Genomic DNA, 57,671 nt, shown 5'->3' with positions numbered 1-57,671 from the left:
TCGCAATGGCAACGGCACCCAGGCAGGCACCTCTACGCCCACATGGGCCCTGTACGCCAGCCCGACGTCGCGTACGAGGGGCGTGAGGGACTGGCCGTCTGACGCGATGTGATGCATCAGGAGCACCAATACATGCTGATCGGCCGATAGTCTGAAGAGCTGCGCTCGGAACGGAATCTCAAAGCTGAGGTCGAATTTGTATCCCACTGCCTGTGCGACTGCATCGTTCAACGCGTCTGTCGACCACCCTGACGCTTCGACTACGTCCCAGCCGAAGTCTGCGTCGGCCGAGCCAAGAACACGCTGCTCCGGCACACCCTCATGGGAGGGGAAAACAGTCCGCAAACTTTCGTGTCGACTCACGACATCGCCGATTGCCCTGCCCAGCGAATGAACACTGAGCTCACCAGTCAGGCGTAAGACCAGAGGAATATTGTAAGTTGACGACAATCCCTCCAACTGGTGGATAAACCACAGCCTACGCTGCGCAAAAGACAACGGGATCAATGCTCAACCCTTTCAGCGCCCAGCAAAACACTTCCTTGCGAACCACTCGGGTGACCACCCTCAGCGTTAGATTCAGACCCGAAATATTTCATCAGCAAGCTACAACAAGTCGACGAGCTCGGCCGACATAAATTCGCGCATCCCGATGGCCCCCGAAACCAAACCGAAGTACCGAGATGTAAGTTCGGGCGAATTGGCAATGGCATGCAGCATGCGCAACCGGGACTTCGTCGGTTGAAGCTTCGCCAGGGCGAGAGTACTCATGTACGGCTCCTCTAGAACAGCTCCTGTCGACAGTGCAAAGTGCACCATCGCCTCATCTACTGCGACCGAGTTCCCGACATCCACCCCGGAAATAGAATCGGTGAGCAGGTCGGCTTGAATCAGCGCATTGGTGATGCCGCGGGCGCTGATCGAGTCAAGGTGGTGAGCCGCATCCCCCGTCAATGCCCAGCCCGGACCGTGCGATTTACGGAAATAGTTGCGTTGGTCCCCCGTACCCCACCACCGATCCACTCGGTCGAGTGCCATAATTTGTTCGTATAAATCCGGCGCTGTCGATTCGATCGCGGACAAGTACGCCCTCTGCGGGTCCCGCCGAACGACCGAGAATTCGCTCTGCGGCAGGTAAGCTGCCACAATTGTCAGGTCGTCATGTGTTGGAATACGGGCTATCCAGCGGCCGACTCGCTCATGGAATCCGAATCCTGTTCGCAAGCCTTGCCAGAAGGTGTAGTACACGCAGCTTGCTATGGGTGCCGATCGGAGGATCGGTGCCTGAACAAGTTCCGCGACCTTTGATCGCATACCGTCGGCCCCAATAACCAATCGAGCAGACACCGATGTGGTCGAATTTCCACTCCGGAGGCGAACTCCGGCGACGCGTTCGTCGTGCCAAATCAATTCTAGGACCGACGTCCGATCCGAGAACTCCGCGCCCGCTGACACGGCAGCTCGAATGAGTAGATCGTCGAGTATGTACCGCCGTGGTGCGTAAGCGGCATTAACACCGTCCTTCGCCGGGGTAGCAGCGATCAGACTCAGTCCATCCACATCGTGACTAATAGTGCCCAAAGGCGGACAACCGGAGGCCACAACATCATCGAGCATCCCCCACTGTGCGAGTCTCACGACCCCAGGGTGCTGGATATACAACGTGGACATGGTGTCCGCCGGAAAGGAGGCCCTATCGACCAGCAGAACACTTCGCCCCTGTCTGGCTAACAGCAGTGCCACCGAAGCGCCGGCACATCGCGCCCCAACAACAACAACGTCGTAATCCATTACCAACCTTCTGGCTTTCTCTGGCGATGACACCGACTTGGTCACGTTCGCCGGTCGGCTCTTTTGCCGGATTTTGGTCCGGAAGCAATCCCCCGGAATCCCAACTTCATTCCGAAGGTAGAACGATTGACCTGCTCGACGAGTCGGAATGGCGGCGGACAAGGTGCGTGAGAGCAGTAGCACAATTTATAAACTCCGCTTGCATCCGTAAACCGATGAACAGACCAGGCCGAAATGGCTGAGCCGGTGCGAAATTGAAGGTTTACAAATGGCGGGCACGGAATGCTCTTTTGGCGCAAAAGGCTCCCGGGCCGTGGGTTCCGTCGGTGCGTCCGACATGTCCCCATCAGAAGTTGTTGTAGTCACCATGGCTGTACTCCCGCATGAACGAAGCTAGTTCTTTGCCTCGCCCGGCGTGGTTCGCGCTGAAGTGGTCCGCCACCCGTCGCCTGGTCTCGAGGTTCTGCTCCTGGCTGAGCTTGAACATGCCATCCGCCGATTCCACCTCAAAACTGAATGCACCCACAGCCGGACCGATCCTTCGGTAGTGGTCCAGCGAACTGTCCATCTCCCACCCGCTGCCGAATTTCTGCTCGTACGTACTGACTGTCAATTGAACGACCTTGAGCGTCTCCTCGAAATCGGCAACAGGTTGCAGCTTTCCTCGGAGATGTACCGAGACGTAGTTCCAGGTCGGTGCTACAGAATCGCGTTGGTAGACACTTGGGGTGACATACCCATGAGGCCCGGTGAAAATAAGTTGGGCATCCGCACCGTCGACGAGCGAGTCCCAGTGGGGATTGGCCCGGTTCATGTGCCCAAACAGTGTCGATCCTTCTAAGTCCTCGCTCTCTGAAGGGGCGCAGGGAGCACAGATGACTGGCAAATGGGTGGCGTACGGGGCCTTGGGGCCGTTTGAGATCAGAGCCGCAAAAGGGTACTGCGCAACCACGCGGCGCAGCCATGTCCGATCACTTGCCTTGTAGATCCGGGGGACGTACATGGTCATCTCCTGAGAATGGATTGGGCGATTTCACCGGATCTGACTGCAGTGTTGGACAGGAGACCAGCAGAAAGTCCATGGCTGTGTTCGGTACTGGCACCGTGCACATAGATACCGGCGCGCACCGCATCCGACGTCGTCACTCGGTAGTCGCGTCCCACGCTGAGCCGTCCCTGCTCGTCGTGCTTACATTCGCGCATCAGGCCCTGGAGTAGCGGTGCCGGGTCACTTGGCCGGTAGCCGGTGGCGTAGACGATCACGTCTGCTTCGATGGTATGGGTCAGACCGGTGGCCGAGGATGTGACCTCGACCCGTACGCCGTCTGTGTCCTCGTCGACGGATGTGACGCGCGAGGTGTTGATCATCCGTAACCGCTGTTTGCCCAGGACCTTCTCCTGGTAGCTCTTGAGATACAGCGACTGTGAAATATCGAGATCGACCACTGAGTAATTGGTGTTGGCGTGGTATTCGAGGAGCCTCTGCTTCTCGTCGGTCGGAGCGGAGAAGAACCGGTCAACTCCCTCCGGATCGAAAATTCCATTCGCATACGGGCTGTCATCGGCGACGCTGTAGCCGTAGCGGGACAGGACGGTGTGCACATTGGCGCGAGGGAAAGTCCGATGAAGGTAGTCAGCAACTTCGGCGGCACTTTGGCCAGAGCCCACGACGACAAAATTTTGAGGGACGTATGTAACTGCGGCTGCTCTGCCCAGCAGTTGGGAGCTGTGCCAGATCCGCTCAGATCTGTTGACACCATCGGGAAGTCGAGGCGTCAAACCCATTCCGATCACGATGTTCCGCGCCCGCTGAACAACGTCATCTGGGCCGACTACATCGACGTACTCCACCACGCCATTCTCGACTACTGGTCGGATGTCTTTGATCTCGGACCCGTACGAGACGTTTGACTGAAATTGGCTAGCTGCCCACTCCAGGTAGTCATGAAACTCCACCCGCAGTGGGTAGAGAGTTTTGCTGTTGATGAACTCAGCAATTCTCTCTTTCTCTCGGAGGTAGGACACAAACGTATACCGACTCATCGGATTGCGCATGGTGGCAAGGTCTTTGAGAAAAGAGACCTGCATGGTCGCATCCTCCATGAGCATCCCACGGTGCCAGCCGAAACGAGGCTGGAGCTCGTAGAACTTCATGCTGAACTTTGCCGGCACCGGTCCGGGCTGGATGGACTCTTGAAGAGCTATCGCGAGAGCGAGGTTGGAGGGTCCAAAACCGACCCCAACAACGTCCGCGACGGACGAGCCTGACTGTGCTCCCATCGAGCTACGACCTAATTTCGTTGTGGTAGGCATCGGCTGGGATGCCCTCAACCGAATTGGTCGTTCCCGGCCGCATAGTTGGTCCGACATTAGTTGTCTGGCTGCGGTTTTCGGCCTGAGCAATGGCGAGTGACTTGGGGCGCAAATCGGTCCAGTGGGTGTCGACGTACTCCAGACAAGCAGTCCGCTTGGCCTCGCCGAACACTCTTGACCAACCGGCCGGGACGTCGATAAAGACCGGCCAGAGAGAGTGCTGCCCCTCCTCGTTGGTGAGAACGAAATAGCTGCCGTCTTCATCGTCGAACGGATTGCTCATGGTCCTCGCTTACTCGGAGAGTTGCAGTACGCCTGCTGTGCATTTCGGTACCAGTCGAGTCTGCCTAGCAGCGAATACGTTGGTCCCCTTTGTGGCACGAAGGGAGTAGGTAATACCTCAGAAAACTACAACTTTGGATGTAGTTTTAGCGAAGACAAGTCCGGGCAGAAACCTTCGTGCACTGCGACAGCTAGGCTCCGGCTGTGTCAGATGGGTGGTCGTATCGGTGTGAGTCGGTCAAGCACGGCACACAGGTAGGTCGTCCTGGGGGCGCGTCGAGTCCCGCAAGAAATGCATGGTTGTGCTTCGTGGAGGCCAGACCGCAGGTCCAAGGTGTCTATCTGCTTCGATTCGCGGTTGGAATTGCCGGCGTATCAGCGACTGCAGGGCCTGTCGGTGTCGGACAATTAGCGGCCGGCGCGTTGACCTGGTGGGCCGTCGTGATATCGACGTACTTGTTCAATGGTGTGACTGACGTCCTTGAGGATGTGGCAAACGCGTCGCAGCGACCGATTGCGCGGGGGGAACTGGCAGTCCGTACAGCCCGGTGGGTCAGCGTGGCTACGGCGATCACAGCCCTGCTGATGGCTGCAGTTGCGGGGCGCGAGATGTGGTGCTGGACCTTCGCCTTCCTGACGCTTGGGTGGGTGTACTCGGCACCGCCACTGGCTGCCAAGCGTTGGAGTTTGTCTTCTTCTGTAGTGATATTCGGCCTCGGCTGGGCAAGTTATGCTGCCGGAGCGGCCGCCGGCGGCGGAGGATTTGGGCGTACGGAACAAGTCTTCTGCGCATCGATGGCAACATGGATGGCGTTGGTGGGAGCGGTCGTGAAGGACCTATCCGATGCCCACGGGGACGCCATTGGTGGGAGGCGCACTCTGGCAGCGCAACGTGGACTCAGCTCTGCACGGCGGCTGGCCATATTCGGAACGACTGTCGTTGGAGTATGCGCACCGATCGCCTCACTGCTATGGGCACCGCTCGCACTGTTCGGAACATTGCCGTTGACTGCTGGAGCTCTCTGGGTGATGGCGCTATGCGCGCGGGCGAACGACTATGACCTGAAGGCACGGCGCTGCGGGTACCGCGCTTTCATGGCCACCCAGTACGCAGCAAACCTCGCGATGCTCGGCACCCTCCTGGTGCGCGCGGTATGAAATTGCGGGCCGCTAGATGCGGCTGCCGAATAGCCTGTGCAACGCGTCCATACGGGACGACGCCCCAAGTTTCAGATAGGCGTTGGACAGATGCCGCTTGACTGTGAGCTCTGAAATATTCAGAGTGCGAGCGATCTGCCGGTTGGTCATCGCGAACGCCACAGCCTCCAAGACTTCAAGCTCCCGGTTGGTCAAAGATGCGTCTGACGCGGCCTCAAGCACTCGAAGTTGCCTGTCCCTCAAATGGCCTCGGGTCTCCTCGTAGCTGAGCATGCCCGTGTGAAGGCGGCCACCGGCAGCAAGGCGAAAAGCGGCGTTGATGCGTCTCCAGACCCCAGGTCGGTGTGTCAAGGGTGCCTCTTTGGCGGCCAGCTCTATTGCAGGCTCAAGGGATGACCACAGAATCTCCACAGCTCGCACGGACTCCGAAGCCGGTATTGCCTGTAGGGCTCGATGCGAGCCGAGCAACCGGGTGTACTCGTCTGGAATCGCCGACCGAGTAGTCGAAGACGTGGGAAGGCCTAATGCATCTACGCACTCGTTGAGGATTGCCAGTGCTTGGCGGCGGCACTGTGACCACACCCCCGGATTGATCCCGAGGGGACTATTCTCGCGTAGCAAAGTGGTTCTGTACGCCGTCACTACCTCTGGAATCGCGGCCCGTAGCGACGCCGCAGCCATTGCGTAAGGCATATGTTCCCCGAACTCCTGTTCCCTAGCCCAGGATACAAGACCATATGGTCCGTTGCCGTGCAATAGCGAGCCATGGATGCGTTGAGGGTTCGACCTACTGTTTCGTGTAGATGAATGTCAGGCTTCGTGAAGGTCTTGACGTCACCGGGTGGGTAGGCGGAGCAGAGCGGTCACTGCTTCCGGAGCAGAATCTATCGTGTTGGCCAATCGTTGCTGTACTGCTCAGAGACCGTCTCGTGGTCACGATAGAGCTGTTTACGTTTGCGCTTCGAGAGGCGGTCGCCGAAAACGATACCGTTGATGTGATCGGTTTCGTGTTGGAAACAACGCCCGAGCGTGCCGCCTGCGTTGAGTTCGATCTGGTTACCGTACTGGTCCTGTCCTCGACAGATAGAGAACTCTGGCCGTGCGAGGTCGGTGTATGCGCCGGGGAGGGACAAGCATCCTTCACCGAAATCGATGAGGTGTCGATCGTTTCCTTCGGCGAGTTCGACTACCGGATTGCAGACGACACCAGTTCGCCGTGTCCCGGTCTCGTCACTGCAATCGTAGATGAACACCGCAAGGTCGATGCCTACCTGCTGAGCGGCGAGGCCGGCACCGTCCGCAGCAGTATTGGTCGCGAACATATCGGCAAGCAGACTTTGCAGATCAGGACCGAAGTCGGTCACCGGTCGAGCCGATGTGTGCAGGACAGGGTCGCCCCATCGGACGATTGGTCGAGCATTGCCGAGGCGCAGAAGTTCAGAGACAGGCATGACTCGTATGCTCCACCCTGGCTACGTTAGAAGCAACCGATGAGGTTTGTTTTGGGCGCGTATCACGTTTTGTGGCCGTCATCATGGTGCGGAGTGGCTCGACGAGAGCATCCGATCGCGCAGGGCCCATGACAAGTGACCGTCTCTATTCCGATTCTTCGCCGGTGTCGATGGCTCCGTCGATGGGTCCGGTCTGGGGGTCTTCGGCTTGGACGGCGCGAAAGTCGGCGCGCGGCATGATGTCTGGATGAAATTGCCATGGTGCGCGGCGTTCTCGTCGGTGTGGTGGCGGTGAGGCCTTTTCGGTGGGCATGTCTGTTTGTTCCTTTCGCTGATGGTCAGTCCGTGTCGATGTCTTCGAGTTGCACGACGAGCCTTTCCCTGACCCTCTGACCTGGTCGCTCGTAGGGGACGAAGTGCGAGTTGACGACTCGGTAGCGGGTGCCCCGTGGGAGGAGGTGGCTCGTGTCGTCGCCCTTGTCCGATGCTCCGAGGTACAGCCCTCGTGTTGTTTGGATCTCGAATACGGCGTCCGTCGGATGGCTGTGTGCGTCGAGTTCGTGGATCGAGTGGCGGGCGCCGGTGAAGCGGTCGAAAGCTATGACCGAGCCGGGTGAGAGGGTCTCGGGTAGCTCGGATGGATGGATGACGGCGTGGGGCAAGCTCACAACGGTGTAGACCAGGTGTCCACGTCCGGACTCACGCTCGTATCGCTGGATTGCGCGGTCGACTCTCTGGATGTGGCGGCGCTGGTCGTCGTCGAGCCGAACTGCATCACCGTTGACATCGGACAATGCGTCGTTGGTGCGTTTCCAATTTTCTGGATCTCCGATCAGTGTGCTCATCGCACGGTGCTGGGCTCGGGGAACGCTCTGCTCGACAGTCCTTTTGGTGGCTGATCGCGCATTGCGCTGGCGGGCGCTGAGGCTTCGACGGAGTTCGATCGCGGCCGGCAGCGAACGTCTTTTTCGTTCGTTCGTGATCGGCGCGGCGGTGTTGCGGGGGAAGGCGCGTTCGAGGTCGCGGCGCGCGCGTGTCAGACCGGGCAGTCCTTCGATGTCGGTATCGAGGCCGCGGGCATGCTCGCGATTCGCGGCTCGGTCGGCGAAGGATGCGTGCGGGAGCACCACCCCTTGCTTCTTCTCCAGCTCTCCGCTGGATCCTCGATCGGGGTCGAACGCGCCCCCGTCTGGGGTGACGCGGTTACGACTACGGCGCGCGGAGGACATCGGACCTCACCCGGAGGGGGTCTTGCGGTCCCGGATACAGAGTCGGTACTGCGGCCCCGCGGGGGGCGGCGGTACCGACTCGACCTGCAGCGCCGCCGAAGTATTCGACAGCGCTGCAGCAAGTGCACGCTCGGCGGACGCCTCCACCGAGCAGTGCGACAGCTTGGGTCATCGTCCCGGCCGGCCGGGCAGGTCGGTTCCGGTTCCTATCGTCCATGCGACATCGACGACGTCGGACAGGGTCCGGCTCAGGTGGCCACAACTCGTGCATACGCCGGGCAGCTTCTGTGAAATCAGATCGAAGAAGTGCTCGTCGCACGCGAGGTGGGCCATGAGCTGTCCGCCGGCGCAGCAATCTTTCATGGCCACCGCCCACCATGCGCCCCGCGGTCCCGCTCCCCCGTCCCTGGGTTCCAGCGCGCAGACGTCGCAGGCCAGCTCGATATGGGTGATCGCGTCGGTTCGGTCGGTGCTCATCGCACAGCCCCCTCTGGTTGTCGACGGGATGTCATGTCAGCTCGCCATGGCGTCGTGCTCGCCGTGCTCGTTGTGGTGATCACTCCGGTGTTCCTCCGACGCCGGTGCGGCATGGTTCTGCTGCCCACTGTCGTGCCCGTGGGGTTCGCCGCCGGTGGCGGCGGTTTCTGCCGGCGGGGTCTGCGTGGGTTCTTTCTTGCTGGTGGCCGGTTTTGCGACTCCCTTCAGTGATGGCCGGACGTAGCCGCCCTTCTTCAGTTGGGCGGTGGTGAAGCCTGCAGCTTTGGCGGCGTCGTAGGCCACGATGAATTCGGCGGTCGAGTCGACATGTTCGGCCTGCGCTTTGGCGACTGCTTCGGCCTTCTGCCGGCTGTTCTCGGCTGCTTCGACAAGGTTGCGCATTGCGGTGAACTGCGGGCCGAGGATCTCGCGGGTGGTTGCATCGGCCTGGTCGGCGGTCTTGGGCATGAGATTCCTTCTTTCATGTTGTGTGCGAGGGACTTTCATTTCCTCTTGGGGAGGAGATTTGTGTGGCCGATCGTGTGGTCAGTTCGCCGGTTCGGTCTCGCCCGCAGTTGTCACCGCGGTGTTGCCGAGACCGCAGAGTTGCGTGGCCGCGACAGCATCACCGCGGGTGATGGGCAAGGCGTATGTCTGCGCCACACGAAGATATTTCGCCGCAAATGCACATGCGAGGTCGTCGTTGCTCGGATGCCACTGAGAAAGCCCACGTTGGGCTCGATGTTCAACTGCCTGCGCGCTGGCGACGATGATGTTGGTCTGTACGTCGCTGACAAAGCGTTGCTGCTGTTCGGGTGCCCATGCAGCAGCACCCAACGCCCACGCCGCGTCCAGCGGGTAGACGTAATCGCTTGCTGCAGCATCTTTCTCAGATGCTGCATCGAATTCGACGGTGACACCGGTGTATGGATCATTCAACACGCCCTGTGCCACAACGCAATTGTCCGTTCCGGCAGCGAATGTGACGGCCTCGAGCTCCGCTGCCAATGCGATGTTCCTGGTGTCGCATCCGTGATCGCTGCCTGGCGGCCGCACGAGAAGTTCCGCCAAGCGCTGACCGTCGGGCCACCTGGCCGTGCTGTCGATATCGTCGACGACGGGCAGGGCGTCGAGAAGGCTCGCAACGGTGATGACGTCGTGGAAGACCTGGGGTGGTGGTGGCGCAGTGTCGGCCTCGTGGTGATCCGTCGTGATCACCACGGCAGCCGCGGCCGCCACAGCGACCATCACGGCTGCGGCAATGGCTGTCCATGCGGTCTGATGTGTCTTCGCCATGATGGCAATCACCTCTTCGGGAGCTGTCGAGTTCGGGGAGGGAAGAAAAAGCAGGACGCAACTGCGCGCAGGCGGATCAGGATGCGACGAGAGTGAGCGCGGTGCCGAGTGCGAGGTACGGGCCCAGCGCGATATGCGACCGTGCAGGCTCGGATCTGATCGCTCGAAGGACCCGCACGACTATCACTCCGACGAAAGCCGTCAGGATCGAGAACACCAGCGCCGCACCGAGGGATGTCCAGCCGACGTAGCCTAGGACCATCGCGAGTGAGACCACCAGTCGCGCATCGCCGATACCGATTCCGCCGCGCAGAAGCACTGCAAGCGCGAAGAACAATATGCCGGCGGCCAGGCCGGCCAGAAGGGCGCGACCGACCGCGCCCCAGGTGCCGTGAACGACACCGGTGAGCAAGATCATTGCTGCAGTTCCGCTGGCGGCCAGATACGCAAGAGCAGTCGGAATCCGTTGCACGCGTTGGTCGATCCACGCAATCCAGGGCACTACCAGAGCCAAGAACAGCATTGCCGCCGGCGGCGCACTCGTCGGAGTACTGACGAAAGCGGAGATGACGCCCCACACGACACCGGAGACGATGACGGGAATTTTCGTCCCCAGCGCCGCCTCGTCGACGGAGATCTCGACCCGTGCACACACCGCGATGACGGTGGTCCGCAGCGCGGCCGACAGAGCTACCCCGACGATCACTGCTATCGCGACAATCGAGACGCGGCCGACAGTCGCAGCAGTTGATGCCTGAGTGCTGGCCCAGGATGCCGACGACGCCTCGATCAAGGCCCATAGGACGCCTGCCGCCAGAGCGACCACGACACTTCTGACGTAGTCGCTACGCAACATCGGCTTCTCGTTCACCATCGGAGCGAGCGGCGTGCACGGCCATCCGGGCACGGTAGCGGACCTTCTTTTTCACCGCTGAGTCGAGATCGATTCCGAGTACGTCGGCCAGGTGCTCGGTTGACCACCGCCGACGGAGCGAAATTCCTACGATCTCGGCTTGCTCTGCAAGAGTGAGCGGCAGTCTCCATTCGCCGCACAGGCGACGGTAGACGGCCGCCTCGTCCACGCCGCGGATGCCTCGGGGCGAATGTGGACGTGCTCGGGGGTCGTCGATTTCGTCATCGTCCCAAGCAAGAGGCGTCGCCCATCCCTGCTCACGGGCTGCATTCCGGACCTGCTCGTCGGGGCCGGGTGTCATGGAGATCTGGTCGTAGACGTCGTTGATGACGGACCAGAGTTCACTGGGGACAACTTGATCCGATGGCAACGTCGAAAGCTTGGGCACCGACAGCCCGGTCAGTTCGGACAGCGCTTGCACCGAGTAGCCCATCGCGACGAGGGCCCGGATCCGTCGCTGAGCTCCGACACCTAAGGTCATCGCCCGTCCCCGGGTGGGGTGGAAGGTGACGTCGAGAATAGCTTTCGAGATGCTTGCGGTGGTCTCGAAGCATTTGTGGTTGGCGACTGTCTCCACATCACTGAGGCTGAGCTTCGTGAGATCGAGGATCATTTGGTCGGGCATACCGCCGAGCCGCAACGACAGCAGGTGGCGGCGGGCGGGTCCGGAGGGTACCGACGAGGCACTCCCGCGGCGGGATGTTCTGTTAGATCCCGCCGCGGGAGTGGAGCGACGTCGCGCACGCGCAGCGTCACTGCCGTCGCTCGTCGGGCCGAAGGAACCACCCCTCGACGTCGTCGAGCGACTCCATGAACCGGTATTCCGGTCAGGATTCATTGTATTGCTATCGGGCACTGCATCACACAGTGCGGGGGAAAGATTGTTTTGCGTACGCGAAACCACGTCGACGTCAGTCATGGTGCATCCCTTTTCAGTTGATGCGGTTGGTCAGACCGCACATCAGATGTTGGGGACACTACCTCGCGGGAGTGCATCGCGTCCAGACCGTCGGGTCGTTTTTCTTCGGTGATGAGAGTTCCTCGGTCGTACAGTCCGCCTGCCGCGACGCCGGTATAGCTATCTGCCTCGGCTCTTGTGCGGCATGCGACGAAGGCCGCGAGCGGGCAGGTCTCGCACGATTCGAGGAGATGCGCTGCAGCGACGGTTGCTTTCCGGCGCCGTTCGAGACGTGGGATCCGTGACTGCAGCAGCTCTGCGACCGCCGTTTCGCGGGCGGCCCAGTTGCTGTCTCGGACACACTGACCGAGCGGCATCGTGAACGATTCTCTGCTCGCGATCGCGCGTAGTTCTGCGCGGCGACCACTGGTGGCTTTCGTTCTCATCCCCGGTCTCCTCGGTGCAGTCGAGCCTGTCGGGCTGAGTAGGCCGAGCGGCCGGCGCTGATCGCGACGGCACCGAGGGCGACGACGACGGCGAGAGCGATGATCAGTCGTCGACCGTCGAGCCCGGCACCGTCCGATGCTGGGATCTGCACCATCGGGGATGCCTCGCTGGCGATCAGAATGGAGTGCTCGACCAGCCAGGCGATTGCCGTCGACCACCACAGGCCTGCGGATCCGAGAGCCATGGTGGCTGCGAGTGGGGCGATCCAGATCAGCGCCATCTGATCGTCGTCGGAGAGGGCTTTGCTGTTGTTGCCGTGTTGGGACATGTGGTTGTTCCTCTTCTGATCGTGTGTGTCGCAGAGTGATTCAGGTGGCGAGGGCAAGGGGGCGACGAACTTGAACAGTCGCGTCGAGAGGAATGTCGAGCACCCCCTCGTCGTCGCCGTCGCCACGCCAGGTCAGCCCGACCATGTCGTCACCCGACTCGTCTCCGTAGATGTCGGGTTCGTTGTCGACGACGACCCAGATCCCGGCGTCCTCGTCGAGGAGAACTAGGTCGCCGGCAACGAGGTCGACCGGAGCAGTGTCTTCGGATTCGCCGTAGCCCTCCCAGTCGTCGACGTCGGTACCGGCGTCGGGGACCACCTGCAGGTGCGGGCGGTCCTTGTGCATCGGAGAGCCCGGGACGCCGGACACGGCTTTTTCTTTCGGCGTCTGCGCGTCGGGCTTGGGCTGGCGAACGGTGGGGGTGTCGAGATTGAGCATTGCCATCGGCGACGATGCGCGACGAGCTGAATCACTGTCCGCGCGCGTCTTTCGCCTGGCGACGGGATCGAGATTGGGATGGTCCGACGCGCGCGCCCAGGGCGCGCCGGAGACGTGATGGAAACGGATCTCTTCGTCGCCGTCCACGGTGCCGCCGGGATCCGGGTCGAGGATCACCAACCGCTCGTGCCGCACTTCGAGAGGACGCAGGCGGTCCAGCACCGCTGCGTCGTCGGCCCCGGGCTCAGTCTTGCGGGGGTCGGGAGTGAAGTAGGTCTGAATTTCGACCGCTTGGTTGTGGTCGTTGACACTGGTCGCCCGCCCACGACATCCGCGCGGGATACCGACTCCAGTGGTTGCCGATTCCCACATCATCAACGCGCCCTGCGGACTCAGACGGCCCATCGATACGCGCTGGCGAAAGTTGTCTCGCATGTCGCCGCCGAAGTACTCGGCATCGGGTCGCTGCGTTCCCAGCACCATGTGGCACTTCGCTGTGCGGCCTTTTCGTCCGATCGACGCCACTTCCTGGAGGGTCTTCGGCTTGGTGGGATCACCCTTACCTTTGATGCTCGAGTACCAGTTGAGCAGGTTGCCTCGGAAGTCGGCGTACTCGTCGATGAACAGAACGACGGGCTCAAAGTCGGCCTCGGTAGCTTCTCCGTTGACGATCAGCGAGTACCGGGTTTCCATGAGATTCCAGAACCGATAGATGACCGCGACCTGGTGCTCCATGTGGCTGGCGACGATCTGTACATTCGGCCAGTCCTGGAAGCCCAAGAACTCGACCCCTTTTCCGTCGACGACCCATACCGGCCAACCGTGCGCGGTGAGCTGTGTCAGCAGGGTGTGTGCGGTGACGGTCTTTCCGGTTCCGGATGCACCGACGAGCATGAAGTGTGGGTCGATCGCCGGCCGCCACACCATGGGGTTGCCGTCCTCGTCCTCGCCGTACGAAATCGCGACCGAGTCGTAGTCGGAGTGCGCGAGGTCGCCGAGATCGGTCGTGGATTCCGCGTCGCCGAGGCCGGCCGGGTTGTAGAGCTTCTTCGGAAAGGTCGGGCGCACCTCGAAACGCACCCAGTCCGTTTCGAGGTTCCAGCGAGCACGCCACCGACCGGGCAGATTGACGCTCACTACTCGTTGTACTCGGGCCCGATAGCCCTCGGACTCGAGTCGATGTCCGACCTCATGGGTGGCTTCGACAGCTACAAGATCCCCGGTGCTCGGGTCCGTCTCGTGTCTGGTGATCTTTCCGGTCGGCCCTAGCAGCGCGAGAATCGTGCGCGTGGCTTTGACGAGTTCGGGCGAGACATGCGTCTCGGAGACGGACCGTGTGTCCGGGACGAGAACGAGACGGCGTTTGCGTGTGTTGTGCTTCTGGATCCGGTACCGGCCCCAGCTCTGCTGGGAGAGCAATTCGACGACGCGGGGCTCCCACTGTTCGTCGAGAAGGAGCGCGGCCGACTGGTAGCGGACGGTGATTCTGCCCGGACGGCCGGGCCACTGGCCGCTCCACCGAGTCGCCGTCAGGACATCACGGGTCGGCGGTGACGCGGTCAGCCGGCAGAGCTGCTCGATCGCACGATCGGTCTCTTCGGCTCGGATCGTGGCGCGATAGCCGTTGTAGCTGACGGCCGCGCCCGCGCCGACGCCGAGTGCTGCTCCACCCCATGCGATCGCTGTGTCGAGGTTCAGGATCGGGCCCAGTGCTGCCGACACGACTCCACCGGCAACGTAGAGCACACAGTTGCGGATCCACGGATTGTTCTGGGGGTCGAGCGAGGGTGCATCACGTAGCGACCGGTATCCGTCGAGGGGTGCCTGAGTCGGGTTGGGTAGCGCGCACATCATGCATCCCGGGTGATCGTGATCAGGATCCCGTCACCGGAAGTTGGGCGCATCGTTGCGGTCAAGGCCACGCTGCGTCGGCCGACTTCGTTGTTGAGATGGGTCGGGTTGTAGTCGAGGGTGAAACGGCACGCGGCGTGAGGCTGGCAGTGCGCAGCGCGGAGAGCCGCATCGACAAGTCTGATCAATCGTTCGTCTTCGGTGTCGACGAGCAGGTTGCTCGAATTCCACTCGACGACGAGCGACCAGACCTCGTCGGTGGTTGCGAGGGTCACGATCCGGTTGGTGGGATCGTCGAGCCTGAGGGTCTCGATCCGAGCGAAGTTCGGCAGCGCTCCTCGATCGATGACAGGACTCAGGGGGCCGGCCGTAGATCGACTGCTCCTCGAACGTGCCCTCGCTACGTGTAGTCGTGTCGGTGCGCTCATGGGGACTCCCTGTCTCGTCGTGCCTTCTCGAGAACAGGTAGATCCAGGTGCGTCGACTTCTGTGACAGCCGCGGTGAATCTTTTTCCGACAACCTTTCATCTCGCGCTGCAGCGCATGCGTTCATGGCCCCATCAGTGGCGCACCGATCGGTCACCAGTGCTCTATCGGTGAGGGTGCGATTGGGGACGGGCAAGTCGCGTTCCGTGTTGCGACTGACCGTCGCGGGAACAGCTATGTGCGCTCGACACCCCTTGACATGGGGGGTACGCTGCAAACGGCGATGCGAAGCGAGTAAGGCTTGCAGCGACCTTCCCACATCCGGGGCATATAACCACCAATTCGCGGCAGCATCGGCGCCTCATCAACTGCTCATCGGATGCGGTTCGATTCCTCTCTTACGCACCCTCGGGCAACGTCCATCCGCCAACCCCAGCGTCGGCGTGACTGCCACGAGATTCGGTATACGCAAGCCACCCCGACCGGCCTGGGGTGGGGCTCCTCCTCGCGGATCCGCGAGCTAAGGGCCGACGGAAGCCGGTTGTCACGTAGCGCGACAGGGCTATGAACGGCGGCACCGATCACGGGAAATAGTGCGTTCCATGTTGCCTGTACAGGGCGATCGGTTCAGTGGCCGGCGACCCTCTCCGGGTCATGTGCGGCGAGGGTCAGAAATCGAGAGTGTCCACACTCCACCCGGCTGCGGTCGGCACTGCCGATACCCACACGGTCGTGGTGGAGTCGACGGGGACCGTGGCATCCGAGGTGACGGCCGATTGCGTTATCTCCGCGACTCGATAGATGCGCTCGGCGGTATCTGCCGGGCATCCGGAGCAGCCGATCGAGACGGTTGCGGTGATTTCGGCGTCTTCTTTCTTCCACTGTTCCCACTGGGCACCGGGGCCTCGCTCGGTCGTTGCAGGGGTGGAGAGTTTTGCAGCGAGGTTGTCGGTGAACCATCGGCGGGCGCGTAGAAACGCGTCGGTCGAGCTCGTGTCGGTGCTGGGGTACCAGGTGAAGGCGGTCGTCAGTGCTTGACGGATTGCGGTCTCCGCGTCTGTGGCGGCGCTGCTGATCGGAGCGGGTACAGCGGTTGTCTCGGTTGGCTGTGTGTTGATTTCGGGTAGCGACGGCGCGGTTGGCGCGCTCGTTGTCTCCGGTGCCGATTCCGGCTCATCGGTGGCGGGTGAGCTGCAGGACCAGGCGATGGTCACCACGGCTACAACGACGAGGAGGACGGCTATAAGACGTCGGCCGGCAAGGGACATCAGATCCTCCGGGCTTTCATTCCAGCCATGAGTGGAGCTTGTTTGACGACGTCTCCGGTGGTGGGGGCGTGGATCATCTGACCGCCGCCGATGTAGATACCGACGTGCCCAGGGCCGTTCGCCTCGAACGATCCGAAGACGAGATCACCGGGCATCGCTTGATCGATCGGGATCTCCGAACCCACTCCCCATTGGGCCTCGGATGTGCGGGGCAGGGTGATGTGCTTGCCCGCGAAGTAGGCGAAACTGGTCAGTCCTGAGCAGTCGAATCCTCCTCGGGAGGGGCCGTTGATATCTCCGCCGCCCCAGACGTAGGGGGTTCCGAGGTACTGGCGTGCAGCCTCGACGACATTGTCTCCGTCAGCTCCGGTCGGCACGAACCGGCCTGTGGAACCTTCGGATGTGTACTGCGCTTGGCCGGCCAGAATCTTCGCCACATAGGGCTGTGTTTGTGTGGTGTAGTCACCGCCGGATGGCATTCCACCGGCTGCGAGCACCGCGGCGGGGCCCGCGTTGTAGGCGGCAATCGTCAGTGCAGTTGGGTCGCCCTTCACTTTTCTCGCGGCGATGGCTGCGGTGATATCTCCGTTGATGGCGCACATGAAGTGGGCTTGTGAGATCACTGCATCTCCGATGGAGTTCGGGTCGGCTCGCCCGTCTCCGTCGTAATCCTTGCCCCACGTTGCCCAGGTTCCCGGCATGAATTGTGCGGGCCCCAACGCTCCGGTGCTCGATACCGGAGCGGACGGGCCGTAGCGGAAACCGTTCTCGGCGGAGAGTTGGGATGCGATCAGGGGAGCACCCACGCCTGGGCACACGGCTCCTGCTTTGCGGATCCACGGCTCGAACTCCGGCGGCACGGATCCGGTTCGGAGATCTCCGCCGGCCGTGCCGAAGCCACAATCGACAGCGGTACCGGCGCCGGTCGGTGAATCAGCGCCGGACGATTGGGGGCTTCCCGCCTGACCGAGTTTGCTCATCGGGTCGATAGCGGTTCCGCCCTGTAAACGGCCGCCTTCCCAGTACTCGAAGTGCAGATGTGGTCCGGTGGAGCCGCCGGCGTTGCCGATGTCGGCGATGTGGTCGCCGACCTTGACCTGTTGTCCCTCCTTGACGAGGACGCCGTTGGGATACATGTGCCCGTACACGGTGGAGACCGGTTTTCCGTCGACGATCGAGTCGAGGACGATCCACATTCCGAAGCCTTGAGCGGGTCCGGCTTTGACCACAGTGCCGTCGAGGGCTGCGTAGATCGGGGTGCCGATCGGGCCCGCGAAGTCGACGCCTTGGTGCATCGTGCCCCACCGCTGCCCGAAGGGGGACGTCATCGTGGTCGTGCCATCGCGGGTCGGCTTGCCGATGGGACCGGACGGGGTCAACGGCGATGCATCATCACCACCGGTACCGGACGAGACCGTGGGGGCACAACCGCTGGAACCTGACGATGTGACGAGTACGACGACCATCAATGGAATGACGACGAGTACACCGAGAGCGGCGATACCGACCGCCAGGGCGAGTTTCCACCATCGACGTGGCGCTTTCGAGTTCGGCGACACCGCTGTCTCAGGCGGGGCCACCAAGGTCATCGCCGTGCGCCTGACGCAGCTCGATGGAGGATTTCCGTCGGATTCGTGGTGGCACCTGGTTGGACGGTCGGTCGGGCACGACGCGGAGCACTCGACGGCCGCGTGGACCGGTCGGGAAGCAGAAGCGGCGAGCCCTCATCGGTGGAGTACTCACGGAATCGTCCGCCTCCAGGGCCGGTCACCGTGGCGCGGCTGGCCCGAACTTCTCGGTTTCCTGGAGTCGACAGTGCGGGAGCGGTGGCCACCGGCCGCTTGATACCGGGTGCGTTCGTTGTCTTGTCGCCGTGAGAGCGGACCGCCGATCGGTCTCCGACGGGGCTGGAGACCGGAGTGTGGGAGTGACCGGAGCCGACGACCGACTGCGTCGGGGGAAGGTCGATGTTGATCGGTTTGCGAAGGCTGGGGTGGGTTTCGGAAGCATTGGTGGTGTCGGTGGCCGCCTGGGTAGCTTTGGCGTCGCTCCGTCGACCGACGACCTTCTTGACGCCCGCGGTTGCAATCTTCCCGGCCGAGTAGACCACGGCAGCAGTTCCAAGTGTGGCTGCGCTGCTGGCGGCTGCCGTCCCGTCGACGAGAGCTTTACTCGCCTTGGCGGTTCGGGCCGTTGCATGGCTGGCTGTCTTGGCCAGTCCCTTTCCACCTTGATAGGCCTGGCGGGCCACTTGTCCGGCGTAGGCAGCTTGGGCGAGGGGGCTGGTCGGTGTCTTGGTCGATATCGCGGTGGGCGCGGCTCCTGGTCTGCTTCCGAGCTTGCGTGCGAGGGCGTCGGAAGCTTTGCGTAGTCCTTTCACTGCGCGGCGGTAGAGAATGATGCCCGCGATCAGAACGATGTCGGTCAGGATGAATTTCATCATCAGCGGAGAGTCGCCGTCTCCTCTGAACAACTGTCCGATCACGATCATGTATCCGACGAGGAACACCACCGCGAAGATAACGATGACCATCGACATCAGCACCGCGGCGAGGGTTTTCCACAATGCTCCGCGGCCGGATCCGGGCAGAATTCCAACGACGGTCACCACAATTCCCTTGACGGCCGATGCGAGGGCGGTGAGTACCGCGAGGATGAGGGTGAACGCCAGAATTGTGGCGAATCCGAGCAGGATGACACCGGCCAGTAGCATCGCGACCCCGGACCCGACCTGTCCCGGTCCGGGGTGATCGGCGAAGTCCTTCATCTGTTTTGCGCCTTCGCCGCCGCAGCCTTTGATGTTGTCTTTGAGGGTGTCTCGTGTGTTGCCGTCTGCTTTTTCGTGGCCGGCGTCCCAGGCTTGAGTGCAACGTTCTCCGTCGGGCGAGCCGTCGATGACTCGGCCGAAGTTCAGCAGTTGGGTGGGTTGCCTGATGAACGTGTCGGCCATCTGTTCCGAGATCTGGTCGATGAGTTCGTCGGAACTCGACGTCGTGTCTCCCTTGTTGGCCAGGCCTGCCGCAAGCTGCACGCCGGCGTCGCGCGCCTGCATGATCAGGCCGTCTTGTCCTGCGACCCGTTCGACTGGATTGGACAGGATCCCCACTGCCGCAGCGGCGATCGCTGCTGCCATCAGGAGTTCGTACACTCCCGTCGTCCACCGTCCGCGAATGACCCACCACGCTCCGATGCCTGCAGCAGCGGTGAGAAGAAGGCCCGTGAGCTGGAACTGATCGGTGACCGTTTGCATGGCATCGCCGATCGAACGGAACGGCGCAGTCAACAATTCGAGCCACTCGAACCGCAAGGCGTAGGTGACGAACCAAATCGCGAAGCCGGTCACCCCGCGGTACACCTCGTACTCGAGCATGATGAAGGTGGAGAACACGGTGTACATCGGGTGCCCGACCGAGCCTTCGTCGATGGACATGAAGTAGTCCCAGACCAGAATTCCGTGAGAGTCACGGACTTCCATCCAGCTGAATGTGCTGTTGGTGGGCAGGGTTTCACCCGGGTCGGCATGAGCCGGTGACGCCAGGGCGATCGCCAGCAGACCGATCATGTGCCAGACAGCGACACCTGTGACGATCGCGCGGCGGATTCGAGATGCCACTACCCACTTGAAGACAGGGCCGAGGAAGCGAGCGAGAACACTGCACCACGACCGCGGGATCCACGACCACAGCACGAGCTCGAGAACCATCTTGACGCCGCCGCCAATCGAACCTGGCCGGCGCACAACTCGTTTCGACATCACCATGTCGCCAACTCCGCAGCGCGCTCGGTAGTCGATTCTTTCGGAGTCGTACTCGCCGCTTGGTATCTCGCTTCCGATGCCGGAAGTAAGACCTTGATGCGGCCGACGTTGCCGGCGGGATCGCGCATGTAGCCCTCTCCGCGGCGATGCGGTGCGACGTATCCGTCTTTGCCTTCGACGGGCGATGTGTTCTCCATCAGCTCTTTGAGCAGTCCGAGATCGTCTTCCCCGACGCCGAGCCACTTCAACGATTTTTGCGCTAGTCGTCGATCCGTCTGCCGGAACACGAGCCGGGTGGGGATGAGCCCTCGCAGCGTCTCGGAGCCGAAGTCTGCTTCGGGGTCGTGCGATCCGAGCATCACCGCGGCGTCGTGTTTGCGGCCGTCTCGAATGAAGTCGATGATGATCTCGACACCTTCGCTCGAGCGCGTCAGGTGATGGCATTCGTCGAGCAGGAAGACCGCGAGGGTGTTGGGGTCCGCGAAGCAAATGCCGCGGGCGATCTGCGCGATGAGGGTGTACATCATTCGCCCTACCCGCTTCTGGAGCGACATCTGCTTGAACAGATGCTCGTTCTCCACTTCTCGCTCCGAGGGCAATTCCAGTGTGTGAGTGCGGAAGACGATGGCTCCTGCGCGTGGATTGAACGGCTCTAGGTCCGGCCGAAACAGCGCTGCTGCATAGGATTTGGTCGCGTAGACCTTCAACTTTCCGGCAAGCTCGGCAGCTCCGTCGAGGGTGCAGTCCTTCTCGAGGTGCGAAACCAGGCCTGGGGTAGTGAAATTGCCGAAGCGAGCGCGGTATTCCGGCTCGAGCACTTGAGACAGCAGTACCCCCAAACGGTCGTCGGGCTGAAGTTGCAACAGCGGCAACAGAATAGACACCGCAACTTCCCCTCCTCGTGCGGGCGAGAACAGCCGAAGAGGGTCCATCGTGACGTCCGGTGCTGCGGTATCGACGACCACCGCGTCGGTGATCGCTTCGGCCCACAGTGCGTATTCGCCCAGAGGGGTCCGGTCGACCACGATGACTTGGCCGCCGCGGTCGACGACCTGGTTACCGGTTGTTTTCAAGTAGCCGGACTTGCCTGATCCCAAGTTGCCACACACTCCCACCGAACCCGAAACGTCACGTGACGCTTTCTTGGCGATGTCGTGGTGCACGACGCCAGTGCGGGCCGAGGAAATGTTGAGTGCGATCAGCGGGCCGTCTCCGTCGCCGAGATCGTTGCGGGTGACCGGTACGTACGCGGCGAAATGTTCGGATGTGGTGATCTGCGCGAACTCGTTGCAGATCGCCGGCGTCGGCACGCCGGGTGTCATTGCCCAGAACAGCTCCTCCTGGAATCCGATCGGTGACTGCAACCTGTAGGTCGAACCCTCGAACTCCTTCGCCAGCTCGCGCTGATATGCGATGGCCGTCTCTTCGTCCGCGGCGGCGACACAGAAGACGGTGGTGGATTGCACTTCCATCTCCATTGCGTCCGCCTCCAGAAGCGCGTTGTATTCCGCGAGGGCGACGGCAGCGTCGTCGAGGACGCTGCCGGTGCTCAATTCGTCTTCTCGCTGGGTGTATTGATCGTTCATCTGCACCAAGGCGCGGCGGTTCTTCTTCAGAACCTCCGATGCAGCGGAGTTCTTGAACCGAATTGCCCAGTCGACATCGACGCCGCCCAGGTTGTCCGCGAGGGTCAGGTACTCCGAGCCTGGAAACAGCGTGCCGCCCGAAGGAGTGGCGGCGAGCACCAGGAAGCACTGATAGCTGGCCGGCGGTGGCGTTACCTCCCACGGCTGGTCGACTTTGAGCACACGCGACAAGGTCGGCGCCTTGGCCCGCCAGCCCGATTCGGGGCGATCGCTTTGAGCCCCTTCGTCGAGCCGCGCGGCAGTGAAGGATCCTCGAGCAGTGCCTGCCGGATGATCTAGAGCGGTGGGCATGTCGGTATCGAGGCCGAGGCCGCGCTGCAGAGCATGTTGGTGCAGCCACACCATCTGGGAGGGGGTTGCGGGGGTCGCATCGTAGAAGGCAGGGATGGCCGCGGCGATCTGCGCGGCCTGAGCTGCGCGGCGTTCTCTCTCCTCGACGGGAATCGACGAGGGCGGCATCCCCAGCAGATCGGCCACCGAGGACCATGCGGCGGACGTTGCGGCCTTGACGGTGTCACCGAAGCCGTGGTTGGCCAGGGGGATGGACAGCCAGTAGATTCGCTGGCCGGGTCGGATCTCCTCCAGGCGGTCGATCGTGGCGTCGCATTCGTCTGCCCACGCGGGATGGAGATCGAGATCGACACCCCGTTCCATGCGCTCGACGATGGTCATTGGGTCCAGACTGACCGCGACACTGAGCAGGAGAGATTCGCCAGGAAGAGCGCGCAGCAACATCTTGTGCATCGCCCGCGCGGTCTGTCGGTCTTCGATCGGCCGGTACCCGTACGGGATTCCGGTCAGGACGTAGTCCGCCCAGACGACTCCGGAGCGGGTCCAGCGCAAGTTCGAGGTGACGAGCCGGTTCGGTTGTTGCATTACGCCTTCTCTCGGGTCGGGGTGGGGGCCGCTGCAGCCATGGCAAGCAGCTGCTGAACGCTGCTCGCCGGTGCCAGGTTGGCGACGCCGAACGCTTCGGCCAGGGCTGGACTCTGCGAGCGCTGGCGTTCGCCGTCCGATCGCGGCCGGGCTGGCGCTGGTGCGATCTTTCGCTCCGGCCGCGGTTGGGTCAGAGGTCTGAATGCTGGTGCGGCCGGCGCTGCGTTGTCGTCGAGCTCCACCGGTGCCGCGGCGTTCTCTACTCGATCGCTGGATGCTCTGATGACTGCTGGTTCACTGATAGCAGCGTCGTGGCTTGGCGGGGTGTCGAGGATGATCACCGACCCCAGTACCGCGTGAGGGCGTTTGATCCGGATCGGCTCGCCATTGATCCTCGACGGTGACATCGCCCCGGTAGCCGCGCGCCCGACACCCCGGACTACTGAGATCGGATTCCGTGCTCCCTGCGGCAGCCTCCCCAACGCCCACAGGGTGCCGCCGGTGACACCGAGGAAGATGACACCGTTGGTGATGACACTGCCCTGCGCCCACAGCGACTGGGTCAGCCACAGCAGTCCGCCTGCAATACCCGCGCCGACGAACTGGGTCAGGGTGTAGGGGCCACCGGGGATCTTTCGGCCGTCTGGCGCTTTGCCGATCAGCTGCGGAAAATTGCGCGCTTTGGTGAACATCTTGACCACGCTCCGCGAGGAGGCCTGCTGTTCGGTCATGGTCGGTCACACTCCTGCGGGGGTCGTTGAATCGAGGTGTTCGTGAGTTGGCCGAGCAGTGTCAGATGAACGCCGCGATCGGATCGGGCACCACGACGACCTCGCTGCTTTGTGGCGAGGCGGAGCCGGGAAGCTCGTCGCCGACACTGTCTTTGACGGCGGTGATGTTCCACATCACCCAGATCAGTGCCCCGCCGACCACGATCGCCACCAGTGTTTTGGCAATGGCGAAGTGACTTTTGAAAGCAATCGCGGCGATGAACCCGGCGACGCCGACGCCCACGAGAGTGCGGATGAGGCCCTGCACCTCCGCACCTTTGTTGTTGGCCCATTCGATGATTCCTTCGGCGACGACGGTCGACGACGGATCGGCCAGGATCGAGGTAATGGTCATTGTTCGTACCTTTCGGATAGGGGGAGCAGAGCGTCAGTTCGGTTGAACGGGCGCTGCGGGAACGGAGGAGGTAGTGCTGGCACCAGTCGAGGTCGGCACCGCAATGGTTGGGGTTGCTGCGCTGAGTCCGGTCGAGTTCGCGAGCAACGGCATCGGGTCGAGCGCGGATACTTCCCACCGGCCACCCCGGGCGATCGCTGTCAGCGGGTATTGCACGGTCGAGGTCTGCGCTCGGTCCGTGGCTGTGACGGTCGCGGTGGCGAGCACCCGTACCGTCGCACCATCTGCCGGGGATCCGGACGCACCCGCCGAGAAGTCGGTGTCCGAGACGAGGTCGGTGATCTGGACACTGGTGTACGGCGCGGGGGTGACGGCACGGATCGGTGTGCCGGGTGAGGTGTAGCGAGAAATTTCTCCGGCACCGGCAACCATTGCCGAGAGGAACTGGCTGATCGACTGGGTGAGCGAGTGATCGAGGCCGACTCGGAATCGGTAGCCGAGTGTGAGGTCACCGCCGGTTGCCGGGGCCGCCACAGCAGCAGGGACTGCTGCAGCCCGCGCGTCGTCTCCCACGAACACGACAGGGACCGAGAAGTATCGACGTTCCGGCTTCGTCGCCGGGTCTGCCCCGATCGGAACCACCGAGACCGACACAACGATCGCGTAGTTCTGGCCGGCCGCCTGTAGCGGTCCTCCTTGCGATGTCGATCCTGTGGGACCCTGATTTCGCGCCGGCGGGTCGATTGCTTTCACGCTCGCGATTCGAGGTTCGGACGCGGTATAGCTCGCCTGAGCCGGAAGCGACATGCCGTCGGTGCGGACGAAGCGCGCGAGGGCTTTCTCGTCTCCTCGCTTGGATTGCAACCACGTCAACACGAAGTCCTGCGCGAGGTCGGTCGCTGCTGCTTCGCGGGCTGTGTCGATGACCGTCTGAGGGTTTGCCTTGCTCTGGATCGGCGTCGTGGACCCGACGCCGGCCAAGACGAGAACCAGTGCCACCACTCCGGAGCCGATCGCCGCGAACAGACCCCACTTCATCGCCTTGGTCGCGACCGCTTGCTTGCCGGCCCACTGATGAAGCTCGGTGGCCGGCGCAGCTTCTGTCGGCTTGTTCGAGCCCTTCTTACGGAGATGGATCTTCATGAGATCTCCTCGTGCCGAGACGGCTCGACCGTGGCGGGTACGAAGCCCTCGTCGACCAATCGCAGAGCGCCTCGACCCCGGGTCGCCATCATCCGTTCGAGCGCTGCCCGCGCCTGCTCGGCCGGCTCACCGAGCACGACCTCGCGGACGCGGCTGGCGATCTCTGCGCTGAGCGGATTGTCGCCGAGTTGCGCCGCGAGGCCGCGGATCTCTTCGGACACCGAGTGCACGCGAGCGGTGTCCGAGAGCAATGCGGCCGACGGATCGTGGTCGTCCATCCGGGGTCCTCCTGTCGGTAGCCCGCCGTGTACGGGCTTCTGAGAACAGGTAGATCCCTTCGCGGGCGGGTCTGTGACAGAGGCGACCGGAAATTTCTCGAACTTTTTTTCACCGCCCCGCTGCGATTCGTCGGGCTGTTATCACCGTCGCCGTGTAACCGCAGGTCACAGCGGTCTATGTCGAACGCGGGGCGCTGCCGTTTTCTGGTTCCGCCGGACCCGGCGGGTATAACAGCTCCGCCTTTTCGAGTAAGAATCCGCAGCTCAGCGGATATAAGGCGCTGTTTGTGTCAGAGGCGATCGAACTTCAGTTGCCTCTATCAGGAGCGCCCCAGTGACCTCGCCGCAGCCTTCCTCGCATTCCTCCACCCCACTCGGATACAGCACATCGCTGTTTACGACGATCAACGCCGAGTGGACCAATCTCTGTGTCGACGCTCTCGCAGGCCGCGAAGTCCGCACGTGGGCCGATCGACACCCCGCATGGTCGTCCGCTCGCTCCGTGGCCGACATCGCTGAGCTTGCCGCTCAGGACAGTGACGCCACCCTGTCCCTTCTGCTCACCGAGCACAGTGCAGGCAGCGCCCTCGCCGGCACAGTTTTGGTCCGGTTGATGCTCCCCAAGCTGGTCCGAATCCATCGCTACGCGCGGCTGGACGGAACCGATCACAGCCGCGAAGAACGTGCCTCGCGTACCATCGCCGCGTTCTACGAGGTGATCGCTTCGCACCGTCCCGGCGGCACTGGGATTGCCGGGGCACTCTCGCTTCGGACGCTGGGTCTGATCACCAAGACCTGCGAATCTGCGGTGGAAACGCCGGCCGAACCCGACCAGCTCCACCGGGTTGCCGACGGATCCGATGACCGCACGACCAGCAATCCGGGGGAGGTATCGGCACGGGAATTGCATTCGGTTCTTGCATGGGCAGTGCAGTCCAAGACCATCACTGCCGACGAGCACTCACTTCTGATCCGTGCATATCTCGTCACCGAAGGTGCCGATCTCGCATCGCTCGCCGTCGAGGAGAACTGCTCACCGGCAGCCCTTCGACAGCGCTTGAGCCGCGCTGTCGCGCGAGTCCGCGACGGAGTAGCAGCACGCACCGGCAACACTCCCTCGCCGGGAAAGCGGACGTTCTTCTACACCCGATCACACCATGAGTCCGCCTTGGCGAGCTGAAGTCCACCTGCACCAACCCCGCTCTCACCTACAAAGGACGCACATCATGACCGCATCTCGTACACGCAAGAGGATCGTTGTCAGCGCAGTCGGGCTCGCCGTCGCTGCCAGCATCGTCGTCATTCCCTCCGCCATTGCCGATCCGCAAGCCGGTGCTCCGGCATGCCCGGACAACATCTTGGTGGCCATACCCGGCACCACGGAAACCAACGAGCAGGCCGATCCGAATGTGCCGGTCGGAATGCTCCGCAACGTCGTGGACCCACTCGACTCCGAGTTCTCATCCCAGGAACTGCAGACATACACAGTTCCCTACGTCGCGACGATCGTGAACGACAAGGCCCAGACCTACGGAACCAGTAAGAAGGAAGCGATCGATCGCGCATCGCAACACATCTCCGAGAAGGCAGCCGAATGCCCGAGCACCAAGTTCGGGCTGACCGGCTTCTCCCAAGGGGCCGACGCCGCGGGAGATCTAGCCAGCAAGATCGGAAACGGCGAGGGCCCGGTGAGCGCCGATCGCATCTTTGCCGTGGGCCTGATGGCCGACCCCGGCCAGAGCCCGACCGCCGGCGTTCAACTCGGAACCAAGACCACCGGCAACGGCTTCGTCGGTGCGCGACCCAAGGGATTCGGAGCTCTCAACAACGTCACCGCCAGCGTGTGCGATCCCGACGACACGTACTGCAACACCCCCGACGACGCCATCGCCACACAGTTCATCGGGCAACTCGGATCGAAGATCGACGCCACCGATCCCGCGTCTTCGGTCGCCGGAGTCGTCACCACGCTTCTCGGTCTCGACGGCCAACCCCTGACCGACACGCTCGGCAAACTGAACACCGCAGTGACCACAGGCAACATGCTCACCGTGCCGCAGCTCGCACTCGACCTCGCCGGCAACGTCTCAACACTGAGCGCAAAGGTCGCAGAAATGACCATCCCCGGGGCAGACATCGCCCCGATGGCCACCACCGTCTCGCAGCTCACCGATGCAATCCACCGCGGTGACATGTTCGCCGTTCCGGCACTGCTGGCGACCCTCACACCCCAAGTCATCAGCTTCGCGAGCCAATTCAGTTCGATGATCGGGACCGTGGTGTCCAAGCTGCCTATCAACGAGTACATCGCGATCGGCACCACCGCAGCGCGGATCTCCACCAACGCCGCGGCCCAGAACTATGTGGCTCTACCGGCCGATCTCGGCAAACTCGTGGGCCAGGTCAACAACGCGGTCCGCAAGACCCTCCGCGCACTCCCCCTCGACGAGTTCCCCCTTTTGAACCGGCTGGCCGATAATCTCACCCCAGGCCGCGTGCTCGACGAGGTGCTCAACTACGCCACCTCGCTCGCCACCGATTCGCACAACTCCTACGCGAACGAACCGATGGCCGACAACGGTCGAACCGGAGCGGACGAGCTCACCAACCTCTTCCGCACCCGCATCACCAACCCCACGGCACAGATTGCTTCGTAGCCGACCCACCTCCCTACTCGAACACAAGGAACCGTCACGATGCTGACAGAGCTGGACGACCCCGACACCGACATCGCTGTCCGCATCGACGTGCACGACGCTGGGGGTACCAAAACGTGGCACCCCCAGCGCGACGGTCATCTCCTCCTGAACGCCGATCCCGCGGCGTCGACGCACCTCGCACACACCCTCGCCGACACCCTCAGCGGCCACTCTCCGCACGTATGGATGATCACTGGCCCGTCCAGAACCCCCACGTTCTCGACCACCGCGGACACCGACCCGGACCCTGTCGACATCATGGATTCCGTTTGGCGATTCACAACCCAACGCAAAACTCTGATCGACAACGGTCAAGCCACAACCCACGACTTCACCCCCGCATACCTCGTCATCGACTCCCTCGAAGGCGTCGTAGACACCCTCCGCCTCACCTGCAACCGCAGTCTCCAACTCCTGTCCGTCCTCGCTCACCGCGGACACCGCGCCAACGTCTACCTCGCCACGATCACCGATCTCAACGCCCCACGCATCTCCGAAGCGTTGCGGAATTTCGCTGAGCCTCGTCTGCGAGACCGGGACTGTCTGAATAACGGTTGATCCGCTGACCTTGCGTGGCGCGGCCTCACGGAACCGGTGCCTGGTCAATCACGCCACGGAACGAAGGTGGGATTCGAGCGTTCTGATCCGTTCCCGGCCTCGGCCGATGTCGTAGCGGGAAGCTCCGTGCGGCAAAGCAAACTCGATGTTCAGTCGACCGCCATACCCATGGACGATGTAAACAGGAAAGGAAAACCCAGCTGGCGCGGGCCGGCAGTCCTCGAGTTTGAGTCCTGCGGGCGATCGCAATGGTGGAACCGTGCCTCCATTGGTGCAACGAACCTCGTTGGGTTCAGGCAACAGCACTGCCATCTTCGCGGCTGTCAGGGCTTCACTTTGGAGGTGGCCGGCGGCGAGATCGATGTGCAATTCCTCATTTAAACTGCGAGCCAGATCCACGATTTCTACGGACTCGGCCGTAGCCCGATAGACGGGGAAGCCGACAATATTTGTTCCCGCGGTGGAATCCACTGCAGGTGTGACGTGAGGCCTGAGGTCCACAATAAAATGGTAGGCGATGTCGGCGAGCCGAACACTTCTCAGATCTGACTCGGTCCGCATGATAGCGGCAGATACTAGGCCGTTTACCGTAACTCCATGGTGACGTCCGAAGTCGATGAGCCCGGTCGTGACTCGCCTGCTCAAACGACAACGCAGTTGGGTCATCGCACGATGTGGCTCGGTATAGCCAGCCGTCGGCGGCCTGTTTAATGCCGACTCTAATGGTTCGTCATTGCCGACATCGGGTGTGTCGATTCCTCTCTCGGAGAACAGCTTTTCCAGCGACTCGGGATAGCCATGAACAACCGCGTCAGGGGTCTTTCCTTCCACAATGTCGGTGTAGAAAGACCACAGATCGCTGAGCAAATCTACAGAATGGCGACCGTCGGCTATGCAGTGGTGGGTTAGTAAAGTCACACTCGCGCAGGCGGAATCGCCGACGACGTGTAGCCCGGAAAGGGCGCGGCCCGCACTGAGGTTCACCCCGCTCAGCGGCTGACCGGGATCCCCTGTGTGCACGCTGAGGCCGGGCAGCGGACCGGATGGTTTGACGATCATATGGTCTCCATCGATCGTCTCCACGTGCGCAGCCAACACAGGATACGAGCGTCGCAATGTCGCAAATGCCGCCGAGAGCCCCGATATGTTCAAATCGCCGCGAGCCCGCACCGAATACCCGATGAAAACTCCCAAGTCGACGTAGAGCGCCTCACTGGGAGCGAGCCCCCGAATAGAGTAATCCACAGTCACCACAAATTCCTGTCACTTAAATTGCTGTTCGATAGGGGACGTGCAGCTCGATGATCACGAGCCCGGCACCACCAGGAGCGTTTCTGATCATGGGATGGCCTCGGGAGATGGCGCGAACGAGCACCAAAACTAGAACTCACGAAGGTTGTCACGTAGATACACCGACGAATATCCCACCCGCGTTCGCCCAATTCGTTGTAAAGCTGGCACGAGGCCGTCGGTAATCTCAGCGATGAATCGGCGGGTGAGCGAGTTCGACCCGGTATAAATCAAGAATCCGTCACCGCCTACCTCGTCGACGATCTCCCCCATGCGCTCCGCTACGTGATCAGGCGTCCCCACCAGTTCGATAGACGGAGCGAGGTAATCAATGGTCAGCTCGCGCAGAGTTTTACCGCTACCGTGCTGCAGGAAGCTCTCCAGTGATGACTGCTCGCCATTGGTTGTCAAGTCTTGCGGAGGTACTTCGTCGAGCGGAAACTGAGAGAAGTCGATGTCGGTGACGAAAGACAGTTGCAAAAGAATGTTTTCGATGGCCCGGTCGCTGGTCATTCTCCGTTTATTCGCGGCCTGAGCCTCATCCATAGTGGCACCGAGTACTGGCATCGCGATGAAGAGAACCTTGATGTCGTCAGGGTCTCGACCGTGTGCCTGCGCCCGGTTACGGACATCGTCACGAAACTCCCGCATCGTCTCCACGGTGTTGACGTTGGCAACAATCGAGTCGGCGTACTTCGCGGCGAAGTCGCGGCCCTTGGGGGATCCGCCAGCTTGGACGAAAACTGGTTGCCCATTGGGTGGGTGCACCGTGTTGAGCGGACCCGCCGAACGGAAATGCTCCCCAGTGTGGTTCACTGCCCGAACAGTGCCGGGCGCAACATAAGTCCCTGACTCGCGGTCACGGACGATGTTGTCTCGATCCCAGGAATTCCATAGATCTCGGACAAGGTCGACGTACTCATGTGCTACCTCGTAGCGCTTGTCGTGCGGCAGCAGACGATCCATGCCGAAGTTGCGCGCGGCCTGATCTTGACCGGTGGTGACGATGTTCCATCCAAAGCGCCCACCAGCGATGTGGTCGACCGTAGAGACAGTGCGTGCCAGCATGTATGGGGGATAGAAGGCCGTCGACATCGTAGCGATTACGCCTATGCGGTCGGTCGCGGCCGCGATCACCGACGCCAACGGCACTGGGTCGTGTTTCGGCACCCACAGGGCGTGTTTCAGGTACGCATCGAAGGATCGCCCGTATGCATCGGGTACCGACACCGTGTCCTCGAACATCATGTAGTCGAATCCTGCGCGCTCTAGCGACTTCGCCATCTCGACATAGAATCGGCCATCCCATGGCTCTTCAGGCGGCGAGAAGTCGCCGGTGAAATCGTTAGCAAAGAAACCGACAAACCAGCCTAGGTGAAATTTTCGTACAGACATCGACGTGCCTCCAAATTTCGTATACGGACGAACTGGGTGGAACGTGAGCGATATAGAATGCACCGAGGACGGAGCAGATCTACCGGCCAGGCAGAAGTCCCACTAATTAGGGTGAGCGAATGGCCGCGATAGCCCCCTCGATGTCTTTGCAGACGATTACGCGAGACCGGGTTGCGGGGGTGATAAATCCTTCGACGGCAGCGTGCTCGATGTAGGAGAGCAAGGGGCGGTAATACTCGTTGTCGTTCAGCAGTACACAGGGTTTATTGTGAAGCCCCAGGTGTGACCACGTAAGGACCTCGAAGAACTCTTCTGCGGTTCCGACACCGCCGGGGAGGGCAATGAATGCGTCACCGAGTTCGGCCATGAGAGCTTTGCGTTGGTGCATGTCATGGACGACGTGTAGTTCTGTCAGTCCATGATGCGCAGCCTCGGGTATCGCAGTGAAGCTCTCAGGGATCACGCCAACGACGGTTCCGCCGGAGTCCAAGGCCGCGTTCGCGAGGGTGCCCATGAGGCCGACTCGGGCGCCACCATAAACGAGGCGCAGCTTCGATCTAGCAATCGCACGCCCCATCCCCTCTGCGAGCTGTCCATATTTGGTCCCGCGCCCTGGCATAGCTCCGCAGAAGACCGTGACGCTCTTGGGGGTCGGGCGGGCCTGTGCCGAGACCGTAGTCGCGGGCATTGGTCGAAGGTTCATCAGTCGAATGACATTCTGTATCCAGGGGCGAGGATCCTGTATGGGTCGAAGCGACGCTTAGCCCGTGCGATGGCCTGCCATCGCGAACCGAAGTGCGTACACCAATCTCCCGGTGACATGGGGACAGCATTGACTGCGTAGGCCACCCCGCCTACATCCCGAGCCTGTTCATAGAGCAGGCGGTTGCTGGCAATCATTCGGGCTTCGGCCCCTGGGGATGCTGTTCGAAGTACGGCCAACATGAAGAATGTGTCGCAGTGAGGAATCGGAATGAACGGTGCGGTGATCGGTGTTGTTGGAATCGGGTAAACCATGATCAGCCCGGAGTTTCCTAGGTCATCCGTCAATGAGGAGCTGGTAGTTTCGATGAACTGCTCGATCTTGTCTGCCGGGATCAGCAGGCTGGCCCATGGATGTGGATAGAACCACTCACCTGTGTGCCGAAGATCAAGCTCCTGATCCGCCATACGGTTGATAAAGTCACCATAATCTACGTCCGAGTTGTATTCGGCGCACGAATCGTATTGGAGCGATGACAACAGCGCATCGTCGTCTGGCCTTCGTGGTGGGGTGAAGTACTTGGCTAGGTCCAGTCGATAACGTAAGTGGCCGTCGGCATCGACACGAATTCGTCCTTGTACATGGTCGAATAGTCTGTTGGACATGGCGCGGAGTTGGTCGCCAAGGAATACGCCGAGGTTGGAATACTGCAATTTGTACTGTCGAACCGACTCGTGAGCAGCGGTCAGACGGATTGTCGCGTTGACGATTACGCCGAATTGACCGAGGCCGCCGCGCACGGCGTCGAAAAGTTCACTGTTCGATACGGCGGAGCATTCCCGAAAATCTCCCGATCCGGTAACTACAGCAAGAGAGTCCACGTTGTCGGTTTGCAAGCCAAAGCCGTGACTCGATCCCCCGAAGCCGCCGACCGAAAGCGTTCCGCCGACGGTGGTCCCGAGATAGTCGGTGAGTACCGGAGGGGTTTGCTGGCGGCTGAGCGTGGCAGCGACCACGTCGCTCCATCGCACACCCGCATCGATCGTGGCCTGCCCCGATCGAACGTCGTGGACGGTGTTGAACCTTTTCATGTCCAGCACGACTCCGCCATCTGCCTGGCATTGCCCGTAAGTCGAGTGTCCGGATCCGCGCACCGCGAGCGATAGGTTCCGCGCCGCGGTGTAGCGCAGGGCTTCCTGCACGTCGGCCACGGTCCGTGGCACGACAACGACGGACGGTTTCGCATGGATGCAGTTTCCGAAATCAGCCCCGGCGGATGTCAGGTGCACGTCGTCGGTGTGCCAGATCCCGCTCATCTGGCGGTCACACCTGGGGCACCGAAGGTTCTTAAAAATATTTCCTGCTGAAGGACGCCGTGCTCGACATACCGGCCACCCATTGATGCCGCCAGTTCGTCGAGCACCTCCGTGGTGAGGTCTCGGTTGGCCAACTCCTCTGGTGTTACGGAATGCGTGGCGCACCAGTCGAGTACACAGTCCAGACCCGCAACCGAGGCTATGAAGTTGTGCTGATCGCCTAGAACCCACGCTTCCGCCAGTTCGGTGAGTAAATTCCTGCCCGTTGAATCTCCCCGTAACATTTGTCGTGCCCTTGCGCACTGCTGGGCAAAGTAGTGTTGCCTATCAGGAATAGGCATAACATTCACGACAGCTGGGAACGGTAGGTTGGATATCGTTTGCGCGAATCGAAGAATGAGCGATATCGAACCGCCCTCCATTACCACCGCTTCGCCGCGATCAACGTACGAGGTCAGTACTTTTATCAGCCGGTCAAAGGCCTCGTCCGGATCGAAGTTGCCCTGATGTATGGTCCGGTTGTCGAGCCAAACGCGGTTGAGCCCTTCCACTTTCGCGTCGAACGCTCGACCACTGGTGACCAGGAGATCGGAGTAACACTGGATACGGTCGGCAACAACAATCGGAGCCGAGTGACTCAATGCCAACTTGCTCGCTTCGGCGCTCTTTCCAATTCCGGTGGCACCGACGATTGCGTATACGCCGGGTTCCCATCGCACCCGATCAAACCTTGCTTGCGTCTGTGCCATGGTTGATTCCTTCATCCCGATTCCTTTCTCTCGCGGGTCGTGCTCAGCCGAGGAAGGAATTGATCGAATTACTCAGGGAACGGGCGTCAAGTCCGTGAATGTGGTCGTGGTCGTCGGGGGTTCCGTAGTGGCGATCTTCCATCTCACGTCGAACGCCCAGGGAGAGCAGCCGATGGGGATGGCTGACGAGACTGGACGAGACTTGGTGCGCCGAGGTGCCTGCCAGATAGGGCTCGACCAACACGACGTTCGGACGGTTCACGGCTTGCACCGCGGCACACAGGCCCGTGGCGTCGAAGGGGCGAATCGTCGCCGCGTAGAGGATGGTTACGTCGAGCATGGAGGTTGCCGACAGCACCGCATCTAAACAGGGCCCGACTGCGAGGACGACTCCGCGGGTGCCGTACTTGATAGGTGTGAACGATGTCCCTCGGACCGCATGGGGGTAACGGTTGACCTGACTCGACAGCCGTAGGTAGACCCGTCCATCGCCTGGTAGCGATTCGAGGAGAAGATCGGCGGCCTCCTGTGGATGGCCTGGCACGTGAACTGTCCAGTTGGGCATCGAATCGATGACGGTGATATCGCCCGGGGTGAAATGGGAGAAGGCGAACTCCGACAAGTCGTAGGAGGCTCCCCAACTGACCAGGACTGCGCCGACATCTTGCTGGGCGAAGTTCAGCTTTATTTGTTCAAGAGGCCGCTCGACGAGAAAGGCGGCGACTGTGTGTACCACGGGTCGCATGCCACACATGGCGAGCCCGCCGGCTACCCCCATCATCAGCTGTTCCCTGATCCCTACGTTGATCACGCGGTTGGGATCTGCGATCGCGGCCGCTTTGAAGAGGTGGGCTCCGATGTCGGCCAGCACAACTACGGCGCGGGGGTCTGTTTCCAATGCACCAGACATGGTCGTTCCGAATGCGGTCCACATGTCAGTGTGGTTGAAGGACTTTGGTTCTTGCGTGTCTGCGGAATTCATGGCGATTCATCTCTGCTGAATGGACGAACGGGCCGATTGCCGAGTCACGGTGGCGACCACCGCGAGCGGTCTGTCGTTGTGATCTCGATTCAGTGCCGCAGCGATCTCCTCATGGTCAGCACCGTTGATGTTGATTGTGTCCCAACCCTCACCGTCGAACCGTTTATCGATTCCATGCGGCCAACCCATACTTGCCGTGCCGTTGTCCAGGACGATGACCGTCAGTTGGTTCAAGCGCGCGCGTCCTGCAAAAGCCATCGCCTCGTGGTTGCTGCCCTCATCGAACTCTCCATCGCCGATGAGCACGAAGACTCTCGGTGCGTGACGATTTTGTATACGGAGTCCCATCGCGACGCCCACTGCGAGCGGCAAGCCATGGCCGAGCGAGCCACCCGACATTTCTACACCCGAGATTTTGGTTCGATCCGGCGCGAAGCCGAGTGGTGAGTTCTTTGTCGCCCAGGTATCGAGGAGCTCTGGTCGGAGGAACCCTTTGGCCGCAAGTACCGCGTAGTAGGCCATCGGGCCGTGACCTTTGGACAGCAAGAAGCGGTCCCTGTCGTCGTCGTCGGGGCTCTCGGGGGATACGTTGAGGATTTCGTCGTAGAGTACCCACAGCACGTCCATCGTCGATGAGGATGAGAACGAGTGCCTTTCGTCTCCCCGCATACGGGAGATCAGAGCAGGCAGATCGTCATAGCTGAATTCGGTTGGCTCTTGTCGCATCGCATTCTCTTCGAAGCGGATAGCAGTAGCTGGGCAGGAACGTGCAGCCGCGCGTACCAGCGAATGGTTGTCTGGGGAAGGTTTGTCCACGAGCAATGTGACTGTGCCGTCGTTACTCTGCTCGAAGACCTCGGGCGCGACGAGCACGCACTGACCGGAGCCGAAACACCTCCGCTCGTTCACGACGACTTTCATGACCGCTCGCTTCTCACCACGTCAGCTGTAGTTCTTCGAGGCCGAGAACAATGCTGGCGGAGCGGAGCCGAACGTCGTGCGAGGGTGAGAGGGCTAGGTCGGGAAAGCGCCTCAGTACCGCCGGCACGGCCGTGCGCAGGGTCATCCGAGCGAGTGAATGCCCAAGACAGAAATGGACGCCATGCCCGAAGGCGAGGTGACCGGCTACTCCCCTGGTGATATCGAGGTCGTCGGGTCTGTCCGTCAGATTGCTGTCGCGATTAGCGGCCAATAGGGACGGGATGACGAAAGATCCTGCCGGAATGGTCACCCCGGCGATTTGCACCTCGGTTACTGCCATGCGCGGTGGCTGCGAATGGGCGACCGACAACCACCGCAATAATTCCTCAATTCCGGAATTGACGCAGTTCGGGTCCTCGATCATCATGGCGGCTTGTTCCGGGTGATGCAAAAGGGCCAGTACACTGAGGCCGATCATGCTTGCTGTGGTCTCGTGTCCACCGAGCATGATCAGACTGATGATGCTGATAAGTTCGTCGGTGCTGAGGTTGTCGCCAATCTTGCGCGCCAGAATTCCCAACAAGTCGTCACCGGGTTGTTCCTGCGCACGGGTAACCAGGGTGGCCATGTATCGACGGTCTTCTCGCTGGGCAACCGCTCGTTGTTCTGCAGATGCCGACAGATCCAGGAGGCGTGCTGTTCGATCTCGCAATTCGTCGCGATCGGCATAGGGCACTCCCAACAGCTCACACAGTACGAGCAAAGAGACTGGTAGCGCGTAACGGTCCATAAGGTCGGCGGGTTGCCCGGCTTGCTCGAGACCATCCAATGCACTGTCCACTATCTCTGCGATGCGCGGCTGCAGGCGACTGAGCCGGTGCACTGAGAACTCCGCAGCAAGGATATGACGCAAGCGGGTGTGGTCGGGGGGATCGAGTCCGATGAGGTTACCGGCGCGCATGGCGGCTAGTTCATCTTCAATCACATCGCCGCCGCTGGGTATTGCGAACATTGGCGTGTGGGCGTTGCTGAACCGGTTTGAGTCTGCGAAGATTCGCCGGACGTCTTCGTAACGGCAGACGAGAAAAGCCGGGGCCCCGTAGAGTTCTCCTACTGGGATAACACCGTCGCGGTCACGGACCTGGGCGAGCTCTTCGGTCGGGTTCAGGCCGTTGCGTCGCATTTCTAAAGGTAAATCAGCCGTTCCGGCCATACCGGAATCCCTTCGATTGTTTGTAGAAGGACGAAGTGGCGCGCCGATGCCGAGGATCGCTGGCGCGTGGATAACTCGGATATCTCAGGCCACCGCTACAGACGCTCGCACGCGATAACCAAGTAGTCGATGCTGCGTTCGCGGAAGCCCTGGAGGAATGGTTCCTCGACACCTGTGCGCAACGCTGCCTGGTTGCGCAGGTCCCAGTACGGGATGGCTTCGTCGGTGTATCGCTGAACGTGATACGGCACCAGACCATTTGCTGCCAGAGTTTGGAAATAAGTACTGCGGGTGTGCATAGCGCACTGATATTCTTCGTCGATCAACCGTGATGCCTCGGAACGCTCAGCAACTACGTCGTTGCGGCACCAGGTGACTGCGACATAGCGGCCGCCGGGGCGCAGCAACCGGGCGAACTCGGTGAACGCCTCCCCTAGGTCGACACACATCGTGGTTTCGTTGGAGACGATGTAATCGAAGGTGTTGTCCTCGAAGGGGGCCTGAACCATGTTTGCGAAGTGGAATTGCACACGGTCCGAGCTCCCGCGTTCACGGGCCAACTTCTCTGCGAACTCGACATGGTGAGCGCAGTAGTTCACCCCGTCTACCCGGCAGCCGAATCGATCAGCGATTGTGAAGGTCGTTCCGCCTCGCCCCGATCCCGCGTCCATGACACGAGAGCTCGGTGAGACCTCCCCTAATGCATCGACGATAAGGTTGATTTCCAGCGACTCCATCCGGTGAAGTTCGCGCAGGATCAGTGACTCCCGCAGCTCCGCAGGTGCAGCGAGTACAGAGTGATCGTAGTCACCGATTCCGTAGTGGTGGTGGTACAAGCCGTCTTCAGTGCCCAGCAGCAGGTTGATATCGTCGGATTTTTTGGCATCCCAGTAGCGGCGCTGCTGTACGTCATGCTGGCCGAGGACTGCCACGTCGAGGTTCGGCATTTCAGGCTCCTTCAAGTTTGTGGTTTCCGGGTGGATGTCTCAGATGCGTTCGGCCGCAATCACTAGGTAGTTCAGTGAACCGTCGCTGTAGCCGCTGAGGAACGCATCCTCAACGCCGGTGCGGAGTTTGCTGTTGTTGCGTAGCTCCCAGTACGGCATAGCTTCGTGTGTGTACTGAGCCACGCGGTACGGAATCAGGCCGTTTGCCGCGAAGGCCTTGAAGTAAGTGCTTCGGCGGTGCATTCGGCATACGTAATGTTCATCGATCTGCCTTGTCGCGTCCGAGCGTGGGTCGACTGCGTCGTTGCGGCACCAGGTGGTCATTACGTAGCGACCGCCCCGTCGCAGTAGGCGGGAGAACTCGGCCATTGCTTCGTACGCGTCGGCGTACATCGTCGTCTCGTTTGAGACCACGAAATCGAAAGTGTGATCAGGAAATGGTGCCTGCAGCATGTTCCCGAGGTGGAATTGAACGCGGCTATCCCAACCGCGTTTGCGTGCGATCTGCTCGGCGAACGCGACGTGATGTTCGCAAAAATTGACGCCGTCGATTCGGCTCTCCGTCGCTCCAGCGAGACGAAAAGATGTTCCCCCGCGACCTGACCCGGCATCCATGCCGCGAGAGTTGGGCGGCAAAGGACCGAGGGCGTCGAGGATCAGTCCGACTTGATCATTCTCCATTCGATGCAACTCTCGCAAAATCGCGTTCTCTCGCTCCTCACCTACGGAATCCAGAATAGAGCGGTCGAAATCGCCAATCGCGTAGTGATGGTGGTAAAGATCATCATCAGCGCCCAGTAGGAGATTGATGTCATCGGTTGTTTTAGCGTCCCAGTGAGCTTTCAACTCACGTTCATAGCTATCGCGCGCATATTGATCTGCCGAGATCATCACAGTCTCCTTCTTCGGTTCTCCCCATCATTTCTGTATCTCAAGTCGACATGTCGAATGAACCATTGCGACCTGCAAGGTCGGCGACTTGATGATGTCTTCGACGCTACTTATCGAAATTAATTGCGGAAATACCTCCACAGCTCTTCGTCGCGAAGCGACAAAACTTTGGCACCGTGCGACAAGTGGGGTCGAAGTCCCCTACGGGGTCCAGTGCAGGTAGGCACCCATCTGCGCCGCCCGTGAGGAGACCATGGAAGCCGCAACCGGCCAACGATCAAGTCCTCGGAGTCGGGCCCTCCAAAGTCGACAACGACTACAGCCACGTCTACCGCGAGAACCCGCAGATCAATCGTCTTATGCCGTGAAGGCGATGCCCCGATCGGCGCGAGTGCGCGCGGACGTGACGGAGTGGCGTGGTAGCTACCGTGGACGGATAGCCGGACCGTCACTACCTCGAGCAAGGTCAAGAATTTTGTCTTGATGAATCCGTCACCCGGTCGTGTACTTGTTGCCCAGCGAGTTCGATCACGTCGACGCGGCGCGCCGGTACGAGAACCTTCGTTCCGGTCTTGACCACTCGGAATTGATCGGTGGATGTGTTCTCGAATTAGCTGGGTTCCGCGTAAAACCTTCTGAATCCCGAAGGCGAGCAACCCTTCAACTCGCGAAATAGCCGAGAAAGTCTCGACTGGTCACTAAGCCCCCACCGCGCACTGATGTCGCCTATCGGTATCTGTTGTAAGCTTGGGTCGATCAAATCGGCAGCGCACCTTTCAATGCGCTCATATGCTATATAAGCGGACAGAGTTCGCTCCTCTCGCTCGAAAGCGCGATGCAGCTGACGAACCGATACATGTAGTTTGCGCGCGAGTAGGTCGGGATTGAGCGTGGGATCAGAAAGATTCTTCTCGATCATCAAGCGCGCCGTCGCTACGAGGCCGGATTGCTGGTCAGGCGGTGCGTGGCCATGGGGCGGGTGCATTCCTTCCCACGCCAGTAATCGAACGGCTGAGATGACATTATGAGCCGTGAACGTGTTCAGCATTCCAATTTCTCTCGAAGTAGAATGTAAAGTATCTGAGAGTATTTTCCCCGTACCTTCAGCGTTTGGCACAACGCGAAGACCTCGACCCGAGGCGGCGTCGAAGTCTTCTCTTGAGCCCACCCTCTGCCGTAACGTGACTACCGCTAAACAGCTGGCACGGGTTACAGTCATTGTATAACTGTAATCGCTATAGTATAGGCCAATGCCTCCACTCTTCAGCGATATTTGGACGCCGTTCTGCGACAGAATTACTTCGCCCGATAAGACGTATTGAATCCTCACGGAGAATCGTGGATCGGCTTCGAGATCAACCTGTCGACGAGTAATTTCTCCTGGTCCGCACCGAATCGACGCTAAGCTGTCCCCATCGACTATTCGCGCAGTGAGTCGTGTCATACACTGTCGTTCAGGCGCGTGACACGCGGTTCCGTACACGGTGTACAGCTCGTGACTACGCTCTTCGCTAGATGCGTGGTCGGAAGTTTTGATCAGAGTTGTGGCATTGCGGTCGTTATGGGCATTGTCTCGGAACCTTTTTGAAGGTTCTCTATCGGTTGCAGCCATTTTCGCCCCCCGGCGCGAATCGTGTTCGGTCTTTAATTTGCTCATGTCCAGAGTCCGGCAGAACCGGCAACATCAACGGCCACAGGCGACGTGCTGTAACGGCTTCGACAGGTCGAGGCGTCGAGGCCGGATGCCCACTCCACGTTACTGCGGCCTGTTGGTGAAGTGATTGGAGTGATCTCTATGTGGTGTAGTCCGCGTTTATTCGAATGTATTCATCGGTGAGGTCGCAACCGAACACTCTCCAGGTGTCGGTGCCGATTCCGAGGTCTACGTTGATCTCGACGGTGGCAGTTGCAAGGTGTTCACGAACCACCTCGACGGTGTCGTGCTGGTCGAGTGACGAGCTCGGATACACATCGATGTCCGCGAATGCGACTCGGATTCTGTCGGGTTCTATGTCCACCTCGTTGCTACATTTTCCGATAGCCATGAGAACTCGACCCCAGTTGGGGTCTTCACCGTGGATCATCGTCTTGACCAAGGGAGAGTTGATGATCGACTTCCCGACCACGCGCGCTTGGCGCTCGCTCGATGCACCCGAGACCGTAGTGACGATCAGCTTGGTCGCACCTTCGCCGTCGCTGGCAATCATTTTCACCAGATCCGTGCACACTTCCTCGAGAGCCTGCTCGAACTCGGTATCGGGTACCGGGCCGGCGGCACCATTGGCGAAGACCGCCGCTGTGTCGCTGGTGGAGGTGTCGGTGTCGATCGAGACCGAGTTGTAGGTGCGGTCGACAACGTCACGAAAGATTCGGTTGAGCGTGTCCTGGGGGACGTCGGCGTCGGTGAAGACAAACGACAGCATGGTCGCCATGTCCGGTTCTATCATCCCGACGCCCTTCGCGATTCCAACGATGGTGCTGGTGCCGACGGCTCGTTCGGAGACCTTGGCGCGGGTGTCGGTGGTCATGATCGCTCGGGCCACCGCGTGCGCGTCGAGTGGTGTTCCCTGGCCGAGCCCGTCGAGTCCGGCGCGGATGGTGTCCATCGGATATTGCACTCCGATGACTCCGGTGGAGGCCATTATCAGGGCATCGGGTTCGATTCCTACGGTTCGTGCGACGGATGCGCGTATCTCGCTGGCGTTGCGGAGCCCTTCCGCGCCGGTCGCGACGTTGGCGTTCTTCGCCAACACGAGGACCCCGCGCGGACTGGTCTGCTCGATCGAGGTCTTGCTCAAGGTGACGCAGGGGCCCGCGAACAGTGACTTCGTGAAAACGACCGACGAGGTGCACGGCCTGTCGGAGATGACCATGGAGAAGTCGTCTTTACCTTCGTCTGCCAGTCCTAAATGGGTTGTCCAGCAGTGAAACCCTTGTGGGGACGCGGCGCTCATGTCTGCCCTTTCTGATCCGTGTGATGTCGAACTCAGGACGCTCTGCACCATGCCAGCAATGCGCGCCGGTCGGGCTTGCCGACAGACGTTTTCGGCCAGTCGGACATCAGAGTGATCTTTCCGATGAGACCGCAGCTGTTCATCACTTCGGTGACGCGAAGGTGGATTCGTCCGAGGTCTGCCCCGGTGGGTGCCAGGCGGCACAGTACTGTCGTCGGTGTGTCTGCTCCTGTGGCCGTTGGGGCGAAGACGACGACCTCGTCGACCTCGTCGAGTGCGGTGATCTCGTCGACCAGGACGCCTGCCGAACAGAGTTGACCGTGGTTGTTTGTCCATACGTCATCGATGCGGCCCAGGACGTTGATGGCACCGTTGTCGTGGACCATCACCGCGTCCCCGCTTCGATACCAGCCGTCCGTGAATGCGCTCTGTGTACGGTCCGGGTGTCCCCAGTAGCCTTCGGCTCGGTGCGCTCGGCGGAATTCGGGCTCGCCCACTCGATAGGTATCTGCGTCGATTCCGTGGATGGGGCGCACTCGCATCTCCACCCCGGGTAGGGGCCGCAGTTCGGCCGCGCTCTGCAACTGTGGCCGCAGATCTGCGCACATGATGCCGCACTCGGTGGCCCCGTAGAGCCTGCGTAGGTGGACCCCGCACCGCTGGTGGATCAGTCGCGCAGTGGTCGGCGTCAGGAGAGCCCCGCCCGTCAGTGCGGTGGTCAGGTGTTCACCCATTCGCTCCGATGCCGCCGGTGACGCTGCGATCGCGTCGTAGTGCGAGGGAAGGGCGCTCATATAGGTACCGTTCCAGTCGCAAATCGCTCTCGCGTGGGCAGAGGCCGGGAGACCGGCGTCGAGGTGCACCGTGGGTGCTCCCGAGAGCAAGCCCGCGAGAACGTGAACGTCCATCCCGTGCGCGAAATCGAGGGGGTGGATGTTGATGATCACATCGTCGGCTGTCAGACCGAGCTGCTGGCACCAGTCGGTGCGGTCGGCGAACAGCGATTCCTCGGTCCAGTACACCCATTTCGGCTCACCACTCGATCCGGATGTTTCGAGGATTCTTCCTCGCACGGTGTCGTGCTCGGTCACGTCGCATTGACGCGTTGGGTTGCAGTATCGGAGCTTTCGGGTTGCTGCATCGAACACGGAGGCCAGTTCGGGCAGGTCGGGGTCGATGTCGTGGTCGGTAATGGCGTGCCAGCGGCGGCCCAGTGCGCTCAGTCGGTCCCATGCTGGATGCCGCGTCCGGCTCGCCAGGTGCACGCCGCCGGCGGCCATCGTTCCCAGTAGTGCTGCAACGAAGTCTGCGGCCCCGGGGTGATGATCGACGACGACCACGTCGCCTTCGTCGATCACCGGTGCCAGTGCATCACGCCATGCCATCGCCGCGGCCGACAGCTCCCCGAACGTCGTATGGCGTCGTCCCTGGTGAAGTGCGTCCTGATCCTGTTGGGGCATGCTGTTCAGTGCGGCGAGGAACCCTCGCGCGTCAGACATTGATCTGTCCTCGGAACAAGTGTCTGACGCTGCCCGGTTCGATCGTTGTCCGCCCGTGCAGAACCTGTTCGTTGTCGAGGACGAGAAGATCACCCGGGGCCCAGTCGTGCGAGTAGAAGCTGGTACTGCCCCGCAGGTAGGAGTCGAGCCGTGCGAAGACGGCCCGGCTGTCTTCTTCGGTCGAGCCCGCCAGACGGACCGACCATCCTGCGGGGGTGGTCCGTTCCTCGGTGAACGGGAGTGCCACGTTCAACCGCGTTGTCCCCGTTGCTGATCGCACTGCAGGTGGAATCGACAGCCAGCGGTGCGCGACGTCGGGAAAGTGGGATTGGTCGGTGACGTAGTACTCCCAATCCACGTCGGTCACCGTGCTCAGGTCCGGTGGGAGTGTTGCATCGAGTAGATCCGATTGCAGACAGAGTTCTGTGCGTCCGGATCCTGTGGGCTGATCGACTGCATTGCAATACAGCGCAATGTATTTGGGACAGGTCCCGACAAGTGTGCCGTCGGTGTGCAGAGGCAGGGCACTGCGCCCGGTGACGACGCGGTCCGGTAGCGGGCTTGCGTCGAGATCGAGCAGACCTGCGCTTCCGGTGCCGAACCGATGTGTGGCGAGAGTCCCGAGCCCCTGCACGAAGACCTCGAAGTCGCTTCTGCCGAAGTCGACGTCGCCGACCAGAGCGAATCCATCCCGGGTGGCCACTGCCGCGAGATCTCCGGGATCGGTGGCCGTCACCGCTGCTCACCGCCGACCGCAACATCGTGGTTTCCCAGAGGGACCTCATCGAGGGTCTGTGCCCGGATTTGGGCACAGACGGCAGCCAGTTGTTCTCCGAGCGCGCCGTCCAACCCTGCTGACAAACCCGCCCCTTGGTGGATTGCGACTTTTCTCCCGAACGCAGTCTCACGGGGCAGTTGGTAGGCCGCGAGCTCGCGGAGGTAGTACTTTTCGATGCCGTCGACGGTCTTCAGCTGAGCGGGGACACTCTGTTGAAGGTGCAGTAGAGCAGGACTCCAGTACGGGTGGTACATGCGCGGCCCTGGGGTGAATTGGCCGGTCACCATCATTCCTGATGCGCTGGCGTCGTCGATACGTTCGTTCAGATCGCCGGCGACTGCGCCCATACCGAAATCGCTTCCGGCGTTGAGCAGATCGCTGCCGAGTCCGGTCACGAGGTCGGCACCACATGCTCGCGCCAACTCGAAGGCCACTGTCACCAGCAGATGCACGGTGATGACTTCTGCATCATCGGATTGAGTGTGCTGCATGCACGGGTAGATCGCCGCTGTCGATTCCTGTGCGGTGACGTCGATGACGTCGAGCGGCAGACCGACGTGGCGCGCTGTTCGAGAGGCACCGTCGATTTCGTCACCCCAGGGTGTGCGGAGGGTCAGTGCACGGACGTCGGCACCGGCCCTCCACAAGTAGGAGGCGAGGAGTCCGGAGTCGACACCACCGGAGAGCAGTAAGCGAATGGGACGACCCGACGATGCGATTTCCGTTGCTGCAGTGCGTAATCCATGGTCGAGCCACCCCATGGCCTGTTCGAGCGAACACCCTGGGACACCGCCCGACGGCGACGATCGGGGGACAGCGCGGTGCACCGACAACTCTCCGTCGGCGGAGCAGACCAGAGTCGTCCCGGGGCGAAGTGCCGTGGTGGTTCCTGCGCGGTGACCGACACTCGCGGCGGTCGCCGCGAATTGCGCTCCCACCGCCCATGTCCGTGCATCATCGGTGCGGGAGAGAAAGACTCGGCATTCGCCGTGCAGCGGCGTCGTGATCATGACTGTTCCGTCGTTGCGGTTCAGAACGGGGCCGGTATGTCCGCCAACACGGCGGATGCGGCCGCTGTGCGAAAAGACGACCCACCCATGATCGGTTGGGGTCATGGGTTGTCTCCGACAATTGTGCGCATCTTCTGTTGGGCCGCATCGCCTGCAGCGAACCCCGCTCGGTGGCCGGCTATTGCTGCAATACGGGCTCGTTCCATGTCGAGCAGCAGATCGTGGTTGACGAACGCCTTGGTGCGGGCAAACGGCACCGATTGGTACTCGGCCAGTGCCTGTGCTCGGGTGCATCCTGCAGCGAGCGGGTCACTATGGGCTGCAACGAGTTCATCGAGGAGGCCGTCGGAGAGTGCGGTGGTACCGAGCCATCGATCGCACCCGATGATCATTCGATTCGCCACGGCAGGCCCTACTCGGCGTTGCAGGAGCGGAGCTCCGAGTATGCAGGAGATACCCAACTTGAGCTCGGGCATACGGAGGTCCGACGTCGACGTTCCGATGCGCCAGTCGGCGCACAGTGCCAACTGAAGACCGATGCCGATGCAGTATTTGTCGATGACTGCCACGGTCGGTTTCGAGATCGACAGAACTGCTCGATACATGTCCACGCAGGCGTCGATCCATCGGTTGACCTCGGAGCCTCCCGTGAAGTCCTTGACTTCGTTGAAGTCACCGCCGACACCGAAGGATCGACCGTCTCCCCCGTACAGAACCAGCCCCTCGACATCCGGGGTGTCCCCTAGCTGCCAGACCAACTCGGTGATGCCGCGCATCTTGTCTGTGGAGAACGTGTTGTGTCCTTCACCGTCGAATTCGATGATCGCCAAGGGGCCGTTGCGAACTGCAGTACCGCCATGGGCTTCGGGCGACCTGGGCCGATCGTGGGGCTCGTGGGTGGCGGAGGGTGAGTGCAGTGTTCTCACGCTTCGACCAGCTCCCCACGCTTTCGGCGGTCTGCGTCGAGGGCGCGGCGTGTGTAGAGACGTTGTCCCCATTGTTCGCTGTGATCGGCGCTGATAGCGGTGCCGTTGCATATTGTGGTGACGATTCGATGGAATTGAGCCAGTGCGGCGGCGGCGGTGCGTTCGCTCAAGCTCGTCTCGGATTCGCCTGGGACGATGTCGAATCGGTCGACTGCGATGATCGGACCGCCATCTACCTTCGGGGTGATGATGTGGCAGGTGGCCCCGAATTGCGTCTGGTTGTCGTCGATCGCGTAGCGATATCCGCCGATCCCTCGGTAGTTCGGGGTCGCCGGGTGGAAGTTCACGGCCAGTTCCCGCACTCGATCGAGTGTGGCCTCGGACAGGATGAAGTCCGATTTGAAGGACAGAAGCAGGTCGCACCCGTGCCACTGATCGAACGATCGAGTTACTGGATCGCCGTAGTCCCAGGCAAACCAGTCGACGTCGGCGAATCTGCGGCGGAGAAAGTCGTGGGCGAGTTCGCCCCACCGTGATCCGTCGGAGATGAGCAGAACAGAGCGGGTGTCTTTCATCGAGTGACAACTCCTTCGGTGAGTGGGAGAGCCCAGCAGTACGCGAATCCGGCACCTGCTTCGTGTAGAAAGGTGTCTGCCTCTTCGTAATCGGCCAGAGCCGAGCTGTATCGGCCGTATTTCGGGGACGTCCGGCCGATGCATCGAGCGGAGCCCTTGTACAGCTCGACGGTCACTGTGCCCGTCACGCGGTGAGCCAGACGGGCGCAGTAAGCATCGAGTGCTGCACGCAGATCGGTGAACCAGTAGCCGTAGTAGACCAACTCTGCGTACTGGTCGGCGATGGACCGCTTGTGGTGGAGCGTCTCTCGGTCCAGTACGAGTGCTTCGAGATCGGTTCGTGCAGCGAGAAGAACTGTTGCAGCGGGTGCTTCGTAGATTCCGCGGCTCTTGAATCCGACGATGCGGCTCTCGAGAATTTCGGTACGCCCGATACCGTTCGCGGCCGCTGTGTCCCCGAGTTCGCTGACCAGGTCGATCAGGTCGAGCTTGCGGCCGTCGAGAGCGACGGGGATGCCTGCTTCGAACTCGATCGTGATCGTTGTTGGACGATCCGGTGCCTGCACCGGCGCGGTCGTGATCTGCCATGCATCGGGCGGTGGAGCGTGGTCGATGAGGTCGAGATCCCCGCACTCGATGCTGGTGCCCCAGATATTGGTGTCGATGCTGTACGGCGTCGTCTTGCTGACACCCACATCGATACCGTGACGATCGGCGTAGGCAATTTCGCTACCGCGGGAGGTCATTTCCCAATCGATGACAGGTGCGAGGATGTCGAGCTCGGGAGCCAACGCCCGCACGGAGGTGTAGAACCGGACCTGATCGTTTCCCTTGCCCGTGGCACCGTGAGCGACTGCGGATGCACCGCGTTCGCGAGCGATGCTGACCAGCCGCTCGGCGATCAACGGTCGAGACAACGGTGCAGCCAGAAGATATTTTCCCTCGTATGCAGCGCCGGCGGCGAGAGCCGGGATTGCATAGTCGTGGAGGAACAGGTCTCGGACGTCTTCGACGATAACTTCCGACGCGCCGGCCGCGGTTGCGCGCTTCGAGACGGCCTCGAGGTCCTCGATTTGGCCGAGGTTCGCGCAGTACGCGATGACCTCGGTCTGATAGCGCTCTTTGAGCCAGTGCACGGCAACGGATGTGTCCAATCCGCCGGAATATGCCAGGACGATGCTCATACCCCGACCTCCATCGCGAGTTCGGGCACGCTCACGCCGCCGACGACGGATCGCGCTGCTCGTAGGCATTCCGCCTTCGCCTCCCAGAGGCGGGTTCTGGCTTGCCGGATTTCGGCGAGTCTGTCGGTCACGTCGGCCAGGCCTTGCTCCTGCTGTTCGGAGACCCGCGTCGGTCCGGTGGATCCGGCAGAGATGTAGCTGCGCAGTGTGTGGAGCGGATCGCATATCTGCTTCATGTCGACCTCACTGATGTCGATGTCGTGTTCCTCGCGGAGGAAAGTGGTGGTGAACGCGACGTTGCGCAGGGTGTGACCGGCTGCGAGGGCGGCGTTGACGAGGTCACCGGTGATGCGGTGGGCTGTGCGGAAAGGAACGTCGAACCGAGAGACCAAGATGTTGGCGATCTCTGTCGCGGTCGAGAAGTTGTCCCAGCACAGGGCTCTGCCGCGAGCACCGTCGAACGCGGTGTGCAGGTTCTGGCGTCGGCACAGGCGAATGGTGTCGAGGTACGTATCGAGGGCGCCCCAGTAAACCGGTTTGTCCTCCTGCAGGTCGCAGCTGTACCCGAGACCGACCGACTTCTCCATCACCAGCAGTTGCACCAGCGCACCCACCGCGCGACCGGACTTCCCTCGCGCCAGTTCTGCAACCACCGGATTCTTCTTCTGCGGCATGATCGAGCTACCGGTCGCGAACGAATCGTGCACTTCGGCGAGAGCGTATTCGTTCGAGCTCCAGGTGACGATCTCTTCCTGCATGCGAGATAGATTCACAGCACCGCTGGCAGCTGCGCCCGCTACTTCGACTGTCCAGTCCCTCGTCGACGTCGCATCGAGCGCATTGACCATCGGTGCATCGAACCCGAGAAGCCGGGAGGTGTAATCGCGGTCCAGGGCGAATGTAGTTCCGGCGAGCGCACACGCGCCGAGCGGATTGATGTTGATGCGCTTCCAGGCATCCATCAGTCGGGAGGCATCACGCAGCAAGGCCTGTGCGTGCGCAGCCTTCCAAAATGCTACCGAAATCGGTTGCGCTGCCTGCGAATGCGTGTAGCCGGGTAGAACTGCTTCTCGTTCCGACTCGGGGCACCCGAGCAGATCCTGCACGAACATGAGCAGTTCTTCGCTGGCATCGAGCAGCCACTCGCGGGTGACCATGCGTGCGTCGGTCTGCACCTGATCGTTTCGGGACCGTGCGGTGTGCATGCGGCCGCCGACGGGTCCGATCCGTTCGATGAGCATGAATTCGGTGTTGAGGTGCACATCTTCTTGTCGGACGTCGAGCTGCAATCCACCGTCGGCTCGGCTGCTCTCCATGTCGAGCAGCCCAGCGAGAAGCGCTTTGGTGTCGGGTTCGGTGTTGATTCCCGCGCGACCGAGCATCAGAACATGAGCGATGTTCTGCCACAGGTCGTGTTCGAGCATTCTGCTGTCTACCGATGCTGTCTCTGTGTAGCGAAGTACATCGTCGGTGATATCGGTGGAGAATCTTCCACCCCAGAGCTTTTCGCTCATTGATCGGTACCCCTCTGTGTGCGTGATGGTTCGGTTTCGGTACAGGAAAGTTCGGGTTAGGGCACGGCAAAGCCAAGACCTGGCGGGATTGGACGGCCCGGGGCGCGGACCCGGGCCAAGGCGTCGTTACACAATCAAGTCAGGTCGGGCTCGGGTCGAGTAGTTGAAAGAGCGAAGGGAGAAGGGCTCGGACGGCGGGGGTGTTTACTCGAAGGCCAGCCGGACGCCGAATCCCACCAGAACAACACCCAGTCCACGCTCGAGCCACGCCCCCAAGCGGCCCTTCTCCAAGAACCGGCGAGCGGACGAGGCAAGAAGTGCGTACGAGGACAGACATATCAGCGCCACCACGAACTCGATCGACATGAGCAGCATGGACCAAACGAAAACGTTCCCGTCGCGCGGAATGAACTGCGGCAGCACCGCCAGGTAGAACGCACCCATTTTCGGATTCAACAGGTCCGCGACGAAACCGGTCATGAACGCTCGCGACCACTTCGGCTGGTGCGCGTTGTAAGTCGCGGCATCGACGTCGGTGAAGCTGCCCTTGCGCTGCCAGATACTCTGAATTCCTAGAAACACCAGGTAGGCGGCACCTGCGATACGTACCGCGTCGAATGCCCCGGGGACGCTGGTGAGCAAGGACGCCAACCCCACGGCCGCAGCGATGCCCCAGGCCATCGACCCCGTCGCCGCACCCAAAGCTACGGCGATGCCGTGACGCACACCGCCGGTAAGCGAGTGCTTGACCGCCAACATGACGTCAGGACCTGGGATTATTCCGAAGACGATAGCGACGGGGAGATAAGCCAGAACGGGGTTGTTCACGGCAAGAACGGTACGACCGCTCCAGCATCGATGCACGTTTCCTAAGTATCGCTGATCTAGGTTTAGTATTTGTGGATGTACAACCACGATCAGCTCGCCACACTTGCCGCGATCTGCGATTCAGGGTCGTTCGAGGGAGCTGCAACGGCGTTGCACATCTCGTCTTCTGCAGTCAGCCAACGCATTACCGCGCTCGAACGAGCGTCGGGGGCCGCGCTGCTACAGCGAACCAGGCCGGTACTACCCACCAGAAACGGGCAAGCCCTGCTCCGACTCGCGCGGCAGATCGAAGTCCTCACCGTCGACGCCGACGCTGAGCTACGCGGCGGCTCAACGACAACGAATACTGCTGCACCGCTGCGCTTTTCACTTGCTATCAATGCCGATTCGGTCTCGACGTGGTTCCAACCGGTGATGAAAGCGATAGCCGTCGACCGACGGATACTGCTGGACCTCCACATCGAAGATCAGGACCATACAGACGCTCTACTGCGTCAAGGCGCGGTCATGGCCGCCGTGACGACCTCACGCACCGCAGCACCTGGCTGTACGGTCGAACCGCTCGGAGCCATGGTCTATTGGCCCGCGTGCGCACCCTCACTCATTCGCGACGCCGACTCCGACGGTTGCGATCCCAGCCGCCTCCCGATGCTGCGATTCGACAAAAAGGACGACCTGCAACACGCCTATCTACGCAAGATCAAGGCGCACCGTGAGCCCCCGATCCACTACCTCCCATCGAACCGCGAATTCCTGACTGCAGCTCGACTCGGACTCGGGTGGGGCGTGCTACCGGAAGGACAAATCGCACGCGACCTCGCCGACGGGACACTCGTTCACCTCGACCCCGACCACAACGTCACCATTCCCCTGTATTGGCAACGATGGCACCTGCCATCCGAAACCCTCGACAGAATCACAGGCTGGGTACGCGATGCTGCACATAACGCATTGATCGACACACCCAAAGAACGAAAAACAGCGAACCGTCCCCCAGGTCATGCGGTGACCGGCGCGGCAACACCGGAACCTGCGTGAGTCCGGCGGTCATCGGTCCAGCTGTGACGGCTAATTGCACACCCTGATTGGACCAAAGTTGCGGCGATGCACGCCGGTCGCATGGTCCGCCGCCGGGTGCGCGCCTAAGGTCGCCGATCGCTGACCGAGCATACGACGCGGGGCGTTGAGCCTCGACCGAATGCTCCACCACGCATCGAAGTATCGATCGGCGCGGATCCCATAGTGTACGAAAAGCAGTGATTGCTGGCAGCACAACTGAAAAACGTCAAAACAGCTACTGCTGCAGCTTTTTTCAGACTGGGAGTACGCACGGCCTGCGGCGGCGCGGGTCTCTGTTCCGTCAGGGTGAGGCGAGTGCCTCGGACAGGTAACGAATCAGTGCCGCCTTGAGCTCGGTCACGAGCTGGTCCTTCTTGTTAGTTTTTTCTGCGGCGATGACGGGCATCATTCCGCGGGTGATCTGCAAGGCCACCAGCGCGTGGAGGTCGATGCGTTCGCTGGACAGGGTCGGTGCGAGTGCGGCCAAGGTCTGGGCGACCCTCTGGGAGAGTTCGCTCTGCAATGGTACGACTGCGGTATACAGGGCAGGCTGGGTATCTGCTCGCGAGAACAGTTGCAGGAAAGCCGGATTGGCCGCATTGAAGGCGACCATATTGTCGACGGCCCGGTCGATGAACTGCGGTAGAGATTCCACGAAGCCGTCCGGTCGCGGATCGACCGCGGCCGATTGGGCGTCGGTCAACTCCACGACGTAGCGTTCCGCCAATGCTGCGGCGATGTCTTCCTTGTTTCTGAAGAACTGGTACAGCGAACCCGGTGACATGCCCGATTTGCTGGCGATAGCGTTCGTGGTCGCTGCGTCGAACCCGACTTCTCCGAACAACTCCTCCGCACCGTCGAGGATCGCAGCGATGCGCTTGAGTCCGCGATCCTGACGCTTGGGTGCAGGAGAGGTAGTTGGCGTCGAGGTATTCGGCATGTGAACTCCAGGCTTTCCGGTAGACAAGACGAGCTTTCGCTCGTATTCTCGCAAATCACGAGCAATCGCTCGTATCCACGGTAGCAGGGGGACCCGCGATGCCCACCCGATTCGCCACAACTCGACCCGGCCTCACCCTCGTAGTGGCCGGCGTCCTCTTCCTCGTGCTCGCAGCAGTCGCTGCCGGTGCGATGAATGCACTGTCCCTGAACAGGTTCGAGGCGACCAACGCCCCGTCTGCGGCAGCCGAGGCGCTGCTCAACGACACCTTTCAGACCGGCACACCCAACATCACCATCCTCGTCACCGCGAAGACCGGCGACGTCGACAGCTCGGCCGTCGCCGCGGACGGGTTACGTCTGACCGAGTTCGTCGACACCTTCCCCGGCATCGACGACACATGGTCCTACTGGACCGAAGAGGTTCCGACCCTCGCCGCCGGGGACGGCAGCTCGGCGCTGATCCAGGCGTGGGCACCGGGCGACGCCACCGAAATCCGGCAACAGGTCCTTCCCGCTCTCGACGAGGCACTCAGCCGGTCGGCTACCTCGAACATCGACATCGCTCTCGGCGGCAGCGACGAGGTGTTCCGCTCCGTCGCAGAACAATCCAGGACCGACTTTCTCCGAGCAGAGCTGATCATCGCCCCGCTGGTGATCGCACTGTTGTGGGCCGTCCTACGGCGGCTCCGTCTCGCCGCAGTGGTCTTCGCAACCGGACTGTTCTCCGTCGTCGGCACCCTGGCCATCATGCGCGTGGTGGCAGCCTTCACCGAAGTATCGACCTTCGCGGCGAACATCGCGCTGGTGATGGGCATTGCACTCGGCGTCGATTACGGACTGTTCCTGATCTACCGCTTCCGAGAGGAAGCCCGCCGCACCGCTGACCTGACGTTGGCCGTGCAGCGAGCAGCGCAGGCAGCCGGACGCACCATCATGTTCTCCGGCGCCACCGTCGCCGCGTCACTGGCCGTTCTGCTGGTCTTCCCGTTCCCGTTCCTGGCCTCGTTCGCCTACGCCGGGATAGCCGTCGTCGCCACCGCCGTGCTCGCCGCTACGGTCGTACTCCCGGCCGCATTGGTGCTGCTCGGGCACCGCGCCTTACGGCGCAAGGAACCGGACACCGACGGAAGTACCGTGTGGCGGCGGATCACCGTGGCCACGACCGGCCGACCTGCAGTGTTCGCGATCGCCGGTGTGGTGATCTTGATACTGCTCGGAGCGCCGGTACTAGGCGTTCGGTTCGGCGCACCGGACGATCGCATCCTGCCGCAGTCGGTTCCGGTCCGCGCCCTGTACGACACCATCCGCGACGACTACGCCAGCGAGGATGCAGACGCAATTCTGCTCGTCGCACCGACCATCGCACCGGACGGCCTCGCTCGGTACGCCTCCGATCTCGCAGCACTGCCCCAGGTGCTACGAGTGGACAGCGCACTGGGCACCGTCGAACCCGACAGGGCGCTCACTGCTCCACCGAACGGCGCCGTCCGTTTCACTCCCGACACCGCAGGCAGCTACCTCTCGGTGGTACCGACTCGCGAATCACTGGACGACAGAGCCGGATTCGTCTCCGCGGTACGGTCGGTGGAGCCTCCCGGCCAGGTACTCGTCGGCGGCTCACCCGCGATGCTCGACGACTACACCGACGGCGTCACCGCCCGGCTCCCGCTCGTGGCCGTGCTCATTGCACTGATCACCTTCGCCATTCTGTTCGTGATGACCGGATCGATCATCGCCCCCATCAAAGCCACCATTCTGAATCTGCTGTCACTGACGGTCATGTTCGGTGTCCTGGTGTGGGGTTTTCAGAACGGCAATCTTGCTGGGCTGCTGGGTTTCACCCCTACCGGTGCCATCGAGCCGAGCATCCCCATCCTGATGTTCTGCATCGCCTACGGCCTGTCGATGGACTACGAAGTCTTCCTGCTCTCGCGCATCAAAGAAGAATTCGACCGTACCGGAGACAATCGCCAATCCATCATCGATGGCATCTCACGCTCCGCACCCGTCGTCACCGCAGCAGCTCTCATCCTGGCCGCATCCTTCGCCACCTACGCCACTTCCGGGGTGACCTTCCTTCAGCAACTCGGAATCGGCATGGCACTGGCGGTCCTGATCGACGCCACCGTCATCCGAGCGATCCTCGTCCCCTCCATCATGGCCCTGACCGGCCGCTGGAACTGGTGGGCACCGCGCCCACTGGCACGCCTGCACCAGCTCATCGGCATCACCGATGCTCCACGCGTCGATACACCTGGTACCGAAGTCGACCCTGGAAGACCCAAAACCCCTGTATGAGCACTGCACTCGCACGCTCCCAGCCACCACATCCCCGCCCCGATCGGAGTACCCCATGCTCGACAGCCGCCATCACCCCCTCTCACGGCTCCTCGCCGCGATTGCGATAACCGTCGCGTCGACCGCCATCTTTCTCGGTGGAACGGCCATCGCCTCCGCGCAGCCGACCCGATCGGACGTGATCGACGTACCGGTGTCCTTCACAGTCCGCAACACCAACGACACAGCCGTCCCGTGCACCGCCGACGGCGGAACCTACACCATCCGTGGCCATCTCACCGCTCCCGCAGAGGGTTTCGGCAACGCCATCACCCTCTACGAACACGGCATCGCAGCCGGCGAATGGTACTGGCGTCTTCCAGTCGAGGGATACCACCACACCTACGAAATGGCCGCTCGCGGACAGACCTCACTGACGATCGACAGACTCGGATACGACACGAGCGACGCTCCGGCAGGCGGGGCCATGTGCGTGGGGTCCCAAGCAACGATGGCCCATCAGATCGTCCAAGCGCTGCGTACCGGCACCTATCAATGGGATGCATCCGGAACGGCCCCCACCTTCGGGCACATCACCCTCGCCGGCCAGTCGAACGGCGGGCAGATCGTCCAGATCGAGGCCTACACCTTCGACGACGTCGACGCTCTCGTCGTCATGGACTGGGCCGATCGCGGACTGACACCCGAGGCCTACGTCAGATTCTTCGCCGCCACACCACGCTGCCTCACCGGAGGCTCGGCATCGGAAAACAATCCCGCCGCCAAGGGCTACACCTTTTACGACCAAGGAACCACTGAATTCGTGACAGGAAACTATGCCGATACCGAACAACAAGTAATCGATACAGCAGCGCCCTATCAGAACCAACACCCGTGCGGCGACATGCTTTCACAAGGCCCCGGAATTCTTCTCGACCTGGCCAAAATGTCGAGCATAGACATTCCAGTTCTCGGCCTCTACGGACAGGACGACGCACGCGTGCAATTCGGTGACGAACATATTGCATCGTTCACCGGAACATCGGACAGAAAGGCGATCACGATTCCTCACGCAGGCCATTACATGGGCCACGCACGGAACGCCGCCATCGTCTTCGACTCGCTCGACCAGTGGCTCGACGCCCGACAACCCCACTGACCGCATCAGATCGGCATCAAATAGCTGAACGCACTATTGCGAGCCTGTGCACTTAACCGTGTGCACAGGCTCACAATAGTGCTCGAATTACTGGCGGTATATCTGCGCTCGAACTGAAATTATATTGTTACGGGAATCACTTTCCGAACATTTGGAATTAACGTGAAAAGAATTGACTTATCGAAAACGTGGCGCTGTACTTGAAACCACGTACCGATCGGTGCGTTTCGCACAAAGCAGAAAATCTGCGACCACCTTCCTGGGGGAAGAAATGACTGTCACCACACCACCGTTCGATATCGCCAGTGAACTGACATTCGATCGCACTGTGCCGCGAAGCCTCGTCCACCGCGCAGCTGTCAGCGAGGTCTTCCTCACCGACGCTGCTGCGACGGGCGAGAACCGATTCGTCGTCGCCGCGCAGCTACCGCGAGGGCATGCCCTCTACAGCGACCGACTCGACGACCGGTACGACCCCATGATCCTCGTGGAGGCATGCAGGCAGGCCTCGATCCTGATCAGTCACCAGTTCTACGGAGTACCCAAGGACTGGGCGTTCGTCTTCCGCAAGGCCTCGGTGTCGGTGACCGACCTCGCTGCCCTCCAGGTCGGGGAAACACCGGGCCGGTTGGTCATCCGAGTCGAATTCGAGAAGCGGTTCCACGTCGAGGGGTACCTGACCGGGGCAGTCGGTAGGTACCAGACCGTTCTCGACGGCGTGCCTGTCGGCGAATTCGTCGGATCCCTGAGCTTCATGCCCAAGCAGATGTTCGCCGAGATGCGCGCGGCCGGGCGGGCAGCGAAGAACACCCCCGATCAGCCGTATACCTCTGCCGCCGTTCCGCTTCCGCCTGCACGCGTTGCCCGGCGGGACTCGAAGAACGTCGTCATCGCCTCCACCGGCACCGAACACCCCGACACGACGTACGAGGTCGTCGTCGACAACAACCACCCGTCGCTCTCCGATCACAAGGTCGACCACGTCTCGGGGATGCTCTTGACCGAAGCGTGCAGGCAGGCATCGGTGTGCGCCGTCCTCGACACCCACTCACTGCCGGAATCGTCGGTCGGTTCCCCGGTGCGCTACGACATCCAGTTCCTCGACTTCGCCGAACACGAGCTTCCTGTCTACTGCCGCTTGATCGACACCGCACCCACCGAGTCCGGGACTGGGATCGTCGCATCTTTCGAACTCGTCCAGGGTGACGTCGTCATCGTCCGCTCGCAGGTCGAGGTGGGATGACGATGTCCGACAACAGTATCGACACCGGTCCCCTCGTTCTCGTCGTCGACTACGGCGGCGTCCTGACCAACCCCATCGCCGACACCATCGCGGCGTTCACCGAGTACATGTCCGTGCAACCGGAGGACCTGATGGGTGCCCTGTTCACCGCGCACGATGACCCGGACGAAACGATCATGGCCCCGCTCGAACGCGGCGAAATCACCGAAGCGGCCTTCCTCGACCGAGTCGGATCGGCACTGGAAACCATGACCGGACGCGCTATCGACCTGTCACAGTTCCGGCCGGCATGGTTCTCCGGCCGGGTCCCCAACTCGGAACTTCTCGACTACTTGCACACGCTGAAATCCGAAGGACGAACTCTGGGACTGTTGACCAACAACGTCCGAGAATGGGAACCCGAGTGGCGAGGAATCGTCCCCACAGGCCTGTTCAGCGTCGAGGTCGTCTCCGCGAACGAAGGTGTCCGCAAACCCGAACCCGAAATCTACCGCCGGACGACCGAACGACTCGGCGTCCCTGCCGCTCGATGCCTGTTCGTCGACGACGACCTACGCAATTGCCAAGCCGCCCGAGCGCACGGAATGCAGATACATCACTTCACCGACACCGCGGGAGCCATCGAGGCAATCGACGCCTGGTTCGGACGCCAGCAGCCGGCCGCGCA

Annotated in this window: 55 protein-coding genes (2 of these 55 cut by a window edge); 9 read left to right on the top strand and 46 right to left on the bottom strand. The window is 61.4% G+C overall.

Annotated elements, in window-relative coordinates:
- The 5 genes from CH285_RS05520 to CH285_RS05500 all read right to left on the bottom strand — a co-directional run.
- Positions 1-498: the 5' portion of a non-ribosomal peptide synthetase gene (locus CH285_RS05520; RefSeq protein WP_254923896.1), read on the bottom strand. It extends 11,115 nt beyond the left edge of the window; only the first 498 of its 11,613 coding nucleotides appear in the window; the start codon lies at positions 496-498; its stop codon lies off the left edge, out of view.
- Between the two features lie 108 nt (positions 499-606).
- Entirely contained in the window at positions 607-1,791 is a 1,185-nt protein-coding gene (locus CH285_RS05515) for an NAD(P)/FAD-dependent oxidoreductase (RefSeq protein ID WP_015586168.1), read from the bottom strand.
- Positions 1,792-2,137: 346 nt separating this feature from the next.
- Positions 2,138-2,800: an FMN-binding negative transcriptional regulator gene (locus CH285_RS05510; protein WP_202902192.1), complete on the bottom strand. Its 663-nt coding sequence runs from the start codon at positions 2,798-2,800 to the stop codon at positions 2,138-2,140.
- Positions 2,797-4,071 carry a lysine N(6)-hydroxylase/L-ornithine N(5)-oxygenase family protein gene (locus CH285_RS05505; RefSeq protein ID WP_015586166.1) on the bottom strand — a complete coding sequence of 425 codons (1,275 nt, stop codon included), beginning with the start codon at positions 4,069-4,071 and terminating at the stop codon, positions 2,797-2,799. Before CH285_RS05505 ends, CH285_RS05510 begins: the two co-directional genes overlap by 4 nt.
- A 4-nt stretch (positions 4,072-4,075) precedes the next feature.
- Entirely contained in the window at positions 4,076-4,387 is a 312-nt protein-coding gene (locus tag CH285_RS05500) for an MbtH family protein (protein WP_015586165.1), read from the bottom strand.
- A 203-nt stretch (positions 4,388-4,590) separates the two neighbouring features.
- Between CH285_RS05500 and CH285_RS05495 the strand changes: the two genes are divergently transcribed.
- A complete protein-coding gene (locus CH285_RS05495; RefSeq protein WP_080730065.1) occupies positions 4,591-5,544 on the top strand; it encodes a UbiA family prenyltransferase in 954 nt (317 codons plus the stop codon).
- A gap of 12 nt (positions 5,545-5,556) precedes the next feature.
- On the opposite strand, the gene CH285_RS28255 is transcribed toward CH285_RS05495, so the two are convergent.
- The 20 genes from CH285_RS28255 to CH285_RS05395 form a co-directional block, all read right to left on the bottom strand.
- Positions 5,557-5,817 carry a helix-turn-helix domain-containing protein gene (locus CH285_RS28255; protein WP_080730074.1) on the bottom strand — a complete coding sequence of 87 codons (261 nt, stop codon included), beginning with the start codon at positions 5,815-5,817 and terminating at the stop codon, positions 5,557-5,559.
- Between the two features lie 611 nt (positions 5,818-6,428).
- Positions 6,429-6,995: a peptide deformylase gene (gene def, locus CH285_RS05485; protein ID WP_015586162.1), complete on the bottom strand. Its 567-nt coding sequence runs from the start codon at positions 6,993-6,995 to the stop codon at positions 6,429-6,431.
- A 145-nt stretch (positions 6,996-7,140) separates the two neighbouring features.
- Positions 7,141-7,308, bottom strand: coding sequence for a hypothetical protein (locus CH285_RS27805; RefSeq protein WP_155289036.1), 168 nt, complete (start codon positions 7,306-7,308; stop codon positions 7,141-7,143).
- A 25-nt stretch (positions 7,309-7,333) separates the two neighbouring features.
- Entirely contained in the window at positions 7,334-8,224 is an 891-nt protein-coding gene (locus CH285_RS05480) for a hypothetical protein (RefSeq protein WP_015586160.1), read from the bottom strand.
- 168 nt (positions 8,225-8,392) lie between these two features.
- On the bottom strand, positions 8,393-8,701 hold the full coding sequence (locus tag CH285_RS05475) for a hypothetical protein (RefSeq protein WP_015586159.1): 309 nt from the start codon (positions 8,699-8,701) through the stop codon (positions 8,393-8,395).
- Between the two features lie 36 nt (positions 8,702-8,737).
- Positions 8,738-9,169, bottom strand: a complete 432-nt coding sequence (locus CH285_RS05470; RefSeq protein WP_015586158.1) for a hypothetical protein — start codon at positions 9,167-9,169, stop codon at positions 8,738-8,740.
- Between the two features lie 78 nt (positions 9,170-9,247).
- Positions 9,248-9,997: a hypothetical protein gene (locus tag CH285_RS05465; RefSeq protein WP_015586157.1), complete on the bottom strand. Its 750-nt coding sequence runs from the start codon at positions 9,995-9,997 to the stop codon at positions 9,248-9,250.
- A 76-nt stretch (positions 9,998-10,073) separates the two neighbouring features.
- Positions 10,074-10,853 carry a hypothetical protein gene (locus tag CH285_RS05460; protein ID WP_015586156.1) on the bottom strand — a complete coding sequence of 260 codons (780 nt, stop codon included), beginning with the start codon at positions 10,851-10,853 and terminating at the stop codon, positions 10,074-10,076.
- Positions 10,843-11,523: a hypothetical protein gene (locus CH285_RS05455; protein WP_052049379.1), complete on the bottom strand. Its 681-nt coding sequence runs from the start codon at positions 11,521-11,523 to the stop codon at positions 10,843-10,845. The genes CH285_RS05460 and CH285_RS05455 overlap by 11 nt, the downstream gene beginning before the upstream one ends.
- A gap of 727 nt (positions 11,524-12,250) precedes the next feature.
- Positions 12,251-12,583 (bottom strand): hypothetical protein, encoded by a 333-nt coding sequence (locus tag CH285_RS05445; RefSeq protein WP_015586153.1) that lies wholly within the window; start codon positions 12,581-12,583, stop codon positions 12,251-12,253.
- A gap of 40 nt (positions 12,584-12,623) precedes the next feature.
- Positions 12,624-14,876: an FtsK/SpoIIIE domain-containing protein gene (locus CH285_RS05440; RefSeq protein WP_015586152.1), complete on the bottom strand. Its 2,253-nt coding sequence runs from the start codon at positions 14,874-14,876 to the stop codon at positions 12,624-12,626.
- Positions 14,873-15,301 (bottom strand): hypothetical protein, encoded by a 429-nt coding sequence (locus CH285_RS05435; RefSeq protein ID WP_015586151.1) that lies wholly within the window; start codon positions 15,299-15,301, stop codon positions 14,873-14,875. Before CH285_RS05435 ends, CH285_RS05440 begins: the two co-directional genes overlap by 4 nt.
- A gap of 666 nt (positions 15,302-15,967) precedes the next feature.
- Entirely contained in the window at positions 15,968-16,567 is a 600-nt protein-coding gene (locus CH285_RS28250) for a hypothetical protein (RefSeq protein WP_015586149.1), read from the bottom strand.
- Entirely contained in the window at positions 16,567-18,033 is a 1,467-nt protein-coding gene (locus CH285_RS05425) for a peptidoglycan DD-metalloendopeptidase family protein (RefSeq protein ID WP_072692242.1), read from the bottom strand. The genes CH285_RS28250 and CH285_RS05425 overlap by 1 nt, the downstream gene beginning before the upstream one ends.
- A 119-nt stretch (positions 18,034-18,152) precedes the next feature.
- Positions 18,153-20,327, bottom strand: coding sequence for a hypothetical protein (locus CH285_RS05420; RefSeq protein ID WP_052049377.1), 2,175 nt, complete (start codon positions 20,325-20,327; stop codon positions 18,153-18,155).
- On the bottom strand, positions 20,321-22,846 hold the full coding sequence (locus tag CH285_RS05415) for an ATP-binding protein (protein WP_015586146.1): 2,526 nt from the start codon (positions 22,844-22,846) through the stop codon (positions 20,321-20,323). The genes CH285_RS05420 and CH285_RS05415 overlap by 7 nt, the downstream gene beginning before the upstream one ends.
- Positions 22,846-23,577, bottom strand: a complete 732-nt coding sequence (locus CH285_RS05410) for a hypothetical protein (RefSeq protein ID WP_015586145.1) — start codon at positions 23,575-23,577, stop codon at positions 22,846-22,848. Before CH285_RS05410 ends, CH285_RS05415 begins: the two co-directional genes overlap by 1 nt.
- A gap of 61 nt (positions 23,578-23,638) precedes the next feature.
- Complete coding sequence (locus CH285_RS05405) at positions 23,639-23,971, bottom strand: hypothetical protein (RefSeq protein WP_015586144.1); 333 nt, start codon at positions 23,969-23,971, stop codon at positions 23,639-23,641.
- Positions 23,972-24,004: 33 nt separating this feature from the next.
- Complete coding sequence (locus CH285_RS05400) at positions 24,005-25,114, bottom strand: conjugal transfer protein (RefSeq protein ID WP_015586143.1); 1,110 nt, start codon at positions 25,112-25,114, stop codon at positions 24,005-24,007.
- Positions 25,111-25,392 carry a hypothetical protein gene (locus CH285_RS05395; protein ID WP_015586142.1) on the bottom strand — a complete coding sequence of 94 codons (282 nt, stop codon included), beginning with the start codon at positions 25,390-25,392 and terminating at the stop codon, positions 25,111-25,113. The genes CH285_RS05400 and CH285_RS05395 overlap by 4 nt, the downstream gene beginning before the upstream one ends.
- Positions 25,393-25,726: 334 nt before the next feature.
- On the opposite strand from CH285_RS05395, the gene CH285_RS05390 reads away from it, so the two are divergent.
- Genes CH285_RS05390 through CH285_RS05380 form a run of 3 tightly spaced genes read left to right on the top strand, consistent with a single transcriptional unit; the run spans position 25,727 to position 28,649 of the window.
- A complete protein-coding gene (locus CH285_RS05390; protein ID WP_015586141.1) occupies positions 25,727-26,572 on the top strand; it encodes a hypothetical protein in 846 nt (281 codons plus the stop codon).
- A gap of 46 nt (positions 26,573-26,618) precedes the next feature.
- Positions 26,619-28,049, top strand: coding sequence for a cutinase family protein (locus CH285_RS05385; protein WP_015586140.1), 1,431 nt, complete (start codon positions 26,619-26,621; stop codon positions 28,047-28,049).
- Positions 28,050-28,088: 39 nt separating this feature from the next.
- Complete coding sequence (locus tag CH285_RS05380) at positions 28,089-28,649, top strand: hypothetical protein (protein WP_015586139.1); 561 nt, start codon at positions 28,089-28,091, stop codon at positions 28,647-28,649.
- A 48-nt stretch (positions 28,650-28,697) separates the two neighbouring features.
- On the opposite strand, the gene CH285_RS05375 is transcribed toward CH285_RS05380, so the two are convergent.
- From CH285_RS05375 to CH285_RS05280, 20 genes are all read right to left on the bottom strand, one after another.
- Entirely contained in the window at positions 28,698-29,900 is a 1,203-nt protein-coding gene (locus CH285_RS05375; RefSeq protein ID WP_032365006.1) for a phthiocerol/phthiodiolone dimycocerosyl transferase family protein, read from the bottom strand.
- 129 nt (positions 29,901-30,029) lie between these two features.
- Complete coding sequence (locus tag CH285_RS05370; protein ID WP_015586137.1) at positions 30,030-31,334, bottom strand: NtaA/DmoA family FMN-dependent monooxygenase; 1,305 nt, start codon at positions 31,332-31,334, stop codon at positions 30,030-30,032.
- 106 nt (positions 31,335-31,440) lie between these two features.
- On the bottom strand, positions 31,441-32,022 hold the full coding sequence (locus tag CH285_RS05365) for a TIGR00730 family Rossman fold protein (protein ID WP_202902193.1): 582 nt from the start codon (positions 32,020-32,022) through the stop codon (positions 31,441-31,443).
- Positions 32,023-32,036: 14 nt separating this feature from the next.
- Positions 32,037-33,353 carry an FAD-binding protein gene (locus CH285_RS05360; protein ID WP_032365005.1) on the bottom strand — a complete coding sequence of 439 codons (1,317 nt, stop codon included), beginning with the start codon at positions 33,351-33,353 and terminating at the stop codon, positions 32,037-32,039.
- A complete protein-coding gene (gene fas4 / locus CH285_RS05355) occupies positions 33,350-34,117 on the bottom strand; it encodes an adenylate dimethylallyltransferase Fas4 (RefSeq protein ID WP_015586134.1) in 768 nt (255 codons plus the stop codon). The genes CH285_RS05360 and fas4 overlap by 4 nt, the downstream gene beginning before the upstream one ends.
- Positions 34,118-34,145: 28 nt before the next feature.
- Positions 34,146-35,084, bottom strand: coding sequence for a transketolase family protein (locus CH285_RS05350; protein ID WP_015586133.1), 939 nt, complete (start codon positions 35,082-35,084; stop codon positions 34,146-34,148).
- 6 nt (positions 35,085-35,090) lie between these two features.
- Positions 35,091-36,005, bottom strand: coding sequence for a 4Fe-4S domain-containing protein (locus CH285_RS05345; protein ID WP_080730063.1), 915 nt, complete (start codon positions 36,003-36,005; stop codon positions 35,091-35,093).
- Between the two features lie 13 nt (positions 36,006-36,018).
- Entirely contained in the window at positions 36,019-37,218 is a 1,200-nt protein-coding gene (locus CH285_RS05340) for a cytochrome P450 (protein WP_015586131.1), read from the bottom strand.
- A gap of 95 nt (positions 37,219-37,313) precedes the next feature.
- A complete protein-coding gene (locus tag CH285_RS05335; RefSeq protein WP_032365004.1) occupies positions 37,314-38,165 on the bottom strand; it encodes an SAM-dependent methyltransferase in 852 nt (283 codons plus the stop codon).
- Between the two features lie 39 nt (positions 38,166-38,204).
- Entirely contained in the window at positions 38,205-39,056 is an 852-nt protein-coding gene (locus CH285_RS05330) for an SAM-dependent methyltransferase (protein ID WP_015586129.1), read from the bottom strand.
- 610 nt (positions 39,057-39,666) lie between these two features.
- Complete coding sequence (locus CH285_RS28620) at positions 39,667-39,975, bottom strand: helix-turn-helix transcriptional regulator (protein ID WP_373454721.1); 309 nt, start codon at positions 39,973-39,975, stop codon at positions 39,667-39,669.
- A gap of 874 nt (positions 39,976-40,849) precedes the next feature.
- The gene (gene argJ, locus CH285_RS05320; RefSeq protein ID WP_032365003.1) at positions 40,850-42,010 is read right to left on the bottom strand and encodes a bifunctional glutamate N-acetyltransferase/amino-acid acetyltransferase ArgJ; all 1,161 of its coding nucleotides are present in this window, start codon (positions 42,008-42,010) and stop codon (positions 40,850-40,852) included.
- 32 nt (positions 42,011-42,042) lie between these two features.
- Positions 42,043-43,509, bottom strand: coding sequence for a class I adenylate-forming enzyme family protein (locus CH285_RS05315; RefSeq protein WP_032365002.1), 1,467 nt, complete (start codon positions 43,507-43,509; stop codon positions 42,043-42,045).
- Positions 43,502-44,245 carry a TauD/TfdA family dioxygenase gene (locus tag CH285_RS05310; RefSeq protein WP_015586125.1) on the bottom strand — a complete coding sequence of 248 codons (744 nt, stop codon included), beginning with the start codon at positions 44,243-44,245 and terminating at the stop codon, positions 43,502-43,504. The genes CH285_RS05315 and CH285_RS05310 overlap by 8 nt, the downstream gene beginning before the upstream one ends.
- Positions 44,242-45,402, bottom strand: coding sequence for an asparagine synthase C-terminal domain-containing protein (locus tag CH285_RS05305; RefSeq protein ID WP_052053091.1), 1,161 nt, complete (start codon positions 45,400-45,402; stop codon positions 44,242-44,244). Before CH285_RS05305 ends, CH285_RS05310 begins: the two co-directional genes overlap by 4 nt.
- Entirely contained in the window at positions 45,399-46,223 is an 825-nt protein-coding gene (locus tag CH285_RS05300) for an enoyl-CoA hydratase/isomerase family protein (protein WP_052047791.1), read from the bottom strand. Before CH285_RS05300 ends, CH285_RS05305 begins: the two co-directional genes overlap by 4 nt.
- Positions 46,220-46,798, bottom strand: a complete 579-nt coding sequence (locus CH285_RS05295) for a formyltransferase family protein (RefSeq protein WP_032364999.1) — start codon at positions 46,796-46,798, stop codon at positions 46,220-46,222. The genes CH285_RS05300 and CH285_RS05295 overlap by 4 nt, the downstream gene beginning before the upstream one ends.
- Positions 46,795-47,982, bottom strand: coding sequence for an argininosuccinate synthase (locus tag CH285_RS05290; protein WP_015586121.1), 1,188 nt, complete (start codon positions 47,980-47,982; stop codon positions 46,795-46,797). The genes CH285_RS05295 and CH285_RS05290 overlap by 4 nt, the downstream gene beginning before the upstream one ends.
- On the bottom strand, positions 47,979-49,496 hold the full coding sequence (gene argH, locus CH285_RS05285) for an argininosuccinate lyase (protein WP_052047792.1): 1,518 nt from the start codon (positions 49,494-49,496) through the stop codon (positions 47,979-47,981). The genes CH285_RS05290 and argH overlap by 4 nt, the downstream gene beginning before the upstream one ends.
- Before the next feature lie 204 nt (positions 49,497-49,700).
- Positions 49,701-50,324, bottom strand: a complete 624-nt coding sequence (locus CH285_RS05280) for a LysE family translocator (protein ID WP_032364998.1) — start codon at positions 50,322-50,324, stop codon at positions 49,701-49,703.
- Between the two features lie 75 nt (positions 50,325-50,399).
- Between CH285_RS05280 and CH285_RS05275 the strand changes: the two genes are divergently transcribed.
- Positions 50,400-51,362, top strand: a complete 963-nt coding sequence (locus CH285_RS05275; protein ID WP_015586118.1) for a LysR family transcriptional regulator ArgP — start codon at positions 50,400-50,402, stop codon at positions 51,360-51,362.
- 322 nt (positions 51,363-51,684) lie between these two features.
- Here the strand turns inward: CH285_RS05275 and CH285_RS05270 are convergent, their stop codons facing one another.
- A complete protein-coding gene (locus CH285_RS05270; protein ID WP_015586117.1) occupies positions 51,685-52,323 on the bottom strand; it encodes a TetR/AcrR family transcriptional regulator in 639 nt (212 codons plus the stop codon).
- A 98-nt stretch (positions 52,324-52,421) separates the two neighbouring features.
- Here CH285_RS05270 and CH285_RS05265 point away from each other — a divergent pair, with 98 nt between their 5' ends.
- From CH285_RS05265 to CH285_RS05250, 4 genes are all read left to right on the top strand, one after another.
- Positions 52,422-54,623: an MMPL family transporter gene (locus CH285_RS05265; RefSeq protein ID WP_052069823.1), complete on the top strand. Its 2,202-nt coding sequence runs from the start codon at positions 52,422-52,424 to the stop codon at positions 54,621-54,623.
- Positions 54,624-54,678: 55 nt separating this feature from the next.
- On the top strand, positions 54,679-55,761 hold the full coding sequence (locus CH285_RS05260) for an alpha/beta hydrolase (protein WP_015586115.1): 1,083 nt from the start codon (positions 54,679-54,681) through the stop codon (positions 55,759-55,761).
- 271 nt (positions 55,762-56,032) lie between these two features.
- The gene (locus tag CH285_RS05255; protein WP_015586114.1) at positions 56,033-57,004 is read left to right on the top strand and encodes a ScbA/BarX family gamma-butyrolactone biosynthesis protein; all 972 of its coding nucleotides are present in this window, start codon (positions 56,033-56,035) and stop codon (positions 57,002-57,004) included.
- 2 nt (positions 57,005-57,006) lie between these two features.
- Positions 57,007-57,671, top strand: partial view of an HAD family hydrolase gene (locus CH285_RS05250; protein WP_052047793.1) — the 5' portion only. 37 nt of this gene lie beyond the right edge of the window; the window shows 665 of its 702 coding nt (coding positions 1-665); its start codon is at positions 57,007-57,009; the stop codon falls past the right edge of the window.

Origin of the sequence: Rhodococcus sp. 05-2256-B1, assembly GCF_002258465.1 — a bacterium.
GTDB lineage: Bacteria > Actinomycetota > Actinomycetes > Mycobacteriales > Mycobacteriaceae > Rhodococcoides > Rhodococcoides fascians.
This window is presented reverse-complemented; position numbering and strand designations above follow the sequence as displayed.

Coding starts and splice junctions, on each gene's coding strand:
- CH285_RS05515 (WP_015586168.1), bottom strand. CDS start 1,791: ATGGATTACGACGTTGTTGTTGTTGGGGCGCGATGTGCCGGCGCTTCG.
- CH285_RS05510 (WP_202902192.1), bottom strand. CDS start 2,800: ATGACCATGTACGTCCCCCGGATCTACAAGGCAAGTGATCGGACATGG.
- CH285_RS05505 (WP_015586166.1), bottom strand. CDS start 4,071: ATGGGAGCACAGTCAGGCTCGTCCGTCGCGGACGTTGTTGGGGTCGGT.
- CH285_RS05500 (WP_015586165.1), bottom strand. CDS start 4,387: ATGAGCAATCCGTTCGACGATGAAGACGGCAGCTATTTCGTTCTCACC.
- CH285_RS28255 (WP_080730074.1), bottom strand. CDS start 5,817: ATGCTCAGCTACGAGGAGACCCGAGGCCATTTGAGGGACAGGCAACTT.
- def (WP_015586162.1), bottom strand. CDS start 6,995: ATGCCTGTCTCTGAACTTCTGCGCCTCGGCAATGCTCGACCAATCGTC.
- CH285_RS27805 (WP_155289036.1), bottom strand. CDS start 7,308: ATGCCCACCGAAAAGGCCTCACCGCCACCACACCGACGAGAACGCCGC.
- CH285_RS05480 (WP_015586160.1), bottom strand. CDS start 8,224: ATGTCCTCCGCGCGCCGTAGTCGTAACCGCGTCACCCCAGACGGGGGC.
- CH285_RS05475 (WP_015586159.1), bottom strand. CDS start 8,701: ATGAGCACCGACCGAACCGACGCGATCACCCATATCGAGCTGGCCTGC.
- CH285_RS05470 (WP_015586158.1), bottom strand. CDS start 9,169: ATGCCCAAGACCGCCGACCAGGCCGATGCAACCACCCGCGAGATCCTC.
- CH285_RS05465 (WP_015586157.1), bottom strand. CDS start 9,997: ATGGCGAAGACACATCAGACCGCATGGACAGCCATTGCCGCAGCCGTG.
- CH285_RS05460 (WP_015586156.1), bottom strand. CDS start 10,853: ATGTTGCGTAGCGACTACGTCAGAAGTGTCGTGGTCGCTCTGGCGGCA.
- CH285_RS05455 (WP_052049379.1), bottom strand. CDS start 11,523: ATGATCCTCGATCTCACGAAGCTCAGCCTCAGTGATGTGGAGACAGTC.
- CH285_RS05445 (WP_015586153.1), bottom strand. CDS start 12,583: ATGTCCCAACACGGCAACAACAGCAAAGCCCTCTCCGACGACGATCAG.
- CH285_RS05440 (WP_015586152.1), bottom strand. CDS start 14,876: ATGATGTGCGCGCTACCCAACCCGACTCAGGCACCCCTCGACGGATAC.
- CH285_RS05435 (WP_015586151.1), bottom strand. CDS start 15,301: ATGAGCGCACCGACACGACTACACGTAGCGAGGGCACGTTCGAGGAGC.
- CH285_RS28250 (WP_015586149.1), bottom strand. CDS start 16,567: ATGTCCCTTGCCGGCCGACGTCTTATAGCCGTCCTCCTCGTCGTTGTA.
- CH285_RS05425 (WP_072692242.1), bottom strand. CDS start 18,033: ATGGTCGTCGTACTCGTCACATCGTCAGGTTCCAGCGGTTGTGCCCCC.
- CH285_RS05420 (WP_052049377.1), bottom strand. CDS start 20,327: ATGGTGATGTCGAAACGAGTTGTGCGCCGGCCAGGTTCGATTGGCGGC.
- CH285_RS05415 (WP_015586146.1), bottom strand. CDS start 22,846: ATGCAACAACCGAACCGGCTCGTCACCTCGAACTTGCGCTGGACCCGC.
- CH285_RS05410 (WP_015586145.1), bottom strand. CDS start 23,577: ATGACCGAACAGCAGGCCTCCTCGCGGAGCGTGGTCAAGATGTTCACC.
- CH285_RS05405 (WP_015586144.1), bottom strand. CDS start 23,971: ATGACCATTACCTCGATCCTGGCCGATCCGTCGTCGACCGTCGTCGCC.
- CH285_RS05400 (WP_015586143.1), bottom strand. CDS start 25,114: ATGAAGATCCATCTCCGTAAGAAGGGCTCGAACAAGCCGACAGAAGCT.
- CH285_RS05395 (WP_015586142.1), bottom strand. CDS start 25,392: ATGGACGACCACGATCCGTCGGCCGCATTGCTCTCGGACACCGCTCGC.
- CH285_RS05385 (WP_015586140.1), top strand. CDS start 26,619: ATGACCGCATCTCGTACACGCAAGAGGATCGTTGTCAGCGCAGTCGGG.
- CH285_RS05380 (WP_015586139.1), top strand. CDS start 28,089: ATGCTGACAGAGCTGGACGACCCCGACACCGACATCGCTGTCCGCATC.
- CH285_RS05370 (WP_015586137.1), bottom strand. CDS start 31,334: ATGTCTGTACGAAAATTTCACCTAGGCTGGTTTGTCGGTTTCTTTGCT.
- CH285_RS05365 (WP_202902193.1), bottom strand. CDS start 32,022: ATGCCCGCGACTACGGTCTCGGCACAGGCCCGCCCGACCCCCAAGAGC.
- CH285_RS05360 (WP_032365005.1), bottom strand. CDS start 33,353: ATGAGCGGGATCTGGCACACCGACGACGTGCACCTGACATCCGCCGGG.
- fas4 (WP_015586134.1), bottom strand. CDS start 34,117: ATGAAGGAATCAACCATGGCACAGACGCAAGCAAGGTTTGATCGGGTG.
- CH285_RS05350 (WP_015586133.1), bottom strand. CDS start 35,084: ATGAATTCCGCAGACACGCAAGAACCAAAGTCCTTCAACCACACTGAC.
- CH285_RS05345 (WP_080730063.1), bottom strand. CDS start 36,005: ATGAAAGTCGTCGTGAACGAGCGGAGGTGTTTCGGCTCCGGTCAGTGC.
- CH285_RS05340 (WP_015586131.1), bottom strand. CDS start 37,218: ATGGCCGGAACGGCTGATTTACCTTTAGAAATGCGACGCAACGGCCTG.
- CH285_RS05335 (WP_032365004.1), bottom strand. CDS start 38,165: ATGCCGAACCTCGACGTGGCAGTCCTCGGCCAGCATGACGTACAGCAG.
- CH285_RS05330 (WP_015586129.1), bottom strand. CDS start 39,056: ATGATCTCGGCAGATCAATATGCGCGCGATAGCTATGAACGTGAGTTG.
- CH285_RS28620 (WP_373454721.1), bottom strand. CDS start 39,975: ATGATCGAGAAGAATCTTTCTGATCCCACGCTCAATCCCGACCTACTC.
- argJ (WP_032365003.1), bottom strand. CDS start 42,010: ATGAGCGCCGCGTCCCCACAAGGGTTTCACTGCTGGACAACCCATTTA.
- CH285_RS05315 (WP_032365002.1), bottom strand. CDS start 43,509: ATGTCTGACGCGCGAGGGTTCCTCGCCGCACTGAACAGCATGCCCCAA.
- CH285_RS05305 (WP_052053091.1), bottom strand. CDS start 45,402: ATGACCCCAACCGATCATGGGTGGGTCGTCTTTTCGCACAGCGGCCGC.
- CH285_RS05295 (WP_032364999.1), bottom strand. CDS start 46,798: ATGAAAGACACCCGCTCTGTTCTGCTCATCTCCGACGGATCACGGTGG.
- CH285_RS05290 (WP_015586121.1), bottom strand. CDS start 47,982: ATGAGCATCGTCCTGGCATATTCCGGCGGATTGGACACATCCGTTGCC.
- argH (WP_052047792.1), bottom strand. CDS start 49,496: ATGAGCGAAAAGCTCTGGGGTGGAAGATTCTCCACCGATATCACCGAC.
- CH285_RS05275 (WP_015586118.1), top strand. CDS start 50,400: ATGTACAACCACGATCAGCTCGCCACACTTGCCGCGATCTGCGATTCA.
- CH285_RS05270 (WP_015586117.1), bottom strand. CDS start 52,323: ATGCCGAATACCTCGACGCCAACTACCTCTCCTGCACCCAAGCGTCAG.
- CH285_RS05265 (WP_052069823.1), top strand. CDS start 52,422: ATGCCCACCCGATTCGCCACAACTCGACCCGGCCTCACCCTCGTAGTG.
- CH285_RS05260 (WP_015586115.1), top strand. CDS start 54,679: ATGCTCGACAGCCGCCATCACCCCCTCTCACGGCTCCTCGCCGCGATT.
- CH285_RS05255 (WP_015586114.1), top strand. CDS start 56,033: ATGACTGTCACCACACCACCGTTCGATATCGCCAGTGAACTGACATTC.